The sequence below is a fragment of the Anaerotignum faecicola genome (genome assembly GCF_003865035.1).
Taxonomy (GTDB): domain Bacteria; phylum Bacillota; class Clostridia; order Lachnospirales; family Anaerotignaceae; genus Anaerotignum_A; species Anaerotignum_A faecicola.
Map to the genome: position 1 here is coordinate 57,672 of NZ_BHVZ01000004.1, position 57,671 is coordinate 115,342.

At 39.9% G+C, this 57,671-nt stretch carries 41 protein-coding genes and 2 pseudogenes (1 of these 43 only partly in view); 3 read left to right on the plus strand and 40 right to left on the minus strand.

Annotated features, from left to right (window positions below):
• The 18 genes and pseudogenes from EJE48_RS07725 to EJE48_RS07810 all read right to left on the minus strand — a co-directional run.
• A protein-coding gene (locus EJE48_RS07725; protein WP_118578649.1) for a YqaJ viral recombinase family nuclease crosses the window boundary here: on the minus strand, positions 1 to 249 show its beginning. 786 nt of this gene lie to the left of the window's left edge; only the first 249 of its 1,035 coding nucleotides appear in the window; its start codon is at positions 247 to 249; the stop codon falls past the left edge of the window.
• A gap of 13 nt (positions 250 to 262) precedes the next feature.
• Positions 263 to 1,408 (minus strand): transposase, encoded by a 1,146-nt coding sequence (locus tag EJE48_RS07730; RefSeq protein ID WP_124984466.1) that lies wholly within the window; start codon positions 1,406 to 1,408, stop codon positions 263 to 265.
• Between the two features lie 718 nt (positions 1,409 to 2,126).
• Positions 2,127 to 8,846, minus strand: a complete 6,720-nt coding sequence (locus tag EJE48_RS07735; protein WP_118578645.1) for a stalk domain-containing protein — start codon at positions 8,844 to 8,846, stop codon at positions 2,127 to 2,129.
• Positions 8,847 to 8,936: 90 nt separating this feature from the next.
• Complete coding sequence (locus tag EJE48_RS07740) at positions 8,937 to 9,089, minus strand: TetR/AcrR family transcriptional regulator (RefSeq protein WP_243107994.1); 153 nt, start codon at positions 9,087 to 9,089, stop codon at positions 8,937 to 8,939.
• 567 nt (positions 9,090 to 9,656) lie between these two features.
• On the minus strand, positions 9,657 to 11,009 hold the full coding sequence (locus tag EJE48_RS07745; protein WP_118578641.1) for an ATP-binding protein: 1,353 nt from the start codon (positions 11,007 to 11,009) through the stop codon (positions 9,657 to 9,659).
• A gap of 269 nt (positions 11,010 to 11,278) precedes the next feature.
• The gene (locus EJE48_RS07750; protein ID WP_118578639.1) at positions 11,279 to 11,791 is read right to left on the minus strand and encodes a hypothetical protein; all 513 of its coding nucleotides are present in this window, start codon (positions 11,789 to 11,791) and stop codon (positions 11,279 to 11,281) included.
• Positions 11,792 to 11,835: 44 nt separating this feature from the next.
• Positions 11,836 to 13,818, minus strand: a complete 1,983-nt coding sequence (locus EJE48_RS07755) for a PcfJ domain-containing protein (protein WP_124984467.1) — start codon at positions 13,816 to 13,818, stop codon at positions 11,836 to 11,838.
• Between the two features lie 17 nt (positions 13,819 to 13,835).
• Positions 13,836 to 14,606: a Cas9 inhibitor AcrIIA9 family protein gene (locus EJE48_RS07760; RefSeq protein WP_124984468.1), complete on the minus strand. Its 771-nt coding sequence runs from the start codon at positions 14,604 to 14,606 to the stop codon at positions 13,836 to 13,838.
• 191 nt (positions 14,607 to 14,797) lie between these two features.
• Positions 14,798 to 15,448: a hypothetical protein gene (locus tag EJE48_RS07765; RefSeq protein WP_118578633.1), complete on the minus strand. Its 651-nt coding sequence runs from the start codon at positions 15,446 to 15,448 to the stop codon at positions 14,798 to 14,800.
• Positions 15,449 to 15,455: 7 nt separating this feature from the next.
• Positions 15,456 to 17,516, minus strand: coding sequence for a cobaltochelatase CobT-related protein (locus EJE48_RS07770; protein WP_118578631.1), 2,061 nt, complete (start codon positions 17,514 to 17,516; stop codon positions 15,456 to 15,458).
• Between the two features lie 10 nt (positions 17,517 to 17,526).
• Positions 17,527 to 17,748 carry a helix-turn-helix domain-containing protein gene (locus EJE48_RS07775; RefSeq protein ID WP_016406522.1) on the minus strand — a complete coding sequence of 74 codons (222 nt, stop codon included), beginning with the start codon at positions 17,746 to 17,748 and terminating at the stop codon, positions 17,527 to 17,529.
• A gap of 12 nt (positions 17,749 to 17,760) precedes the next feature.
• Complete coding sequence (locus EJE48_RS07780; protein WP_118578629.1) at positions 17,761 to 19,545, minus strand: AAA family ATPase; 1,785 nt, start codon at positions 19,543 to 19,545, stop codon at positions 17,761 to 17,763.
• Positions 19,546 to 19,562: 17 nt separating this feature from the next.
• On the minus strand, positions 19,563 to 20,324 hold the full coding sequence (locus EJE48_RS07785; RefSeq protein ID WP_124984469.1) for a hypothetical protein: 762 nt from the start codon (positions 20,322 to 20,324) through the stop codon (positions 19,563 to 19,565).
• Between the two features lie 93 nt (positions 20,325 to 20,417).
• Positions 20,418 to 20,825, minus strand: a complete 408-nt coding sequence (locus EJE48_RS07790) for a single-stranded DNA-binding protein (protein ID WP_118578625.1) — start codon at positions 20,823 to 20,825, stop codon at positions 20,418 to 20,420.
• Positions 20,826 to 21,502: 677 nt separating this feature from the next.
• Complete coding sequence (istB, locus tag EJE48_RS07795) at positions 21,503 to 22,279, minus strand: IS21-like element helper ATPase IstB (RefSeq protein WP_124984470.1); 777 nt, start codon at positions 22,277 to 22,279, stop codon at positions 21,503 to 21,505.
• A pseudogene (gene istA / locus EJE48_RS07800) lies at positions 22,276 to 23,571 on the minus strand (IS21 family transposase); the annotation flags it as partial. The gene istB and the pseudogene istA, both read right to left, overlap by 4 nt.
• Positions 23,572 to 23,827: 256 nt before the next feature.
• Positions 23,828 to 29,701 (minus strand): stalk domain-containing protein, encoded by a 5,874-nt coding sequence (locus EJE48_RS07805; RefSeq protein WP_118578621.1) that lies wholly within the window; start codon positions 29,699 to 29,701, stop codon positions 23,828 to 23,830.
• 113 nt (positions 29,702 to 29,814) lie between these two features.
• Positions 29,815 to 30,189 carry a hypothetical protein gene (locus EJE48_RS07810; RefSeq protein ID WP_118578619.1) on the minus strand — a complete coding sequence of 125 codons (375 nt, stop codon included), beginning with the start codon at positions 30,187 to 30,189 and terminating at the stop codon, positions 29,815 to 29,817.
• A gap of 213 nt (positions 30,190 to 30,402) precedes the next feature.
• Here EJE48_RS07810 and EJE48_RS07815 point away from each other — a divergent pair, with 213 nt between their 5' ends.
• Positions 30,403 to 31,149 carry a LytR/AlgR family response regulator transcription factor gene (locus EJE48_RS07815; protein WP_243107996.1) on the plus strand — a complete coding sequence of 249 codons (747 nt, stop codon included), beginning with the start codon at positions 30,403 to 30,405 and terminating at the stop codon, positions 31,147 to 31,149.
• Complete coding sequence (locus tag EJE48_RS07820) at positions 31,136 to 32,449, plus strand: ATP-binding protein (protein ID WP_118578615.1); 1,314 nt, start codon at positions 31,136 to 31,138, stop codon at positions 32,447 to 32,449. The genes EJE48_RS07815 and EJE48_RS07820 overlap by 14 nt, the downstream gene beginning before the upstream one ends.
• A gap of 452 nt (positions 32,450 to 32,901) precedes the next feature.
• On the opposite strand, the gene EJE48_RS07825 is transcribed toward EJE48_RS07820, so the two are convergent.
• The 3 genes from EJE48_RS07825 to EJE48_RS07835 all read right to left on the minus strand — a co-directional run bounded on the left by EJE48_RS07825 (position 32,902) and on the right by EJE48_RS07835 (position 35,865).
• Positions 32,902 to 34,101, minus strand: a complete 1,200-nt coding sequence (locus EJE48_RS07825) for an ATP-binding protein (RefSeq protein WP_118578613.1) — start codon at positions 34,099 to 34,101, stop codon at positions 32,902 to 32,904.
• An 86-nt stretch (positions 34,102 to 34,187) separates the two neighbouring features.
• Entirely contained in the window at positions 34,188 to 34,802 is a 615-nt protein-coding gene (locus EJE48_RS07830) for a recombinase family protein (RefSeq protein WP_118578611.1), read from the minus strand.
• A gap of 244 nt (positions 34,803 to 35,046) precedes the next feature.
• Positions 35,047 to 35,865, minus strand: a complete 819-nt coding sequence (locus tag EJE48_RS07835) for a hypothetical protein (protein WP_124984471.1) — start codon at positions 35,863 to 35,865, stop codon at positions 35,047 to 35,049.
• Positions 35,866 to 36,406: 541 nt separating this feature from the next.
• On the opposite strand from EJE48_RS07835, the gene EJE48_RS07840 reads away from it, so the two are divergent.
• Positions 36,407 to 36,832, plus strand: coding sequence for a hypothetical protein (locus EJE48_RS07840; RefSeq protein ID WP_124984472.1), 426 nt, complete (start codon positions 36,407 to 36,409; stop codon positions 36,830 to 36,832).
• Here EJE48_RS07840 and EJE48_RS07845 read toward each other — a convergent pair.
• The 19 genes and pseudogenes from EJE48_RS07845 to EJE48_RS07935 all read right to left on the minus strand — a co-directional run bounded on the left by EJE48_RS07845 (position 36,748) and on the right by EJE48_RS07935 (position 57,470).
• Positions 36,748 to 37,281, minus strand: a complete 534-nt coding sequence (locus EJE48_RS07845; RefSeq protein WP_124984473.1) for a hypothetical protein — start codon at positions 37,279 to 37,281, stop codon at positions 36,748 to 36,750. The genes EJE48_RS07840 and EJE48_RS07845 overlap by 85 nt on opposite strands.
• A 233-nt stretch (positions 37,282 to 37,514) precedes the next feature.
• Positions 37,515 to 38,903 (minus strand): M56 family metallopeptidase, encoded by a 1,389-nt coding sequence (locus tag EJE48_RS07850; protein ID WP_118578605.1) that lies wholly within the window; start codon positions 38,901 to 38,903, stop codon positions 37,515 to 37,517.
• Entirely contained in the window at positions 38,887 to 39,267 is a 381-nt protein-coding gene (locus EJE48_RS07855; RefSeq protein ID WP_118578603.1) for a BlaI/MecI/CopY family transcriptional regulator, read from the minus strand. Before EJE48_RS07855 ends, EJE48_RS07850 begins: the two co-directional genes overlap by 17 nt.
• Before the next feature lie 193 nt (positions 39,268 to 39,460).
• Positions 39,461 to 40,138: a hypothetical protein gene (locus EJE48_RS07860; RefSeq protein ID WP_118578601.1), complete on the minus strand. Its 678-nt coding sequence runs from the start codon at positions 40,136 to 40,138 to the stop codon at positions 39,461 to 39,463.
• Between the two features lie 29 nt (positions 40,139 to 40,167).
• Positions 40,168 to 40,728, minus strand: coding sequence for a sigma-70 family RNA polymerase sigma factor (locus EJE48_RS07865; RefSeq protein WP_118578599.1), 561 nt, complete (start codon positions 40,726 to 40,728; stop codon positions 40,168 to 40,170).
• A gap of 154 nt (positions 40,729 to 40,882) precedes the next feature.
• Positions 40,883 to 41,698, minus strand: a complete 816-nt coding sequence (locus EJE48_RS07870; RefSeq protein ID WP_118578597.1) for a hypothetical protein — start codon at positions 41,696 to 41,698, stop codon at positions 40,883 to 40,885.
• A 393-nt stretch (positions 41,699 to 42,091) separates the two neighbouring features.
• Entirely contained in the window at positions 42,092 to 43,330 is a 1,239-nt protein-coding gene (locus tag EJE48_RS07875; RefSeq protein WP_147365455.1) for a tetratricopeptide repeat protein, read from the minus strand.
• Positions 43,311 to 43,583 carry a DUF1413 domain-containing protein gene (locus tag EJE48_RS07880; RefSeq protein WP_118578593.1) on the minus strand — a complete coding sequence of 91 codons (273 nt, stop codon included), beginning with the start codon at positions 43,581 to 43,583 and terminating at the stop codon, positions 43,311 to 43,313. Before EJE48_RS07880 ends, EJE48_RS07875 begins: the two co-directional genes overlap by 20 nt.
• Positions 43,584 to 43,591: 8 nt before the next feature.
• Complete coding sequence (locus tag EJE48_RS07885) at positions 43,592 to 44,260, minus strand: hypothetical protein (RefSeq protein ID WP_118578591.1); 669 nt, start codon at positions 44,258 to 44,260, stop codon at positions 43,592 to 43,594.
• 2 nt (positions 44,261 to 44,262) lie between these two features.
• Positions 44,263 to 45,435 carry an SPFH domain-containing protein gene (locus EJE48_RS07890; RefSeq protein ID WP_118578589.1) on the minus strand — a complete coding sequence of 391 codons (1,173 nt, stop codon included), beginning with the start codon at positions 45,433 to 45,435 and terminating at the stop codon, positions 44,263 to 44,265.
• Positions 45,436 to 45,616: 181 nt separating this feature from the next.
• A pseudogene (locus EJE48_RS07895) lies at positions 45,617 to 45,994 on the minus strand (recombinase family protein); the annotation flags it as partial.
• A gap of 432 nt (positions 45,995 to 46,426) precedes the next feature.
• Positions 46,427 to 47,758 (minus strand): Sapep family Mn(2+)-dependent dipeptidase, encoded by a 1,332-nt coding sequence (locus EJE48_RS07900; protein ID WP_160117336.1) that lies wholly within the window; start codon positions 47,756 to 47,758, stop codon positions 46,427 to 46,429.
• Positions 47,759 to 47,812: 54 nt separating this feature from the next.
• Complete coding sequence (locus EJE48_RS07905; protein WP_160117337.1) at positions 47,813 to 49,081, minus strand: purine-cytosine permease family protein; 1,269 nt, start codon at positions 49,079 to 49,081, stop codon at positions 47,813 to 47,815.
• A gap of 57 nt (positions 49,082 to 49,138) precedes the next feature.
• Positions 49,139 to 50,269 carry a DUF917 domain-containing protein gene (locus tag EJE48_RS07910; RefSeq protein ID WP_118578581.1) on the minus strand — a complete coding sequence of 377 codons (1,131 nt, stop codon included), beginning with the start codon at positions 50,267 to 50,269 and terminating at the stop codon, positions 49,139 to 49,141.
• Positions 50,270 to 50,408: 139 nt separating this feature from the next.
• Positions 50,409 to 51,953 (minus strand): PucR family transcriptional regulator, encoded by a 1,545-nt coding sequence (locus EJE48_RS07915; protein WP_118578579.1) that lies wholly within the window; start codon positions 51,951 to 51,953, stop codon positions 50,409 to 50,411.
• Between the two features lie 1,005 nt (positions 51,954 to 52,958).
• Positions 52,959 to 54,371: an Eco57I restriction-modification methylase domain-containing protein gene (locus EJE48_RS07920; protein WP_118578575.1), complete on the minus strand. Its 1,413-nt coding sequence runs from the start codon at positions 54,369 to 54,371 to the stop codon at positions 52,959 to 52,961.
• Positions 54,361 to 55,035 carry an MAE_28990/MAE_18760 family HEPN-like nuclease gene (locus tag EJE48_RS07925; RefSeq protein ID WP_118578573.1) on the minus strand — a complete coding sequence of 225 codons (675 nt, stop codon included), beginning with the start codon at positions 55,033 to 55,035 and terminating at the stop codon, positions 54,361 to 54,363. The genes EJE48_RS07920 and EJE48_RS07925 overlap by 11 nt, the downstream gene beginning before the upstream one ends.
• Positions 55,025 to 56,146, minus strand: coding sequence for a GmrSD restriction endonuclease domain-containing protein (locus EJE48_RS07930; RefSeq protein ID WP_118578571.1), 1,122 nt, complete (start codon positions 56,144 to 56,146; stop codon positions 55,025 to 55,027). The genes EJE48_RS07925 and EJE48_RS07930 overlap by 11 nt, the downstream gene beginning before the upstream one ends.
• Before the next feature lie 466 nt (positions 56,147 to 56,612).
• A complete protein-coding gene (locus EJE48_RS07935; RefSeq protein ID WP_118578569.1) occupies positions 56,613 to 57,470 on the minus strand; it encodes a KilA-N domain-containing protein in 858 nt (285 codons plus the stop codon).
• Positions 57,471 to 57,671 lie beyond the last annotated feature (201 nt).

Genomic DNA, 57,671 nt, shown 5'->3' on the forward strand with positions numbered 1-57,671 from the left:
AGCAGCTACTAAATCCTCCAGTCGTTTACCGACCTCCATAGCTACCCATCCGGACGTATTATTATCCTCTGGTTCTCTGCCAAGTTTCTCAAAGTATACATCTCTCGCTGTTTTATACGGCGAAAGACCGATAACGGCAGCTGCATCACTGCCGCCGATTCCATTTCTGCGGTATTGCAGCCATGTTTCTTCCTGCATATCTTCTGTACTGACAAGCACATCTGCTGTATAATTCAAATTTAATCCCATGAATTTTCCCCCTTTACCAATGATACTCTCCTGCAATGTCGTAGTCCTTCCAGCGCAGATGAACGGCTCTTGCGATATTCTCCTCCATCTGTACGATTTTGGAGCCGTCAATGCCTTCACACTGCATCAGATAAATAACCTCTGCAATCTGTAAATATACCTCATATACGCTGCATGGTGCATTTCCGTTCTGAATCCGAAAATCCTCCGAAACTTCCATTGCATACCTTTTCGGTACGCCAACACGTTTCATTACACCGAGCATCGCATTGATTGGATACAGCACATATACATCCATTAAGGACTGCATATTACCCAAAGCCTTGCTATACTGTGCATAAAGTAGATTCAGCTGCTCATCGAATTTTGCAAGGTCAGCCTTATTTTTATGCTGCAATTTCAAAGCACTGCCTAAAGGAATATTTCTCGCTTCAGAGCCGAAAAAAATCATAGGGTACAAATTTGCGCCACTCTGCCCGGTATCGGATGTTGTCAGCCGAAGCCCCAACTGAATCTCCTGATTGGGTAAGCCGTGTTTCTGTAAGCTTTCACGATACTCCTGCAACAAGCTATCCTGATTCTCCAAAGACCATACGGCTGTAGCGATAGAATGGTCATAGGATGCCCCTGCAAAGGTATATCCCGAGAAATTATCCTGTAAATATTCTACCGTTCTGCGGAACAGCTCCGGTGTCTCCAAGACAGCATAATCCGAAGCGTCTCCACCATGAACAGCGGAAATTTTATCCTCACAGAAACGCAGGAGTGCATCTCCACCGGCTACACCCATGCAATAATTCAGAATCTGTGCCAGCTCCGCTTTCTGCACCTTATTCAATGCATTGCCGGATATTCTGGCACGCTCCAGAATTGTCTTAATCGCACAGCTGCGAACCGGGTACAAGTCCTCCTTGACCTTCAGAATCAACCGCGTATGCTCCAGTGTATCCTCAAATACATTTGCCTTGCCTGTTTCTCTCAGTTTTTCCTCAAGCATAGCAGAAATCTGATGTCCCTCTTCGATAGGATAAAATCTGATTTCATTGCTTTTCACCTTTCCCCATTCGGAATTTTCTTCTCGCCGTTCAAGGAATGCAAGAAAATCCTCCTCCTGCCAGAAGCCTTTCCTGAATTCATCCGCAAATACTCTTTCTTCCATTTCTTTTTCCACCTTTCTGTAACATAATATTTTTTCTACTATCAAAGGCATCTGCCTTTTGACCCAAATAAAAAAGGAAGGCATCTTAAACTGTTCACGCTTAAAATCCCTCCTGATTAAAAAACTGTAAAATAAAAAAAGCGCTATTACCTTATGCCGTATAGACATAAAATAATAACGCTCATCATCCTTAAACAACATCTCTCAGCGAATGCCTCGATACCTAACAATGCTTGTACCTTTAGAGTATCATAGAGGATTTGCTGTGTCAATGTTCCTGATTGCAATATTATATTATTTTACAGAAAGGTTTCCTGAATTGCTACAATTCTTTGAAAGCATATATTCCTTTCCCGCTCTTGCAGATGGCAAAATGCCCATAGGAATTTCACCTGCCCCCGTTTGACGGCCTGCTCCCATTGCCTGCGGCGGTTATAATCACACTCGGACTGTGGCTGAACAGAAGTTTCTCTCCAATGTTGTCTGCAAGATTTTATATTCAATTTTTAAAGGTTAGGTATTTTCTCGTACTGTAGATATACCAAAAGGGGAAACGAAAATAATTTTAGAATAGAAATTTTTCTTGCTCTTTATTATATATCACATTTATATTTATTAGCAGTGCAAAATAATCACATATCATGACTATATTGGATGAAAAAAGGCGCTCACCATTTCCGATGAACGCCTAATCTTACTTACCAGTTATCTTTTTAATTTACTTTTCGATTTTTGTAACCGTTACCATTTTGCTTACTGCATCCCAAGTCGTTGTTGCACCAAGCTCATCTGCTACGAAACGAACAGGCATATAGGTACGATCATTGAGGATAACGGGAGCGACACCGTATTTTTCAAGTACTTTGCCGATTGTCATCTTAATTTCCTTGCCATCAATAGTCAGTACGACCTCTTTTTCCTTTTCATTCCAAGCAACCTTACCACCCAGAGATTCTGTTACGAATCTGATCGGAACCAAGGTTCTGTCGTTCATGATAACAGGTGCAACGTCCTTTTCGTAAGCCTTGCCGTTTACGAACATTGTCTTGCTGCCAATCTGCATTACTACGACTGTCTTTGTTTCCTCTGCGGGCTGGTCGGGTTTGGATGCGTTCTGCTTAAATGCAGCCTTTACTTCCACCTTAGATGCCGGCATCGTAAAGGTGTATTTGCCATCGCCCTTATCGATCAGCTTGATTTCCTTGCCGTCTTTGTCGGTTGCTTTGATTATGCCAAGTGCATAGCCATCGTTTGCCTTCGTTGTAATAGTTACAACACTGCCCTTCGCCGCGCTTGTCTTATCAAGCGTAACTTTGCCATTGTCTGCGGAAGAAACGGTTACAGCATATTTTGTTGCGCTGCTGCCACCGCCGCCGGAAGAACCGGAGTTAATTTTCGTCCAGTTTACAGTTATGGTTACGCTGTGGTCAGGCATAGTAAAGCTAATGCCTCTGTCGTTGATTTCTTCATTTTTTGCAGTCCAAGTTAAGTCGCTTTCACTTATTCCCACAAGTGTAAGGTCTTTTAATGTATATCCACTTCTCTTACCAATCTGGAGAGCTACTCTCTCATCTTTGGCATAATCAGCCTTATACGTTGTTCCCGGAGTAATTATCATTGTATCTCCATAAAGGCCGTATGCTGTAACAGTATACTTTTCACCGGAAATAACATCTTCATAAGTTGCTGTTGCCGCAACCGCTTCGGCAGGCATTTTAAATTTTGCTGTTACGCTTGTTTTGCTTGTGCCCTCAACAAATTCTACACTGTCAAGACCGATCCATTCCTTAAACTGCTTGCCTGTTTCTGCTGCATTTGCCTCGATCATTACAATCTCATCTTTTTCAAATTCGCCGCTGCCTGTGCCGCCGTTTACCGTTAAAGTATATTTCGTACCGGGCGTATTTGCCTTTTCATATTTGAAATATTCATACGTTGCATCAAAGGAAGCAACCTCCGAAGCTGTTTGTGGGTCCTCACCGCCCGTAAATTTCGGTGTTTTATATTTTGAGAAATCCGGAGTATTTGTTGAATCTATTGTGCCTGTTGGGCTATACAACTCGCCTGTGCCATCGGAAATTTCAACACTTCCTGCCGAAATAGCATTTGTTGTTATGGAAGATGCAAGAAGATATCCACCCTCCTGAATAACGTTATCTACGGAAATGGCCTGTTTTTTAGCGGCAATCTGCACACTTCCACCCTTTTGGATGTATTTATATTTTGTACCATGTCCATCACAGAAGATTCCGTATCCACAGGATCCCGCTAAAAGCTGTGCATCGCCCAAAATCTCAATTTTTTCGGATGGAAAAACAGCAATGTTTTCCACCTGATTGCCTAAAGTCTCGTTAATTATTGTTCTAATTTGAACATAAGCATTGTCCTTGAGGGTGATATTTGAGCCGCCGATGCTGATGATTTCATTAACAGTACCCGTGTCCTGATCTATTGAAATCAAAATTTTCGCATTTTCCTCAATTGTCAAATCTCCGTAAGCTCCCAAGCCGCACACAAATTTAACGGTTGTGATGTAGGGAACAGAAATGATGCCGTTTCCTTTAATCGTTACATTATGTTCAGAGTAAAGACCATAACAATTATCTAATTCACCTGCAGATACATTGGAAGGAAGCATTTTGCTTGTACCCTCCAGTTCAACCGTTAAATCCTCCAATCCGCTGTATATCATAAAGCCGGAAGAATCTGTTTGGCCACTTCCCGTGGCAATGTCTTTCTTGTAGTATGTTGTAATTTCCGCATTGTCAAGGGTTAGTGTTTTTGTGCTTTCATTAAACGAAATTTTTCCGTTGCCCAAGACATCACTTGCATTTTCACTTGTAACCTGAATTCCGCCAACCCAAAGATCGTATTTTTCAGGTTCAACCGTTGTTTTTTCAATTTTGTAATATTTATGAGCCTCAAGCTCTGTCTTATTTGTCGGCGCTTTAATAGCTGCTGCATTTTCTGCACTGTCGCCCGCTTTAACTGTTACGCCTTCAAAAGCTATTGTGGCAAGGCTGTCTTTATTTGCCTTAATTGCAGGATTGCCCGAAAATTCCGCACTGCCGCCGCTAAAGGATATTTTATCCCCCAAAAGGAATAATGCATACCAATAATTGGTTTCTGCCGTCATTTTACCGTCTTTAAAATCGAAGTTCTTCGCATAAATGCAGTAGCTGCCGGTTGATAAAAGCTTAACCTCGCCACCATCTTGAACATAGTCAAAGCCACCCTTGGTTGATGTTTGATAGAAACAATACAAATCAGAAACAATGTCAACCTTTGCATTTTCTGTTACCTTAAAGTCTCCCGCAGCGCAGATACCTATAGTGCCGCCTCCCGACATTTTAAGGTTAATGTTAGCATCGCCACCAATTGTTAAGCCGCCTTCGGCAAAAATTCCTTCATGGGTGCCTGCTGTTGCCTGGTGGTCTGTTTTAATTGTCACCTTGTCACCAATAGTTAAGAGCCCTTTGGAACCAATTCCATAGGCAAAAGTCCATTCCGGAGCAATGTTAAGGTTAAGGGTTCCTTCGCCCACAAATGTGAGGGTTCCCTCGGAATATATTCCGTTATACCCAGAATAACCCAGTGAGCCGTCAAACGGTGCACCAACCGTATTTTCACCCTCAAGTTTAATATTAAGCCCTGAAAGCTTGCTGTAAACAGAAGCCCATACGCCCATGTTGGCTTTTTCTGTAATGTTTACTCCGCTAAGGGTCAATGTATTTGTTTTGGCATCAAACTTAACTTTCCCATCATTCACAGTACCTGCTAAAACATTTGCTGCATTTTTGTTTGTAACCTGTGTTTCACCAATCCAAAGGTTATATTTTTCTTCAGGCTCATAATTTTCAGAATATATTTTCAGATATTTATATATTTTATATCCGTCTGCTGTGTTAGGAAGCGAAGTAATTTCTGATGCGATATCTTTGCTTTCCCCCGCAAGTATTTTCATATCGGTATATTTTGAAGTATCAGGTAAAATGCCTCCCAAATAAACCGCCTGCAAACCTCCTGTAGCCTCAATTATTCCGTTAGAAATTTCAAATTTTTTGGAGGAAGATGCAACAGAAAGTCCCACTTCTTCGCCATCAGCTATTAAACTGCCTCCTGTGAATTCCATGCCTTCCACAGCAAGACCTGCATATTCGGATGTAATCCTCACTGTGCCGCCGTTTTGAGTATAAGGCTTGCTGTCCGACTCAATGCCGACATATGACGAATATACCTGAACTTCTGCGCTGTCTTTAATTTCAAAACCATTAGCCATGGCTCCTATGAAGTATGTACTTTCTTTATAACTGTCTTCGATCGTGCTGGTTGTTATATTAAGCTCTGCACTTTCCTGAACAACGCATTTTCCGTAAGATATAACACCATAAACAAATCCTACTTTATCGCCGGGGTTGCCACTCATTGTGTTCACATTAACAGTTGTGTTTTTGCCGAATGTAAGGTTGCCTTCGGCAAAAATTCCCATGTTCATGCCGCTGCCCTTAGCAAAATTTGCTTTCGGAACATCCACATGTATTGTTCCGCCTCCTGTGAAGGTGATATTGCCTGTGCTTGCAATTGCAATGGCATAGTCGCATGTAAGAGCCGTAGTCGGGCTTGCCATAGCAAGAATGTTTTCATTCTCAAGATTAATTATAAGGTTTGGCATATCTGCATAAATACCAACATATTCCGCTTTCCCATCCACTGTTCTAAGCGCACCGACCAAGTCAAAAAAGCCTGCGTTGCTAAGTGTGAGGGTATTTGTTGTTGGGTCAAATTTTGCAGAGGTCGGGTTGTCGGTTAAAATGTCCTCTTTATTTGCTTCCGTTACCTGAATTTCGCCCAACCAAAGGTTATATTCCGATGGTGCTGTTTTTGCGTTTACTGCAAAATATGGATATGCTTTAAATTCTGCTGCGCTTGTTGGAGCCTCAATAGGCTGTGCAGCTTCACTGGAGGAGCCGCCTTTAACCTCCACGTCGCTAAAGGTGATTGCTTTAGATTCATAAACTGCAACGCCGGTTTTTGCCAAAAATTCTGCATTTCCGCCTGTAAACGAAGTAACGGAATCCTTTCCGTTCACACACAGGGCTTTATCATTTGAAACTACGTTAAGCGTTCCGCCGCTAAAGTCGAAGTTTGTAACCTCAATACCAACATCAGCCCTCTTAACGTTCACTTTTCCGCCTTTTTGAATGTAATTAAGCCTGCTTGATCCGCCCAGACTTACAAAAATCCCCCAGGAATTGTTCATCTCTGTGGAAAGGGTAATTTCGGTGTTTTCCAAAACCTCAAATTCCCCCAAAGCGTTAATTGCTTTAATTACGGTTGAAGCATTTGCTGCACGGGTTAATGTAATATCCAGCTTTGAGTTGCCCAAAGCTTTAATTCCGCCTTCTGCATTAATTCCATAAGCCGCAGTCCCTGAAACAACGTTTTTCATTTTAATTGAAACATCTTCCTCAATAGTTAAAAGCCCTACCGAGTCAATTCCATAGATATAGTTCCAGTCGGAGGCAAAGGCAATATCAAGGCTGCCTGTTCCGCAAATGGTTAAGTTTCCTGAGGAATATATTCCTCTATAGCTTGTGGTAGTTTCATCTTTTGGTGAATCAATTGTGTTATTACCTTCAACCTTAATAACAAGGTTTTCAAGGTTGCTGAATATTGATGCACCGAATCTATTGACGTGTTTTCCTGTGATGTTTGCGTTCTTAAGGGTTAAAGTGCTTGATTCAAAATCAAAAGAAACTGTACCGTCTTTTAAAACATCATCTGCGTTTGTGCTTGTAACCTGCACTCCAGAAATCCAAAGGTCATACTCTTGGGCGGGCGCAGCTGTTTTTTCAATTTTATAATATTTATGTGTACCGATTTCTTCTGCTGTGGCAGGAACTTGGGAAAGCTTTTCGGCAACTCCCGCACTTTCTCCTGCCGAAATGGCATAATTTTTAAAGCCTGAAAAATCAAACTTTGCATTGCCGGAATCTATGGCTTTTTCTTTGCCAAAAAGCTCTGCCGTGCCGCCTGTAAATTTAAGAGTATCTGCTGTGTGCAGGGCAGTTTTTTCTGATGTTACGTTAAGGCTTCCGCCGCCGAATTCAAAGTTATCCATATAGATGCCTTCTTCAGCCGCATTAACAGTCACTCTGCCTCCTGTCTGCTTAAACCCTGAACCGCTTGCTACAGAATGTGAAATGCCCTTTTTGTTTGACTTTATATCAAGTACGGCATCTTCCGAAACCTTTAAAACATTGGCTTCAATTGCCGAAACATAGTCATGTCTATTGTTTATATCCACCGTAGTTTCCGAGTTGCCTTTAAATTCAATTGTTTCGGGAGAATACAAACCTATATATTTATTTTCCGTATCATCAGTAGTGTCTTGAATCGTAATTTTCACATCATCAGAAACAGTAATGCCCTCTGTGGCATAAATTCCCTGGGCCTCCTCCTCACGATATTTTCCAAGGTTTATGGTAAGGTTCGAGTCCCCCTCGATATTAATTGCTCCTTCATTATAAATACCGCAATAGTTGTTGGAGTACGTGCTTTCATAGGTACCAATAATGCTTGATTTTCCCGTAGCTTTAATGTTAAGTTCATCAAGCTTTCCGTAAATCGGATAATGCTTGCCGCCTTTACTATAGGCAAGTCCTTCGTCTATATTTGCTCCGTCAAGGGTAAGGGTGTTTGTTGCCGCATCAAAGGAAATCTTGCCGTTGTTAACTGTATCTGTGGATAAAACATTTCCTGCATTTGCGCTGGTAACCTGTGTGTTTCCCACCCAAAGCTTATATTTTGTTTCTCCGCCTTTCGGCTTCCAAAGGGCAATGTTGTCGATAAAAGCCACAACACCTTCCGCCGGATTATTTTCAAAGTAAAACTCAAGCTTAACAGTATATCCTGCGGCCTGCCAAAAGTCAAATATTTTATTCTGAATTTTCTCTGTGCTTGGTTCAACTCTCCAATGCACACCGGAAAAACCGCCCGACAGCCCTACCGGCGTAATTTCGGCAGCAAGTTTTCTGCCTGGGTTTTTGCCGTCCAGCGTCCAATAGTCAAAGGTAAGCTTATACTCCTTACCGATTGAAAGGTCAAAATTATCGCTTGTTTTAATTGTTACTTTAGCATCTTTTCCGTTTAAAAAAAGAGAATTTTTGCTGCCTTCGGGTGCAAGCACGTTCTCGCCAGTTTCAACAACATAGGCCCCTTGGCCGGACCACTCTTCAGGCATATCGGTGCTTGCCATAAAGCCCAATTCCTCGTTCTCTTTAAAACTCTCCGAATCATAAGATTCAAAATCCTCGCTCCAAACAAGCTCGTAGCCGTCATATGGCGGCTCAAAATCGGTCGCCGCAAAGGCACTTGCCGGAACAAGAGAAAAAACCATAACCATGCTTAAAACGAAGCTTAAAAGTTTTTCCCTCATAATATCCCTCCTTTTATAATGTTAAAATACAATAAAATATATTGTTGGGGCCCCTCCAAAAGAAGAATCAAGAAGATAATTTTCAAAAAATTATTGCTCCGCCGAAAGAACTTCAAAGCCTGCCACCCTTGCAATCTCTCCGATCGTGGTTTTAGTATAGCCTTTTTCCAGAAACAGAGCCACCGCTGCACGCAGTACCTTCTGCTGTGTTAAAAGACCTACTGATTGTTTTCCTCTCGGCAAATTAGCACACTCCTTCATATGTAAAGTATACTTGTGATTACACTCCCGTAATATTATGTAATTATCATAACATACGACTTACCATTCTGCAATCAAAACTTTTATAAAACTGTCTTTGCAGCAGCGGCATTAAAAAATAAGTATAAAAAAAGGCAATGCCTTAGGTGCCTCCAAATAAAAAAACATATTATAACTGAAATAGCGGCAAAACTGCGGATACAAGGAAAAATTCCGAAGGCACCCTTTAACTTAGATTGTCTGGGAACTCTGACGGCGTAGCCGCACTTTGCAATATTTCAGTGGTTAGGTTTCTTATACCTTGCCATAATAAAAGGTCCTACTAATGATATTTATCGTATCATAGAAGAACCTTTAAACACTATTTTACAGAAAAACCCTCACATGCCCTTTTTATAGCAATGCAGTCGTCAAACCACTGCTATTTTATAACAAGGAGGTTTTTATATACTAAAGTTTTATCTTCCCCCAGTAAAACTGGGGGTTTATTTCCACGCATAAATGCACCAAGAAAAAGCAGCAAAATATAAAATTGTGCCGCCAAGATCATTAAAGCAACGGTGTCATATACAAAGGAAGGAACACAATTCCATTTTCCTCTTTTAGATCCCCTGTATGCAGAACGTATGGGGTATTTGTTTGTTGATCAAATTTTCTAATAAATTTTTTTAGGGATGTGATTGTGTAGTTTTTGGAAGATTTCACTTCAATGGGAGAAATATTATGGCGATTGCTTGTTTTGCTTTTTGCAATCAAAAAATCAATCTCCATTCTTTCTTCTTTATCTTCCCTGCAGGAACAGGAGTAAAAATATAATTTGTGACCACTTGCAACAAGCATTTGGGCAACAATGTTCTCCACGATCATCCCTTTATTTACTTCCAGTTTATCAAAGAGCAATTTTTTATAAAGCTCCTCACTTACAATCCCATTTTCATCAAATGCATGACTAATCAGCAACCCTGTATCTGCCATATAGCATTTTAAGGTCATGCGATCCATATTAAGTTTCAATCCAATGCTCGGAGCTGTAGAATTGTAACAGATATTTACGATCATTGCATCCTCAAGCCAAAACAACGCATCCTCATAGTCCCGCAGGCGCGCCTCTTTACTGATAGATGATAACTTAAACTTCTTTTCATGCTTTTGCAGTTGTGACGGTATTTCATCAAAAATACTCGCTACCTTAATTTCATAACCACTTGCGTGTTTCATAATATCTGCTCTATATAAGGTAAGTATGTCTCTTTTGATTTTATCTACTTTATCAAAATCCTTAGATAAAACATACTCCTGAACTGCCTGCGGCATCCCCCCGACAATTAAATACTGCCGGAAGTAATCCATAGCCTTACGGTGCATGCTCTGACCCATTGGCTTATTCTCTGTAAAGCACTTTTTAATAATCCCCATAAGGGTATCATTTCCCAATGCTAAGAGAAACTCCTCAAAATCCATCGGGTACATTCTGATGTGGCGTTCTTCAGATGGAATCAGAATATCCTGCACATTCTTTTTAATAGACATGAGTGAACCTGTTTCAATATAATCATACCGCCCATCTGCCACAAGATATTTAATCGCAGCTCTCGCTCTTGGATACATCTGCACCTCATCAAAAATGATTAGCGATTCATGCGGATATAGCTTTACATTATAATAAACCGATAAATACATAAATAGCGAATCCAAATCATTCAGATAATTATTAAATAAGTCTTTCACTTCATCATTTACCCTATTGAAATCAATCATAAGGTAGGTTTTATATTCAGTCTTGGCAAATTCCTCAACAATATAGCTTTTTCCAACACGCCTTGCTCCATCAATCAGTAATGCTGTTTTTCCTGCTCCGTCCTTCTTCCATTCCAGGAGCACATCATATATTTTTCTCTTCATTTAAAAGCTCCTTTCAATTATACAATAAAACTACGCCTTTATTTTATCACGAAATCCAAAATTTTAACACCATAATTATACACTTTTTCAAAGTTTTTATATCCGTAGTTTTACACGTTTTCGAGAAATTTAATTAGTATGCTAGCTAAAAAATGAAGGTTAAAACACGGGAATCCTTTTGGCATAATAAAGCACCCCACTTGTTTATCGTACTATCTAACAAATGGGGTGTTATTCAAGGTCTCTTTTAGTAGATATATTTTTTCTTTCTAAGCACAGATACCTTTCTTATTTTTCTCTACAGGTACTATCATTTCTCTGGCAAGTATCATCCACTGCACGATATGAAACAAATCTGCCTGAAATTCTGCTGTAAAGCGTGCATCTTCCTTCCACGCAAAAGCGTTTTCATCCATCCGTTTTATGGCATTTTCTGCCGCCTGATATATTTCTATAGACCTAGTATCCTCTCTTGAAAGCATAATACGCCGACTGATATATTCCTTCTGCCTATGCTCATTTACAATAACCTCACCAAGAAATAGCTGTTGTAGAATCAGCATGATAACCTCCTTTATCCGTTTTTCAGTATCTTCCTGCAAAAGATACTTGGGCAGATTCTGCATCAGTTCCATCACAAGATAAAGTGCTACATATCTGCACTCTATTTCCCGAAAGGCTTGGTAGTGTCTGGAGCCCTCATCAATATGCAGAGAAACAGCCTTTTTATAACGTGCCTCATAATGCTCATACCATTCTTTCAGTTCCTTTTGGTAGTCCACGTGATCCACCTCGCTTTATCCCATTTATTGTGTTTTCACTTCCTTTATGCTGCATTTTTCTCTCTGATTTTCTTCAAAACCCTGCTTTCGTATCGTTTCACAAACTCCTGCACCTCGCTCGTCATAACATGATTGCTGTATCCCCTGCACTGAATGATTTCATTCTTCTGCAGCTCCATCGTATAGAACGGTTTGTCCGGCGATTGCAAATCCCGCACAAAGAGGATAATGCTCGTTCCGTCTGCCACACGGGAGGTATAGGTTGCAACACAGTGATGGAGGGTATGTCCTTCTTCTTTGATTTCCAGTAAATCCTTTGGCACAACAACGGCGAACCGATTATCTTTCCAGGCATAGAGATTCCGATATTTTTTCAGTAATCGCTTTGCTCGGCGTTCTTCCTGCTGTATTTTCTTTCTCCGCTCCTGCTCCCGTCTATTCAGTACATCCTGATATGCTAATTTATGAGCGACAATTAAATCTTTCGGGAACAGGACAAAGCTATTTTTCAGATCATATCCAAGTTCCCGGCAAAAACAGATATAGTCCTTCCAGATACCCATAATTGTTAAAAGGTCATACTGTCGGTCTATAAAACCATTACAGTACCGTTCTGCCTTATGCAGTGACGTATACTGTAAAAGCGCGAAGATAACATCCATGTTCTTTCTGTATGTATCGTAGAACCGCTTAAACTCGCCGGCACTCAGGTTCACCCCCTGCTTACATAATTTGTTATATATATCCAACTGATAGAAGGACATATCGCAGGCTTGAATAAAGCGAAAATTCTGTTTGGAAACCCCAAGCATTTCGTGAAGGGACTTCTTATTCCTCTGCACACGATATGCATAATTGGAATAGCTTGTAAGCTCGTAGGTCATTGCATAAAGCCCCGCTTTCACGAAGTATTCGATTTCAGGCATACTCTGATACCGCTTCAGATAGCCATAAGGATTCACTGCGGCCCCGTCCCAACGGGAGGCAAATTCCTTTAATGCACAATATTGATACCGCGTATTCTTCAGAACAGCATGCAGATTCTTTGTATAGACCGCTACGTCCAAGAAACTATATTTCATCCAATCCTGACACCATCTGATTTTTCCGGTCTGTTTAAACTGCCGATATTCATAGCCAAGAACCAAGCTATCTTCATAAAACTCTCGCATCAGCTCCTTCGTGCTGATTTTAGGATTACGGTAATCACCATAATACGATTTGGAAACAGAAAAATACCGTACCAGAAACCCTTTCGGTGTTTTCTGGAAATAAGCAACCTGCCCATGGTCAAAAATATGTTTTGCTTTTCCCTCTGCAAGAAATATAACCTTTACGCCACATTTCGGGCAGTGTCCTTTTGCACGATGCCGTACTTTATGCACCTTTACCTCCTGATGGCAATGCGTGCAATAGCCGTCCATATATTTTTTTCTGCTGTAGCGATAATAGATATATCTGCTGTGCGCCATCGCAACCTCATCAATCCAATCATCGAAGTCCTTGGGCAAGGGCTTTATTTCTTGCATTTTCCGGTCTATGCGTTTCTCAATTATTGCATGCTTCTTTTGAAGCCGCTGCTCCAGAATCATGTTCTGCGCCTGCCTGATTTTTGCATACCCACTTCGCTTTATCCTTTCATCCTCCGTATAGGAAAGGTATGTATTCACCACTCGTTCCGAAGCGGTATCACAAAGAACAGGTTCTTCCTTGCTATAGTAATCATACGCAAGCAGAGAGTCTAATCTGCCCGTGCGCCATTTCACAGTACCTTCTTCATAGTACTGTGAGATATAATCCGTTTTTGTCAGGAAGGTTCTGATTCTCGGTTCTTTTATCCCAAGAACAAGATCCTTTCTGCTATATAACTGCAATACCAGAATTCGTTTATGATTTATCATCCTTACCGCTGCTTTGATATAGTACGATGCTTTTTCATGCCGTCTTGCCTGACTGATGGTAGCCTCTGTCGCCAACTGTACCGGTATCTTCCGAAGCAACACTTTCTTTAAGCTGTTCTTTCCCATCTTAAAAAACACCTCCTTTACATCTGTAGGCAAAGCTGATTCTGTATTTCAGGATTCTCCGTCTGGGGCGATTCTTCCTTTATAACCGTTTTTTCTTTTTCCTTGGCATTTTTCTTCTTCCGCTCTTTCTCCAGTTTTTTAAGTTTTTCTTCCCGTTCTTTCCGTTTTCTTGCTACTTCCTCCTGCCGCTTCTTTTCTTCCTCAGCTTTTTCCGCCGCCAATCGTTCAAAAGTAGCTTCGTCCGTCATATAATAGGTCTCTGCGTAAGCATAAACCTCATTATCATCCAACCATCCATTCTGGCTGTTTAATGCTTTCTTCACCTCACTTGTTACATACGCAAAGCACTTGGCAAGTGTTTTCTGCTCATCATTGACCAATGCGGCGAATGTAGCATCATTCTGACATTTATTTTTCAAATATCTGACAATGGGAAATACCGGCAAAAGATTACTCTTTGCAGTTTCCAACTCAGCCTCCAGTTTAACCGCTGCTTCTTCACTCTGATTCTCCTGCTGTTTAAAGGGGATAATGTTTCCGTTATCCTTTTCATTCTCCCTTGGTACAGATTCTTCCGGTACGGAATCACCCTTTTCATCCTGTTCTACAGGAATTTCTTCTTTTATGGGCAATACTGTTTTTTCTGTCATTCTGCCCGCAACAGTTTCTTTTTGGGGAACAGGATTTTGTTCATTCTGTTCTTCTGCTGTTACAGGGTTCTTTTTCTTCGGTTTAAAAACACTAAAGTCTGCTACCTTTGTTTGATTCATACTTTTGAAAATATCCATTTCAATTCCTCCTAAAAATAAAAAAGCAGGAACAATTTAAAACATATCTGTTTTAAATCATTCCTGTTCTTGTAATCCGTTCTATTATCTTATTTTATCCTTGTCCCTGTAATACACATTGGGATTATAATCGGAAATCTCTTCTATAAATAATATAGCCTAAAAATGATTTTCTTCAACCACAGAAAAAATCATTTTTCAGCTGTTTCCTGTGCATCTGCAATCGCCTGTTTTCCCGACATAATAATATGCGGTGCAATTGTCTGTTCCCATGCTGCAATATATCTGCTGACACGGAAGAAAAGCTTAAAGAAATCCATATCATTGATATTGATAAAAACCTTTCCCTCCTCTTTATAAGAATCTCCCTTGATATAAAAACCGCCTTTCTCTGTTTTTACCTTCATACCGGTGCCATTTCCGATTTCTACATACCATGGATATGTTCTTTTCTTCCCATCTTTCCCTGTTTCCGCGCGGATGACACGCAGCTTCGTTACTCTTGCTCTGCCATCCTTATCCGGCGTGCCAAAAATCTTTTCCTGCTTCAACTCAAAGTTTGATACCTTATTTTGCAGCTGTGTCAGAATATATTCTGCTTCATCCGGTGAAATATTCGCCATCACACGGATCGTCTGCTTTCCGGTACCCTTGCTGTAATCCTGCAGAACAATACCGATGCACGAGGTCTGCTTTACGCCCTCTTCATCCTTATCTCCGAAGGAATGGATATGTGCATAGAAATCTGTCGGTGCAGGTTTCAGCTTATCAATGAATTCAATCAGCTTTTTATCTGTTTTGTATACTGTAATCTGTCTTGAAATATAGTTCTGTTCGCTCATGCTCATTTCATCCTTTCAGTTCTTTTTCTATCTTTTTCACTAATAAAAAAGGCAGCTTTGTTAAGTCAGAAATCTCCAGAAAAGCATCTCCGTAAATCCGTTCAATGTTTTCCTTATCATCCCCGATTGCAGCTGCAACAAACAATATTCCCTTATTCGTATATTCCTTCTTAATCCCTCTTAAATCTGCTTCTGCCGCCGAACCCAGATAGCCGCCTGTACCGGCCGGCTGTCCGTCTGATACCAGCAGCAACAGCTTCTTTTCCTCGGGTTGTTTTAATAAACGCTCCGCAACATACCGCAGGGCTGCACCATCCCGATTCCCGTATCTGGCTGACAGATCCATTAACCGATACCGATCCATTTTATCCATGGAATCAAAATCCGTATAGGCATATATCTGAACATTGCTATCGTCCGTATGCCCCATAATCAGAATCGGTACATCCATTGCCTTGCAGAAATCATAAATAATGATACCTGCCGCTCTGGCATAGGTCACTCTGTCCTGATCCGCCATAGAACCGCTTTCATCCATCAGCACTGCAACTGCCAGAGATTTCTTTTCACTCGGCAGACGATTTCTAGAGAAAAACCTGCCTTCTCTATCCATAAGCAGTCTTGGTTCTATACGTCTGCCCATCAGAAGAGCGGATTCTTTCCCTGTAAAGGACATATCCTTAAATACCCTTTGCAGGCGTTTCTGTATCTGCTTGGAAATCGCAAGCAATGGCGGTGCTACACTCTGATACTGCTGTATATAGCTTTCCTCTATCTCCTGCATACGGTTAATGATAATTTTTATACCGCTGTGTGCATTTCCCAATCGAATATGCTCTGCCTCCTGCTGCATTTCCTCTGTCAATGCCAATGACAGTTCTTCCTGTACCTTTTCCTTCGCAACAGCAGTTAAAATACGGCTGATGTCATCTCCGGCAGTGGAATACCCTGCTCCATGATAGGACAGATTCTGCTCTACACCACCTTCTTCTCCTTCGTCAAAATCATCTGTTTTCATCCAGGGGATTCTTCCGGATTCCTGCTCTGTTGCCTTCCGCAGTTTTTCTTCTATCTCCGTTCTCCCGCCTATGTATTTCTGTGTATCAACCGAACTGCCTGCCGCAATCGGTGTGCCGTTTAAACTCGGCACTTCTGCCATTTGCGGAATCTGTTTGTTTAATTTCTGCAATATTTCAGATGTGTTTTCTTTCTCCTCCGCTTTTTCCGCAATTTCCTTGATATACGCCCAAACCATAAGCAGTATTCGATTGACTGCGTAGCATCTGCGTTTCATATCCTCGTCGTATATCGCATCATCCACCAGCGGTAGCACATCATAAAAAAGGTCTAACAGTTCTCCCGTATACCCATCGCGGTTATTGATGTCACCACTGCGGCAATACTGATTCAGAAGATTACAAAACACAGAAAACCGATAGCAGCCATTTGTTAACTGCTCTGTAACAGATGGCATCATTTCCGTAAAACGGATATTATTAAGGTGGATACCCGTAGCAAACCGCCCTGTATATCGGTCGCAGATTCTCGCCTCTATATAAGCATCCTCAAGGATATTTAAGAGAAGCTTTGCTGCCTTTAGAATTGCCTGTTTCTGCGCTTCTGTGCCTGCCTTAAAATAATCCGTTACTTCTGTAAAGCTTTCCTGTTCCTCTTCCGATAACTCCATCTGTGGATATAGCCTGCCATAGGATAATTCTGAAAAGTACGTTTCCGAAATTCTAAAATTTGTAAAGAGCATATGTCCGACTTCATGCCCGACCAACCCCAGAATACTCTCCGCCTTCAGCTTTCTGTAAGGCATACTCTGAGAAATATAGTTTCCTGTGTTAATCAGAATATTACGGTTATTGGTACAGGCAATCATCGCATTCTCAGACGTATCGTATATCGTTTCCACGCGCAGCCTTCTCTTATAACGTTTTGTTACTGCCTCTGCAATATCTGTCAGATACGCCGCAAAGGCTGCGGAACTGAACAATTCCTCATCCGTAATTTTAGATACTTCTGCATTGATTTTTCGCCGCATTTCCTTATGTGATGTTCGCATTCCTCTTTTTTCACTCCTTCCCTAACTCCTTAGACAACAATACGCCGACCGATACCCCATAAAAAACAGCCACCTGATGTAAAAACCAAAGAGGTGGAATCAACTCACCTCTTTCATATCTTGCATAGGTGCTTTTACTGACATGAAGCTTTTTTGCAATCTCTCTTTGGGAATAAACCGGGTCTCTGCTTGCACGCAGGTATCTCAAATTCTCTGCAATATTCTCGTACACAGCCGCATCCCCCTATACATTTAATACAGGCTCGATGCAGGTACTCATAATTTCTGCTCTGTTCTCCGCATCTGCAGATACAGAGGGTAAAATCGTATACCTCGCTGCTTCCATAAGATCGCCGCAGATCATATAGCTTTGCACCCAGCTGATCAGTTCTCTTACACCGCAACAGCCATCATCAATCATATTCATCCTACATTTCTGCTGTATGCTCGCTACAATCTCTGCCATAAGTTTAAGCCTGCTTTTTTCCTTGTAGCCTGTAATACCGGAAACACGTTTTACCAGGGTATCTACATCGGGTTCCTCCATATCCATGATTAAATCCATTCTGGATAAAATAGACTGGTTTAAGGAACGACAGCCTTCATAGCCGATATTCGTTGTAACAACCACAATCGTATCCGGGTGACGCTCGATTCTTTCACCTGTCGGCAATGTAACAGCACCACAGGTATCTAAAAGAGAGTTCAGACCAACGAGTACACCGGGATTTGAAATCACAGTCGGCTCCTGCAGCTCCAGAACATACCCCTTACGCATTGCCTGCACTAATGGAGATTCCACATAGGAAAACTGCTGTTTTGTGGTATCACCGAATTTCCTTGCATCCTCTGCAATCACCTCAAGCAGCTTATCATATACCTCATCCTCTGTAATAGTTTCGTTATATTCACCCGTCAGTTTAAAATACGCCGTTGCCGCATCCATGCGGATGTCTTCAAAGGTCGGGTATTCCACCATAGTGTTCTGTTTCTGCGATACGGGCATCATCTGCCCCATAATATCGAAGATTTCCGTATTAGCAGAGCAGGTCAGATGCAAATAAGGCAATCCTAAGCCTGCTGCAATCGCTTTTGCTCCTTCTGTTTTGCCTGTTCCGGCATTGCCACGCAGGAGAAAATTCCGCATCGGACGACTGCTGCGTGTGGTCTGCTGTGCATGTTTACAGATGCTTACAACCTCATCCGGTACAACATACCAATCCGGAAGAGTCGGCACACATTGCTGTTCTTTTTCCGTTAATTCACGTTCTTCTAATACATATTTCCCGATAAAGTCCTCATGTGTAATCGACATTCTCCTTTTCTTCCCTACGTTTTGGCTTACAGTAAATACCTTGAACTTTCCGAATAATACAGTATCCGGGTTATATGCCCCACGATTCAGGTTAATCGCTGTAAAATTCGGAATATTCCCCGTTGTCGGTGTGACTACATGAATACCTGCACCGCCTAATGTATCTGCTTTTTTCACCCTGCGGTACAGGTTATCACAAAGAATATAGGCGTGCTCTGCAGCAACAGTCAAATCGGGGAATCCCATTCGTTTCTGTTCCAGAAGCATGTTATAATGCCACATGAACTCCTCATCTTCAAGTGCAATATCGAGTAATGCAAAGAATAATGCTGTTCCGCTTTGTTCGTTTTCCTTCAGGACATACGGTTTTGGCGGCTGGGTAAGGTCATCATAACGCCCTGCAATAAATTTCCCTGTTTTGCGGTTAAATACTACTGTATGCAGTTCGCCTGTCTTACTCGGATACTCCACCGTATATAGCAGATCTCCCTGTGTTCCGACTGCTCCGGCATTTTCATCCTCCGGGGTAATGTGCAGCTCCATCCGCTGTAAAATTGCAGATAAGGTTGCCGCATGAAGGGACGCTGTACGGGTACTCTCCATATTATACGTCGATAAATGCATATTGCTTTTCACATTCACAGATACATCATCAAAGGGTGCCGGAAGTTTCCGATTCCACGTCCATGATGCAAAAATCTTATTTGCTGCCATAAAATATATTCCTCCCTTTACCATGCAAAGGTCAGCTGTCTGCCCGACACCTTTACCTGTACATCTTCATCCATCATCAGTTCTCTGAGCCTTGCCCAACTCTCTTTTGGCGGAATTTCATGGAAATGATCCTTCCGCACATTTCTGCCATTCTCCTTTACGGTTACATCTCCATTTTCATTGATAGACAGCTTAGAGTACCCTCTGCTGTTCATATTGGTGATAAGCTCTGTTAAAAGCTGCTGTCCTTTCTGTGTAAACCATTGTTCTATATCCTGCTTCTTATTCTCCATAAGATTTTTTGTCCCTTGGATACTTTCAAAATTTACAAGGGAAAACAGGTTCATATGAATTTCTCCCATTTCGCTCAGCGCAATACTGATATGGCAATATTCACCTGCTTGCTGAACCGGGATATAAGCCGCCTTTTTTCTCTCCGCAATACACATAATTTCCTTTTCTCCCAGTGCAACAGTTGCCTCCGGGAATTTCACCCGTAGCTTCTCCTGCACGCGCAGCTGCAGCTGTTGTGCAAAGAGATTTTTATAATCCGGTTCAAGGTCTACAATCTGCATTGTTCTCTCCCTTTCCCGTTCCGTTCTTCTTGTCTGCTTTTCTTTCCAAAGCTCCCAAAGGAAAACCATACAAATGCCGATTATCAGCAGCCATGCATGCGCCCGAAACCGTTCCGGTACAAAAACAGCGCATCCAATGCCTATCGCTGCCAATGTACCTGCCATTGACAGAACTGTTTCCCTTGTTTTTCCATTCTTTCGCATTTTTTTCATCCTTTCCTTGTCTGCAATAAAAAAAGAGGGATAAATCTATGTCTCTCACACTGGATTCATCCCTCTTTTATACGCTTCCGCATCTTATAACGGAAGATCCTCATCATCTGTGCAGTAATGCTCCTGATACGTTGCCTTTGGTTGAGATTTCTTTTCCTCAGCTTTATCCTCATTATTTTTGCTGCCGCTTACAAACTCCCAATCCTGCAAAATCACCTTGTTTACCGTCCCTTTACTGCCATCCTTCCGCTCAAATGTAACAACATCAAAATCACCGGAAATCAAAAGCTGACTCCCTTTCTTGACCTTTGCTGCTATAAGCCGTTCAGCAATCGCACGAAAGGCCCATACCTGTAAATATACTGTGTGCCTGCTTGTGCCGTAGCCCTTTGTTACTGCAAGATCAAAGGAAAGATACGTTGCGCCATTGGCACTCTCCTTCCCCTCAATATCCGCTGTAACACCGCCTACCGTTGTCATGTGAATCATCATACCGCATACTCCTTTCCGCCCGGTTCGGGCATTAAAAAAATAAATTTGAATAAAACAAAAAAGCGTCTTTGCTTCACGCCATTTAGACGTAAAAACAAAAACGCTTTTTTATCCTTAAACAACATACCAAAATCAATGCTTGGTAAAAATCAATCTTATGGACTAAGAGTAGCATAATTCCATTAGATTGTCAATTCAACCTTTTTGTACAAAGGAATGCAGCTCCAAGACAATTTGCCCCGGAGCTGCCGGATGAAAAATCTTTTTTGAAAAAGCAACCTTGAAAATATTATTTTCAAAGTCTAAAGGAAACTGCCACAAAAAATTGTGCTTAGCAGCCAGAAAAAATTTCCTATATGAACGCTAAGAATGTTTTTTTATTACTCCAACTTTTTTACAAATTCTTTAAAAAATCTGCTAAATTATCAGCATTGACTATGAACTTATAGGACCTTTTTAGAATATTTCTGTAGCTTGCATGATCTACTTGACCATTGAAACCGATAAGTATACAGAATCTTAACTCGCAATTGCTACATACATTTTTTGAACTTATACTTATTCCATAACTTGTTCTTCCTCTATTTATGAATATTACGGTGCGGCAAAGCCGCCAGTCCGGTGTGGCGAGAGCCACCTGTCCGGACTAACGGAGCCACCCCATTTTGTTTATTAAGTTACTTTGCCATTGCTGGATCCAGTCCATATACTTCTCTCATAGAGAGGTCTTTAGATGGGTCAACACTTTCAATATCGATTTTATAGGAATCATACGATATACGATCCATGATGGCATCGGCAAGAGTACTTTCACCATCACAGATTTGCTGGTACCATTCACTTTCACGGAACTGAGAACAAAAGATCGTTGAAGATTTTTTTCGTCTTTTATGTATCAGTTCAAAAAGATTTCTGGCTTCAGCTTCTGTCAGTTTAAGAAGCAGCCACTCATCAATAATCAGTACTATTGGCTTGGTGTATTTCTTCAGGACAGTCGAGAAAGTTCCGTTGTCCCTGGCAGCCTGTAAGTCCAATAATAGATCAGGAAGTCGTACATACCGTACTGAGTAATAGTGCTTGCATGCTTCCATGCCAAAGGCACAGGCCATATAAGTTTTACCATTTCCAGTTGCTCCAGTAATAAAGATGTTCCGGTATTCTGTAATGTATTCACAGGTTACCAGACGGTTGATCAGTGCTTTGTTCAGCTTTCGTCCAGAATGGTAATCAATCGCTGCGATGCTGGCATCTGGCTGTTCAAACTCAGCCTGGCGGATCAGCCTTTTCAGACGATTGTTTTTGCGGTTGCTGTATTCGACATCAACAAGCATGCCGAACCGATCTTCGAATGGAACTTCCTTCATTGCAGGATCATCCATCTGGATGCGGAATGCATCTGCCATAGCAGTCAGACGCATTTCAATAAGTTTATCGATTGTACTTTGATTTGTCATGATTGTTTGCCTCCATAGTATCTGGCTCCTCTGGTTATGCCGTGTGGTTTTACTACTTGAGATGATTCTGGTTCAGTACTAGGTACATCCTTCGCTGCAGCCAACAGATTTTTGATACTTTTATAGCTGGGTTTACCGGAATAAGAAAGTGCCTTAGCACAGATCTGCTCCAACCTTTCTGGTGAATATTTTTCTGCCAGTTTCAATAATCCCGTGCAGCTTCTGTAGGATTGCTGTTCAATCCTGCCGGAGGTAAGTATTGCATCGACAACCTTACTTGTGTTAATTCCAATCGAATCAGCCCACTTACGGAACCGGTCACCGTTCCATTCCAGATATTTCTGGTGTTCCTGCGGCATATGTTCTGTCACAGTAGAATACTGACCACTTCTTCCATAGAGTCTTCTGTGAAAGGCAATACGATTGTGATTATAAAATATTTCAACCGTTGTATCTGTTATATGCACATCAACCTTATTTTTGATATACTGATAAGGCACGGAGTAGAACATTCTGTCTACTGCGATGTGATAGTTAAACTGGATGGTGGCTTGTTTCCACTCAGCCAGTTCAAAAGGTGTAGCAGGCAACGGAGCCAGTAATGGCATTTCTTCCCCAAGAAATAAACTAAGTCTGCTACATTCTTTTTTCTGGAATTTACGGGCATTGTAGGCATCCAGTTTTTCACGGATAGATGAATTCAGTTCTGCAAGAGAGAAAAACTGCTCATTGCGAAGAGCTGCTGTTATCCATGTGGATATCTTTCCTACTGATCCCTTTACATTCGGTTTATCCTTTGGTTTCCGGACTCTTTCCGGAAGGATGGCAAGATTGTAATGTTCTGCCATCTCACGATAAGTTGTGTTTAAGGCAGTGTTGTACCAGTCACTCTTTTTATGATTCACTGCAGTTGTACAGTTATCAGAAACGAGCATAGGTGTGACACCTCCAAAGAAATCAAACATCTGGACATGAGTTTTGATCCAGTTGTCGGTTTTCTCATTCATATATGCTTTTACAAAAGCATACTGACTGTAAGTTAATACACCTACAAATATCCATGCATCTGTGATTTCTCCGGTGTCCGGATCAATGATGTGGGCAGGATCACCGGCCCAGTCAACTTCAATCTGTTCACCTGGTTTTCTGGGGATATGCATGGTAGCCCTGCGTTTTTCTTCATCCTTCTGGATGTAGTAGCAGAACTGAGAATACATCAGAGGCTCTTCGCTGCTCATGCGGCACTCCTCGCAGTATTCTACCCAGAGAAGCTTTTTGTTTACGCCGTTCCGATTCCATTTTCCTGGTGCCAATTCCACATAGAAAAGTTGTGAAATCATCAATCTCAGCATATAAAAAATAGACTTTAACCTAAGTTTGAGATAAAGGCTCCAAATCATCCATTTTTAAGCTGCCGAAAAGGCTTAAGGGCTTGCCCTCTGCAATACACAGATAGCAAGCCCTTTTCGCCCCTAAAACAATTTACATTAAATATATTTTTCTCACTTTTTGGAATACTTCATTTTGCTTTCTTTTTCCCAAGCATAGTTATCTTGCAATCGCAACTGTCTTTGTGGAAGGAACCCAAATCACGTTTGCGCCCAATTCCTCGGAAATATAGCGAATGGGAACCATCGTGCGTCCGTTGCTGATGATGGGTGCTGCGCCAAAGCCTTCCAATTCCTGATTGATTCTCATGGTCAAAACCTTGCCGTCAATCACGATGGTAACTGTCTTTGTATCCTGCGCCCAGCTTACATTTGCACCGAATGCCTCTGCAATAAATCTCAGCGGAACCATCGTTCTGTTCTGCGAAATCAAGGGTGCCGCATCCAAAATCTTGTTTTCATTATTCAGCACAACACCATTATTGCCAATCTGCATGCTAATTGTTGTTAGGCTCTCCTTTTCCACAACGAAATAGCTGCCTTCCTCTACCACATAACCAACAACCGCATTCGCCTTTGCATCATAGCTGCCGCCAACAATTTCCAGCTTGCCTGTTTCGGCGTTCAATCTTGCCAAGGTCAGTTGATTTACATTCTTCACATCCTTGGTATCCGCAGGAATTTTCAAAACCGCAGGTTCTGTGAAATCCTTACCGGAAACACTCGTTCCCTCTGTTACCAGCGTTACCTTATCATCCGACTTCGCTGCATTTGCCGCCGCCGTATTTGCTTCTGCTGTGGTTTCTGCTATTTTTACGGTATCATTCTTGCCATCCACGGTAGGAGATACAGCAGGCTTTTCTGCGGGTTTTTCTGTGGGTTTTTCCGCAGGCTTACTGCCGCCACCGCCGCCACCGCCACCGGAATGTCGATTGGAAACGGTCAGTGTTCCATTGGCATAAATAATATCATAATTATCATTTGACAGCGTACCGGTAATGTTGATTGTGGTTTTGCCGACTTTGCTCATATCCGGTGTCTGCGCATAGGTCAATGTTACAGTGCCGTTCAGGGTATCTGTACCGACCAAACCCTCTATCTTGTAATCCTTACCTGCTTCCGGATTGCTCAGAGCCGGCACATCGCTGCCGATGTAGGCGCTCTTGTCCAGTGCCGTAACGGTAACCGCTTTTTTCGCCACCTTCACTGTAAGGTTTTTCTGTACTGTGTTGTAGTTGCCGCTGTTGTCCTCGGTGTAAGTAGCCGCAAAGGTTTTCTTTCCCACGTTGCCAACAGAGCTGTCGGGAGTATCCCAAGCCCATCCCTTCGGCAGAGGTACATCCTTCAGTGTGCTGCCATAAACAGCGTTCAATTCGGTCGGTATAGTCGGGTTAGGCGTTGCCTTGCCGATAGTAAAGGTTCCGCTTGCTGTGCCGATATAGTCGCCTTTGCCGGTGACGGTCACTGTGGCCTGTCCGGCATTCGTATTATCACTGGCAGAAATTGTGTACCGGTCCTTAGGAATCGTTTTACCGTCTACCTGAACTGTTACCGCATCAGCGGCCGGAATTTGAGCCTGACCGGTATATGTATAGCTGCCGGATACCGTCACTTGGGCATCGGTCAAGCTTTTTGCATTAACGGTTAGGGAAACATCCTGCTCCGTTGCGGAAATCGTTTCATAGTTCTTTTCCGTATCTTCACTGGGAGTAAACACCACTTTATACGAGGAAGTTCCCACTGCGGGAGTCGTATCCTTTACATCATCCGACCAAGCGAATGTACCGTATTGGGTACTGCCTCCGCTCAAGCGGCTGTCCGACACCTTTTCCCCGCAGGTAATTGCGCTTGCCGTTGGCCAACTGATTTCAGGGGCCGCTGCCTTGCTGATGGCAAAGGTTTTTTTTGCTGTACCGATATAGTTGCCTATGCCGGTAACGGTCACGGTTGCTGTGCCCGCATTGGTGTGATCCGTATAGGCAAGCGTATAATCGCGGCCCTCAACAAGCTGTGTGTTCTTTAATGTTACGCTTACAGCAGGGGTAATCGGAGAGCCTGTATAGATAAACGATTCGCCCGCTACCGCAACATCTGCATTTGCAATCCCGGCCTGCCGAATATATACTTGCTTCGTTTCTGCCTGCGCTGCCATATTTTGCGATCCTACAAATTTTGCGGTGAGCGTGTGCCGTCCCTTTCCGAGATTCGCTTTTGCGGTGTCAATGGTAAAGGTTAGCTTGTTGCCGGAGGTTACATCTTTCGCCTCAGTAAGCTGTCTGTCTCCTTCGTAAATTGCCATCTGACCTGCCTGAGGCGTGTTAAGTGTTCGCGCCTTTTTAACAGGAGCCTTGCCGGTTGCCTTAGGTGTCACAGTGACGTAGATAGGATCGCCGTAGACATAGGCACTCACTTTCACTCCGCCGCTAAACTCAGTCCCGGACTGCGCAATGGTGTACTGCACTTTTGCCGTCTTTCCCTCCACGGTAACAGCGGCGGTATAGGTGCCCGCATCGGTGGGCGTTCCGGTAATAGCAGTGCTACCCTTGGTATAGGTAATGTCCGATACAGACACATCGGAGATAAGGGTGTTTTCCAGAACTGCGGCCTTTCCTTGTCCGTCATAAATCAAATTGTCCGCAGGAGCCTTGATAATCACACTGCCACCGTTGCCTTTGGGCAGTCCGCAGTTTTCTGCCGTACAATGTTCCGTAATAGTTGTACCGTCCTGACTGACGTTGTACTCCCAGCTATGCCGGTGTGTCTGAAGCTGCACGGTTTTGCCGTCATCTGATAGGGCGATACCATAGTCGGAAATGTCAGAGGTGAAGTTTCCTTCCTTGATCCAGTCTTTATTTTCCGTCTTAGCGATAGGAATCGACTCTCCATCGGTAGGGCCATGAAAGGATGTCACACCGATGCGGGTTTCTTCATGCAGTTTCTCCATTACCTGAATGGTTTTCCCATCAAACAAAACCACATTTTTTCCGCCATTTCCAGTGTTGTCGGTAATTGTTACCTTGCCTTTGCCGGTGACCTGAAAGGCTTTGTCCTTGAAGTACACGCCGCCGCCATAAGTAGCGGTGTTGCCGGTAATTTTGCCGCCGTGCAGGATCATCTCTGCGGTGTTGGGGGCGACGATTGCACCGCAGTACACACCACCGCCATAAGTAGCGGTGTTGCCGGTAATCTCGCCGCCGTACATTTCAAATTTACTGTACTCTCTCAGAAATACGCCTCCGCCTGACGGTTTTACGTTGATATCTGAACCTGAATAGGTTGCATGGTTATTTGTGATTTTTCCGCCGTACATGATGAATGTTGAGGGATTGCTACTACTGCCCCAGCAAAACACGCCGGCACCGTGGACAGTCTCATTTCCGGTAATCGTCCCTCCGTACAGATGGATTGTTCCACCCACTTGGTCGGTGGATACACCGTTCTGAAAACCGGTAATCGTGCCGCCGTACATGTCAAAGGTGCTTCCTGTTGAGAGGGAAATGCCACCTTTCTTGTATACTTCATTGCCCTCTCGGCAAAGCTTGCCGGTTGTCCCGCAGTCTGTCAGCGTCAACTTTCCGTTTCCAGAAATCTTCACGGCACCATAGCCGGAGAAGGTCATCTTATGTCCGTTCAAACAAAGCACCACATCCGACGGTTCCCAAATGCTATTCAGCTTGACATCCTGTGTCAGGTAGTAGCCGTCCACACCTTCGGGCATAGAGGTCGGCATCTGAGGCTTTGCAGGATTTTCCGCATAGGGATTCCACGGCTGAAAATTCAACTCCTTTTCCTCCGCATGATCGCCAATAGCTGTGTGTGTACCACCACAGACACAGTGCGCTGTATGCCCCTGTGTGCGAAGCCACACCACATTCTCCTCCCGATACAGCTCGTTTGCGAGCGCATCATCCGGGAAGAGGTTATTGAAATATTCTCCGCCGGTTGTGTCAGTAACGGGGATGGGTGCCTCAGGGGAATCCGAATTTTCTACAGAAATGCCAAAGCGTGCATCGGCATTCAGCTTCCCGAAGGAGAGCGTTTTCCTTGTGTGAAGCAGAATATTTTTCGTCTTGTTCTCAATTACCTTTGCACCGCCGCTGAGGGTAAGCGTGCCATCCAGATAATCCACACCTGTGGTGTTTTTGGTAATGGAACCGCCTTTCAGCGTACATTTCCCGCTATCAAGCAGTACGCCGGTGGTATTGCCGCTGATTACGCCGCTGTGCAGGTTGAACGTGCCGCCTGTCACCGCAACGCCGGAGGAACCACCGCTGACTTTGCCATTCTTGCAGTCCATCAGAGTGAAGGTGCTGCCGTCATCTACGGTAATTGCAGAAGCACCGTTAGGGGCTGTGATGCTCTTTCCGTTCAGACAAAGCATAATATCCCGATTCGGAGCTTCCCATGCTGTGCTTAGGGTAACATCTTCGCTCAGGCAGTAGTATTTTGTGTCTGATTTGTCTCCTGTGATTTCATCCAAAGAGTTAACCTCCTTGAATTCTGTCTGCGTGCCGTTATCCAGTCTGTGTATATGAGGGGTTACAATGGAATACGTCCCATCATTATTTTTCTTGACCCTGCCGTAGCTTTTATCCAGAGAAGGAAACGTAGATTGCCGCCAGATGTCATTCTGCCCATCTTCATTTAACAGCCAGGTCACTTCGCCGGTGCCCATCACCTTCTGCGTCTTGGATATTACTGTGAATTTGTCTCCATCCTTGTATAGTTCACCGTTGTATGTTACACCGCCGAATCTTGGTTCGGAGTGGTAATAGTAACAGTTTGTGATTTTACCACCGGAGCTATTTTGTGCAATGGCATAGTCTTTCGGCACATAGGAAGTGCCTATGAACCCATCCGTTCGGAGTTCACCATCAAACAGGCAGTTTTTGATTGTGCCTGAATTCTCATAGGCAATGCCTGCAGCAGAGGCTTCATCCGGAATACGACCCTGAAATTTTGGATTTCCCGTTCCCGTCCCCACCGCACTCAGGCAGTTTTCGATTATGCCACTATTTTGGTAGGCGATGACACCGATCTCCCCCGCAACATAGAGCGTATAATTGACCATAACACTGCAGCGCCGGATAGTGCCTTCGTTATACGCCGCAATCAGTCCACATTTGGTAACATTGAAATTGTTGGGGTACGCCGCAGAGCCGATGCATTCAACCTTCACAACCAGATCCTGTATTGTACCGTCTGATCCAATCCGGCCGAAAAGGCCCTTTTCAGAAATTCCTTCTTGCTTAGCGTGGTTCCCCAGCCAAAAATTCCTTATGGTATAGGCGTTTCCGTCAAAGGTGCCGTTGTAGAGCTTTTCCTTGGTTCCAATGGGCTCCCAGATGACGTTATTCAGGTCAATGTCATGCAGCAGTTTGGCGTGAATATTAGCTTTTCCGCTATTCACCGTATCCCGAAACCATGCCAACTCCTCTGCGTTGGTAATTTGGTAGGGGGATTCTTCTGTGCCTTTTCCTGCCGGCATTTTGTTTGTTGTTTCTGCCGCAACAGCCAGCAGAGCTTCAATTTCTTCGGCATTTTCTTTGTGGCTATCCTCTATGTTCGGCAGTGCATTGATTTGCTCCTGTCCTGAGCAGGCCTCACATTCATAGGTGCAGGGCGTTCCCTCGGTAGCAGGGGAATAGCCGCAGTCCGCATTATGCTCATGTCGGCAGTCTAATTTTTCTGTGATACAGCCGCTTTCCTCACTGCATTCATGGGTACAGATATGCGGCTCTCTTTCCGCCGTATTCTCTGATGCACTGTCCTCCGCAACAGGATAACAGCTCTCCCCATGCTCATGCACACACTGCTTCATCGGTGCATAGCAATCCTCTGTATGCACATGCCCGCAGGGTGTTCCCTTCTCTCCTTCCGTATACCCACAATCCTCTGTATGCTTCGTGTGGTGTATACATAAGCCTGCACCAGCAGGGGACTCAACCTCTGCCGCCGCTATCTGCATTTGCGGCATGGTCAAAATCATTACCGCTGTCAATAAAAATGCGGTCAATCTCTTTCGATTTCCCATTTATACTCTCTCCCTTCTTTTTCCTCATTTTCTGTCGGAACTACTCAATACCTCCTCTTTTTTTCCTGTATTTGATTCTGCGCCCTGTTCGGTGCATTTTTTCAATAACACTGTCATAAGCATTCTCTCCGATACAAAATCTGTCCAAAGGCTTTCCGCAGGCTATGAATATCCACAGGCTTTTTCCCAAACCAGTCCGCATTGTACCGATAGGCACGCAAGGCAAAATCCAAATCCGAAAACCAAAAAATATGCGCATGCGGTCTTTTCTCCCACAGCAGCTCCATAATCTCCAGACTAAAGGTGCCATCCTGCGCCACCACAAATAAATCAACCTCAGGCCCATCCCGCACCAAGCTGCAAAAATCCTCCTGTCTCACATAGGGGGTAATCTCCACAAAACGCAGATATTCTCTGGCACATTGGTCAAGCTGTCCTAACAAAATTTCCAGTTCTCTAAGGTTTTCATTGTAAAGTGCAATCTTCAACACGCCGCCTCCCTTCCACAGCAGATTAAAAAGGCATAAAAAAAATCGATTCTTTTACAGAACCGACTAAATTTAGGATACCATTTTTCACCACTCTGTCAATAGGTCTTGCATGAGATGTCAAAAATCTGCACGAAATGTAGGTCAAACCGAAAAAAAATATGATACAATAGTTCGTGAAAAGCAAAATTCTTAAGTTAGGAGGCGAAAATTATGCGGATTGCCATTGTAGATGACCTTTCCACCGATTCCGAAGCTTTGCGGAAGTTCCTCTGCCGCTGGGCATCGGAACAGGGGATTCCTCTGGTTCCTTCCCCTGTTATATTGGAAAGCGGCGAGGCTCTGCTTGCCCATTTCGCTCCGAATGCCTTTGATATAATCTTTCTGGATATTTATATGGCCGGCATAACCGGTATGGAGGTTGCCCGAAAAATTCGGGAGCAGGATACGCATTGTCAGCTAATCTTTACAACCACCACCGGAGAGTTCGCTGTGGACAGCTATGAAGTTGGGGCGGCATATTATCTGGTAAAGCCCTTTTCCTATGAAAATCTAACACAGGCACTTTCACGCTGCAGTGCGGAGCTTTTGGAGCAAAGCCAGTGCGTAATCATTCCGGGTGCTGCAGAACAGCCACCACTTCTGCTCCATCAAATTACCTATACCGAATACCAAAGTCGCAATGTAGAGGTTCATCTGCTTGGCGGAAAAACACGCCTCATCTCCATGCGGCAGGCTGATTTTGCGGCTCTGCTGTTGGCATATCCTTATTTCTGCGACTGTATGCGTGGCGTTCTGGTCAATCTGGAGCAGGTGGAAAGCTTAACGGCAAGTCATTTTCTTCTGTCAGATGGGACATCTGTTCCTGTCAGCCGATTAAAATATAAGGAGGTACGGGAAAAATATCTTTCCTTTGCCTATGCCCGCATGAGAGGAGGCTTCACAAATGGAACTCTATGATATGCTCCACCCGATGCTGGAGCTTTCCATCTCTATCCCCGCTATCATTCTGTGCTTTCTACCGATGAAAAACCATCTGAACGGCAAGGGAAGGCTCCTCTTGCTGTGGGGCATTCCCACTTTGATTTTGTGGTGTGTAGGGGCGGGCTGGCTCTGCTGGCGGCTTCGTTATAGCACAAAGCTCTGTATGCTTTTGACGCAGGCATTGCTTCTGCTGTTCTATTGCAAAGCAGTTCCGCTATCTCGGTGGAAAACCGTCAACGTATTTCTGGCAGTTTGCGGTGTATTTTCCAGCATGTATAATCTGGCAATTCTGATAGATGCCACTCTGTTTCGGCGGAGTGGTGCAGTTGCGCTTTCCCTAAACAGTACCATTCTTTATGTCCTGCTGTGCTGGCTGTTGCTGGGGGTTTTATGCTACCCTGCCACACACGCCGCCCGTTGGCTGTTGGATGAGGTGGAAACGCCGGAAACCTGGTATATATTCTGGATATTGCCGTTGGTGTTCTGGTGTCTGAATACCACCCTTCGCCCCAGGAAATATTCCACGCTTTATACCAACCGTGTGATGCACTTCTATCCGATTTTAATTCTTGCACTTCTGGGGCTGATGCTGCTTTATTATGCCCTGTTTTACTGGATGGCAAGAGGGATTGCCAAAAATATCCGTCTGTCACAGGAAAACAAACTGCTGCAAATGCAAACTGCCCAGTATCGCACTCTGCAAAAGAGTATTGCCGACACCCGCCGTGCCAGACATGATTTGCATCAGCATTTCAAGGCATTGCAGGGCTGTGTGGAAAGCGGCGATATCTCCAAAGTGGCGGCCTATGTGAAAGCATACGGAGAAAGTCTGCCACCCGATACAATTCATCCATTTTGCAAAAATTATGCTGTGGATGCCATTCTGCACCACTATGCAGAGCAGGCCCTTCTCCAAAAAACCGATTTGGAGGCTGTGGTTCAAATGGAGGAGCAGACGATTATTCCGGAGCCGGAGTTCTGTTCGCTTTTGGGAAACCTTCTGGAAAATGCCCTTGATGCCTGCGCCGCCTCCAAAACACCACGCTTCATCCGTCTGCACATTCGCCAGCAGGGAAGCCTTTATCTGACGATGGATAACACCAGCGACCAACCGCCGCTCTCCGATGAAAAACGGCTCATTTCCTCCAAGCACGATGGCTTTGGGATTGGGACGGAATCTGTACGAATGACCGCGGAACGCTATAATGGGGATGCTCGTTTTGAATGGAGGGAAGGAGTATTCTATGCCTCGGTTATGCTTTCCTCTGCTGACTGACAGAATCCCCCTTCTGTGCATCAAACGGTTTTTTTCGGAAAATTTTATAAAAAATCGGAATTTCCTATAAAGGCACAAGAAAACGGTTAATTTATAATCAACCGTTTTCTTACTAAGCTATAATTTTTCTTTTATATCTGTCACAAAACCATTTCTATATTCACTCCAAATCTCTCTCACCCTCTAAAAGCTCCTTGGTCTTTCCGACTAGATATAATGGAATATTGGTAATATTACCGTCCTTTCTATATCCTATTTTTGAAAATTTGACTGCATATTGAGGGTGATTGTCTACAACACATTCATCCAATTACCTTCTTTCAAAATTAAAATTGACTTTCATGCCCTCAATTACAATGTTCCAGAGCATAAAAGTCAATTACACTTATTTCAATATTTTCCTCATCACGTTATCCGTATTCTTCTTTTTTGACTCCTTATACCCTACCGTTTTACCACTGTGATGAAAGAAGAAAATCTGACAAATGGACAATTTTAATACCATTTTCAATTCCCACATCCAAATCATTTAAAGTAACAACATACTTAGGATAGTGGTCTTTAATTTCCATTAGATTTCCCACTTCACGATCAGACTTTTCCGGAAGCTGCACACACACCTGCACATATATCTTCTCATCTCGTCGGATTGCCACAAAATCTATTTCCTTGGTATCGTTCTTTCCGATAAAAACATCATATCCTCGCCGTTTTAATTCAAGAAAAACTATATTTTCTATTACTCCGTCCAGCATTTTGCGATTATACCCCATGAGAGCATATTTAAGAGAAAAGTCAGCCAGATAATACTTCTCCTGTGTTTTCAAAATACTTTTTCCTTGTAAATCGTATCTTGCACAAGGATAAATGATGAATGCCTGTTCCAGCCATCTTAAATAATTATAAATACTCTCTACAGATATTTTTCTATGCTCATTTTTAAGAAAATTAGAAATAGAATTCGCAGAAAATGTTTTCCCTATATTTTCTATGACATACTTCACCACACGATCAAACAAATCCTGTTTATTGATGCGGTGTCGCTTCACTATATCACGAGAAACAACCGTATGATAAATGCCATTGACAATTTGATATGCCGGCTGCGTTTCATAATCTCCGATTGCAATTATCGGAAATCCACCAGAACAAATATACTCTTCAAGTAGCTCTCGTCTGGACAATGTACTGTTCGCTTTGAAATCTAAATACTCCTGAAAAGATAATGTAAATACAGGAATCAAAACATACCGCCCTGTTAGATAAGTAGAAATCTCACTGGACATAAGTTTGGAGTTGGAGCCGGTTACATAAACATCCGCATTTGTACCTTCAAGCAAGCTATTAACTGCTTTCTCCCAACCTTTAATCTCTTGAATCTCATCCAGAAGTATATAACATTTCTCTTTTCCTGCAATTTCTGCAATAAGTTCATCATACATCTGCTTCGCTGTAATATTCTCAGGAATATCCATTTCTGTATATCTCTTCATTATAATACATGATTCCGGTACATTCCGGCTAAGTAATTCTTCTTTTAGCATTTCAAAAATAGTAGATTTTCCACAGCGTCGGATACCTGCAAGAATTTTTACCAGAGGTTGATTTATAAATGGTTTTATTGCTTCGATATAATCCGGTCTAAAAATCATGTTATCATCACCTTTCTTATTTATTATAACAAAAAACTATATAATTTAAAACATTTTTTCTGTTTACACCTTAAAAATTATAAGAATTATGATAGTTTTATTGGTTCTTTCCCCACACACTTTCTCCACCCTATTTCTTCTTTTATCTCTCTCTTATATTTGTAATAGGAATTTCTACTAATTCCAAACAGTTTTATAACCTCCTTATCCTTCAGCATACCGTTAAAGGACGAGGAATACTTATATATTTCCCGTTTTTTCTGCTTTGTACTTTCGTATTCAATTTTTGTGCCGGCAGCTCGTCCTATCTGCTTACCATTCAAACGAGCCGTTTCGATTCCCTCAATGGTTCTTCTCCGCAAATCCTTAACTTCCTTCTCTGCCTGCTCAAAACATATTTTTATCTGCTCCTTCGCAAGAGCCAGCATATACTTGTTTACACCTTCCAGAATATAATCTACAGTAGTACCTGTCATTTCAATGCCGGACTCCATTGCCTTCTTGTAGACACTGGTATTGATATGCGGCTCTTTGAGAAATACCAAATCAATTCCCCTATGATATAATTCTTCATAGGCTGTGAATCCTTCTTCCGCATCCCTCGACATACGGCTGACAGAATCAAAAACGATTCTGTCCCCTTGTCGGACGTTCTTAATCAGCTTCAGCCACTTTTCCCTTCCTTCCATCTTCGTTCCCATATTAATGCAACACTTGTATAGCAAAAAATTCTAAAAATCGAATGGGTGAGCATAGGCCCTCCCATTTTTTTATACAAAGGAATACAGCCCCAGAGCACTTTGCCCCGGAGCTGCTGGATGAAAAATTTTATGAAAAGTAACTTTGAAAATATTATTTTCAAAGTCTAAAGGAAACTGTCACAAAAAATTGTGCTTAGCACCCCTTAAGCTGTTGCTCCTTAAAAGCTACTACGAGGAATACCTCTCATGTGTCATAACTATCTTGGTGGTATGTATCTCCGGCATTTTCAAATAACTTATCTACAATTTTCAAAAAAACATCTAATTCTGTCTTTGATACAGCTATATCGTTTCCTTCAGTATCAGACATATGTTGATATACTCTGTCATCTTTATAAATAGCAAAATCCTTGATTTCTTCGTTTGTAACCCAAACTATTCGATACATAAAATTTGCTGTTGGTCTTAATACATTCTTTCCTGGGGATTCAACAATCTCCCCTTGGTTTAATAAATCAGACAATTCATCGAGCACCAAATTGATATCAGCTTCATTCGTTATATATATATAATCCGATCCTTGCTGAATACAGATGAAATCCGCATCAAAATTATAACTCTCACCTTCATAACCATCTCTCTCGGTTGTTTTTTTCAAAAAATTACTACCGATCTTTTGAATATCTTCTTGAATTATATTGACATTAATAATTTTTTCAGAATCATTCCATGTTATATCGATCCTTGGGAATTTTTCAAATACATAACCATTATTTATTGCCATTCCAACAACCTGATGGCTTACAATAATAGAACCCCATGCTTTATTTGTTGCTTTTTCTATATCAGCTAGCTTAAAATAATATCTTCCGTTCAAAAGAAAATACTCGGCTTCACTGCTAGAATCATCATAAATGAGTCTGCCTTTTTCCACTTTGACTTTAGCGGTCTGTTGGGTTAATTCTTTCAGCGGCTCGTTGGACGTGGGTATATCATAAGGATCTACCACCACACCTTTATTATCATTCTGGATTGCATATACTGCCATATCTAAATGGTTCATAATGTCTCTTATCCTAACAAAGTTGTATCCATTAATGTTATAGCACTGGATTGTCTGTATCTCGCCATTATTAAAACGCACCTGAGCATTATTCAATGTTGCATTGCTTGTATCCGATGCAGCATATACCGTTGTAGAAAATAATACTATACATAAGAAATATAAGATTTTTTTCACTTCTCAACGTCGCTCCTTCACTATAAAATAAAAATAAGGAAATTGTCAGAAAAAATTTCTACATTTTTATTTCTTTATAATTTAAAACTTAACAGTTACTAACGTAAGCATCTTATCTTTGTCATACAGAATATATCTCACGCCAGAATTCCATCCATCTGCAATCATAAAATAAACATTTGTTTTATTTGTATGAACGTATTCTTCATACCCAAATGTGTATACATAATGTGCACCATACAAGCTGCCTTTATCCAACTGAATAATTTGGCAAATCTGATTTTTTACATTACTAGACACTTCTGATTATTCTGATATGTGGAAGGCAATATATAAAGCCTATGAAAAGAAGGCAGTAGTGCCCGTGTTTATTAAAGATCCTTCTCCAATGGAAGATGGCTATAAGTCTTTAAATATTAGAAATATTGTTGATTCTACGTTTGCACCATATAAAACAATGAATGATTTCGTTGGAAACATTGGGGATTGTGGACCGGTTGCAGCAACCAATCTTATGATCATGGCAAAGCATTCTTTCGGTGAGGATGTTTTATTAGATGGAACAATCAAGAATGTATACGATGAATTATTTAAAACAACGGGATGTGATCCCAAGAATGGAACATACCCTAATTTTCTGTCTTCTGGTATTAATCAGTATCTTACAAGTATTAATAAAAAATATACAGGTGCAACAAGAGAATTTCAGTTTGTGAGTGATGTAGGAGTAAATGGTATGTCTGTACTATTGTTATACGTATCGATACTTACGCTTTGTACTTCTTCTTGAGTATTTAAATTTTTTACTGTACCAGTACCTTCATTAACCGCAAAATAATCATACCCGCCGACATAGTAAATTTCTTCATTTGCTTCAGCAGAATCTAAAAAACCTTTTTCATCAGAAAAGCTGTATTCAATGACAGGTGCATATTCTTCTTGCGCACCAATAACAATATATCCATGATAAGTATCCTTCTCATCTTCAATATCAAATTTGTATGCAGAAGGAACACCTTCGGTCTCATATATTGTCTTACTTAAAATCAAATTATAGTCATTTGGCAATTTTTCAATTATATCTTCATTTTCTTCTCTTGAAAGCAGAAAATCATATGCAATTGCCATTGCCAAATCTTCGCTTACTACTTTATCATTAGACCCACTTGCAAACGCAGTTGATGTTCCACCCAACAACATTACCATAGATAATGCTATAGCCATAATTTTTTCTTTCATATATTTTCCTCCCTCGTATAGAATAAATTTATAGAAAACAATAGGAATTTATTGTATACTATATCTATCAATCCTGATTGAAACAGATTTTGTGTTAGCCGCACGATTCTGCCTTTTCATTCAGGATTTTTTTATCACCTCCATTACCGATTTTTTCTTACCATTCATAGCACCGCCTCCTCTCATTTATGTAATTTATAAAAAGCACTCATATTTAATAAATGCTATTTACCTTAATGTGTACATTTTGCCATAGTAACAGTATTGATTACATCACCTTTCCAAACAGTTCCACAAGTGCTGCATTTCTGCCCTTCATAGTATGTTGTAACACAAGAACCATTACTTTTTTTCTTATGTTCCTTTAAAGTAATGTCCACAAGTTTATGGGCATGTCTGGGTTCAACCTGCGCCTGCACCTGTTCCGGCACATCAGCCACTTCCCCCTGATAAATAATTTCGTATGTAATATCATCTGTATTGCACAGTTCAAATTCCACCAGACTGTCTTTATTTATATGTGTGTGACTTTCAAATTCTCCTTCCATCTGAATATCATCAGCAGCTACTTCTTCCAATTCGCCCGCTTTTACAAATTCAACATTCTTAGAAAACAGCATATTTACAGGAACATCCAATTCCTTCGCCGATGCATTGCCACAAAACATTGCCACCATCGCAATCGTTGCGACTGTCACCTTTCCCAATCTGCTGTTCATACTGCACTTTTTCATAATCTTTATCATCCTCCACTTATAATTCTTTATCTCCAATCCTACAAAGCCAATGCTGAAAAATGTTCCTTTGCTTCTAGCCTGTTCCAGCTCCAGCACCTTTATAATCAGCTCGCAATATTTTCGTTTTTGCCCCTTTGTATATTTTTTTGTTACATCTTCATCACAGGCAGCTTCTGTCCATTCTGAAAGATTTTTCATTAAAAGGTAATACAACGGGTTGAACCAATTCAGGCAATTTAAGAACAACACCAATAACTTCCGCAATAAATCCCGATGCTTCACATGATAAAACTCATGCTCTAAGATAAAACCAATTTCTTCTTCATCAAAGAAAGCTATCATATAAGCAGGAATCACAATGTATCTTTTCCTTATACCGATTGTACATGGTGTAGATATATTGCAGCACCCAATCAGGCTTATGTTTGATACCTGATTACTGTCTTTAATCTTACAGAATGTTTTATGCCATAAATCATCCTGTACATAGAACATAGACTTTTTTACGGCATACAACAGGCTGGCATATTTCCATACATAATAAACGAAAAAGCCAATAACTCCGATCAACCAAATGGTTCCAAGGTATTCCATGTGTATTTGCTCTCGCACATTATATATAAAGCCATCATATCTGCTTATATCTTGATGTATCAATAGATCTGACTGAATAAAAGCCTTTTCACTGCCATCCCTTAGCGATACAACAAAATACAGCGGTGTTACAAATGAGAATAGAGCTATTGTATTTACATAGACCATTGTCCTTGCCGAAGTCCACTTATATGCAATCTTTTCAAATGGTAAAAAAATCGCACAGAATACAAATCCGCTGATAGATAACAATAATGCAACAATAAACGCTCGCTCAATTATCAAATTCATCTAACCACGCCTTCAAATCATTCATATCCTTCTTACTGATTTTGTCACTACCTCGGAAAGCAACCAGAAAATTTTTTAAGGAGCCGCCGAATTTGCTTTCTACAAAACCTTCTGCTTCCTTTGTTTCATATTGTTCTTTGCTTACCAGCGGAAAATAACAAAGCTTGTTCCCCTTTTTGGTTACTCCCAAGATACCCTTCGCTTCCAAACGTCTCAGGAATGTTGCTACGGTAGGGTATGTCCATTCTTCGCCTTCTTCGTTTAAAATTGCCAGCATTTCCGGCACTGTAATCATTGCTCCTGTTTTCCAGATATGATTCATTACCTTCATCTCTGCATTAGAAATACTCATATTTTCATCCATCTCATATCACCTCCTTCTGTTACGTCTTGTAATTTCATTCTATTACATCGTGTAATATTTTGTCAACTACTTATTTTCTTTATAGACAATTTTTTCATATTTGGACAAAACACATAATTATATAAAAAACGGCTGATTTATAATCAACCGTTTCCTAATTTCTTCATTGTTTTCTCCTCTCTTTCAAACCGTTTTATTTTCGTTTATCAAATATTATATCCTTATTCAAATATAATGTAGAAATCGCCTCCAAAGCCTTTCTATGTCCGTCGCAAAACCACAAAAAGAAACCAAGATTATCGCGTGCCTTCTCCTTCTGAAACTCCGACTGGTTTCCAATAGAAGTATCAATTTCATCATTTGCGATACATGCAAGAATCTCTGCACAGGATAACCTTGCCTTTCTTGCCAGATGTAGCACACGTCGCTCCATTTCTGTGTAATTCTCTCTTTGAAAAACATTCTTCGCCACTGTCAACGGCAGCTTTTCAAAAAATATAAAACGAAAAAATGCCTGCACCTTAACCATAAAGCTGCTTTCAAGAGGTATGACATAGAGCTTCGCCAACAGACGATATAATGCAATATCTCCTTTTTCCGCCTGCGCGCTTACTACTAACTGTCTGACTTCCAGTCTTTGCAAAACTGCATCAAAGCGTTCCTGAGAAACGTCCATCCTCACAGCCTTCTTCAAAAAATAAGTTTTTGCTTCTTCTTTCGTCAGAATCTCCCACATCAGGCAGGACCAGAGCAGCAGTTCCTCTCTGCTTAATGCCATTTCCTTTTGATCTACTGTTACAATCGGCTGCTTTTCGCCGTTTTCATTCTTTCTTAATTCATATCTCCCAACCGCTGTATATAATGTAATCACCTGTAAGTTCCCCCTTTTGTTCTTCTCCTTTATGCGACCTTACGAACAAATACCACATCTTGCCGCAAATGCTTCTGCGCTCTGGAGATACAAGCAGTAATATAATTGGGCTTCACATGATACCGTTCTGCAATATCTCTGCCGCTGTATCCCTGCATTTTCAGTTCTATAGCTTCAATGCCCTTTCGTACACTACCACTACAGTTCTCCTTGGACTGCTGTAACGCTCGTAAAAGTTCCCTTTCGTATAAAGTTCCTGCAAGGTCTGTCATATACTGCTGTTTTATATATCGCTCTGATTCCTCTAAAAAGCAGCTCTGTACTCGCAACCTTGTATTTAGCCCTCGCAGGTAATCAATGATTGTATTTTTTATCACATGAAAAGCGTATGTAGAAAAGGCAGCTTGCTTGCACTGTTTATATCGGCTTGCCGCTTTGCAAAGACCAATCGCCCCAATCTGATAAAGATCGTCATACTCCATACCGCAGATATTGTTATTCACATGAACACAACTTTTGATTACAGAATCAATCACTGTCAGATTTTCCTCAACCAATCCTCTTTGTTCCTGTGTTAATCTCTCGTCCATCTGATAGCCCTCCTTTCGGAAAATTTTATATCTATAAATGCCTTCCGTCGTAAAAATCCTCACTTTACTGAATACATTCCTATCTCTATTGTAAAAAACCAAATTTATAAAATCTACAAATTATAAAAATCCGTGGGCTAAATTCTGGGACAACTTATGTCAACAACGAAATAAGCAATAAAATCTGGCAAAAGAAAAAGACTCCCGGAAGGAATCTAAGCCATTTGCAGAGTTGCTGTAATCTCTTTTCTCTTTTCTGTGAAAGGGCGCTACATAGGTCTCTGCAGAAATCCTTGTGATACTCCGCTTTCTTCTCCGATACCATTCCCTCTATAAATCTCAGCAACCATATATCTGTCCATCCCCTGCTCTGATACTGCACTTCTTCTGAAAGCTGTTTTTCCTGACACAGCATACCAGACCAGATTTCATACCATGCATCTCCCGAAATCCTGCGGCTTAATTCTATAAAATGACTCATATCCTCTTGTCTTTCAAAATATTTTTCAGCAAGTAATCCAAACACGGGCAAGTCTTGCTTTAATTCATCGATATACTGCCAATATTGTAATAGCATGAAACCGTTGTCTGCTGCTGTAAACAGGATTATCCCTACACACATCGCAAGCATCCAACGTACACTTATAAAAACCAACGGCAAGGATAATATAATGCCGCACGCTGCTATAAGCAGTCTGCTGAAAAGATAAATTGCCGCAGAATAATTCACACCGTTATAACTCAAAACAGCACTTATCATACTCGGTTCTTTCTGTTCTAAATCAAGTTTTCTTACAAGTTTTTCCGCCAACTGAACCATAAAAATATTATCGCAGAGGCGTACTCTCTTCCGATACAGCTTTAACAGATGCCTTCCTGCTTTTGCCGTCGGGAACATACTAAAGTAGCAAAACAGGTTATAAATGCCATAGCAAAAGAATAATACTCCCATATAAATCAATAAAATCATGTTATCCCTCCATAGAAAAAGAGTGCCGATAAAATCGACACCCATTCGTTTTTAGCTACTTTTATTGTTTTACTTATAAAAAATATATCAGTCAAGTTCCCCCTTAGTTACTGACTTGTTGTATTTGGAATTGTGTACAATTCAACCCTTTCCTTCTCCTTACTATCAAGTGCGTTAAAGAGTTGTTTCAAATCATGTCCTCAACTAAACTCTTGAGTAGGGGATTGCTTGATCATGATTGCCTTGATAAACAACTCACAGGAAAAGTTTGCATTAACTACAAATGGATACAATTTTCCGTACAGAAATTCACTGGTATCATCAAAGCATGCTTTTGCCACATTCAAAATACTTCCGCTTCATCAATGCACATTCGATAATCTCCAACCATATTCACCACTCCTTATCCTCATATGGTGTATTCTCAACACCCACAGAGTTCAAATTAGCAACCATACAGTCGAGCTTGTCCTTCCACATTTTTTTAAACCACTCGGTATGTCCGAACCACTTAACAAGGGTTGGGCTAATTGCATAATATGTTTTAATGAACAATCTGCCATGCCATGTTTTAGCCAGAGTATAATCACGGAAACGGCGTAGCGTCCAAACCTGTGGACAATCGTAAGAACCATAAACGGCGGTTGCCACATAACAGCCACTATTCGTCTGTTGATTACCAGTCTGTTGATTACTGGTTTGCTGAGAGTCTTCAAAATCTTCCGTATAAGACGGATCTATTTCCCTAAGCTTTTTTTGGTACTCCACAATATCCTTAATGACATACGCATACGATTGGGAGGTAGGGATATGACGCAGCCGGAGCTTATCATTACGCAAAAGTGAAATTATTTCTCTGTAACCATCTTTCTTATCTAGCCCTATATCAATGGCTCTACATAGCAAACTGACACCACCAGTGCTAAAAGAATCGGTTCTCCACCGTGCACACCTAGTGGCAGAGAAAATTTCACTTGCCATATCGGACATAATATCACCTATCTCTATATCTCTTTCTTCATCTTCGCCCAATTCCATGAATGGCAAATCACACTCTAAGTAACTACACTCTGTGTAACTGTCCGGCCTACTGTACATTACAAACGGCATTACAATATCCAGGATTTTATATTCAATGTCGGAAGATCCGTTTTCAGAATAAGCGTCACAGCAAAGCTCAATCAGGGCAAAAGCCACTCTGGAAAACTCGTTGCGCGCTAATTTTCTAACCTCCTTGACCTGATCTTCGGGTGCATTATCAACTGCCTTACAAAAATAACTGATAGATTCCTCCAGACGAATATTGTCAAGAGTAGACTGCAAGCCTGCAGCACGACCTTTCAACAACCACGCTTTATAATTATTCGGTTCAATCTCAATAACTTTATTACAATAATTCTCCGCTTCTTTCTGATTGCCCGCGTCACAAGCACTCTCTGCTATAGTATAATAGTTTGCAATTTTCGCCGAATCATCAATTTTAACGGTACCAGCTACCTCAACGGTTCCTTCTACCATCATTTTCTTTGCTTCCTCAACAGAATACTTTGTTCCACAAGTCTCACAAACAAATACACCGTCTTGCTTTATCAAGTCTGTGCTTCCGCACATTTCACAAGTTAACTGTTTCATCATTGTTCCTCTCTTTTCTTTTTGTCTTTTTATATTGTGCAGAGTTATTTGGTGCCTTTCCGATATATACAACATCAGGGAATTTTCCATCAATAACAGCGTTTTTAAATCGCTTTCCGAAGCTCAGCTTCTCTCCCTTTTGAAGCTGATTCCACTCTGCTCCAGTAAACAGATCTTTTGCCAGAAAAATTTGTTCATCAGGGATGATAGATATTTGTTTTCTTGCCCCTTCAAATAATTCAGAATAGTCCATTTGTTCCCTCACTTTAAAAATTTACATTTTCGGTTCCGTTCATCTAAAAGCAAAGTAATTTCTGCTATGACCTCCTTCTTATTTGCTGCTGTTTTCAGTTCCAAAACTTTAGCGGATATTTTATTTTCTAAATCCGCCAACTGTTCATTGCTCATAGGATCGGAAAAACGGATTTTTTCAGCAAGCTGCGCAAGTGCTGTTTTTATATCAACATCTGTTTCAGCCGCAGCCAGCAATTCAACCTCCGTTTGCAGTTCCCGAATATAGAAAACCTTTTTCTGCACTTTTACTTCCACTCGTTTGATTTCATCGCGTCCCACATCAGCAGTAATCATACATATCGCAGAAACACCGGCAATAACAGGACACACCACGATTGCGCTCCATGCCGGAAATGCCGGTACAAACAGGAATACTGCAAATGCAGCCATCTGAATGATTGCATATACAATGGCAATGTATAAAACCGGAAAACCAAGAAATTTGCTTTTTAAGGTTTCTTCCTTTCCAAGGGCAGTTTTCCAAATAAAAATCTGTGCAACAAATGCTACAGCGGTAAATACATAAGCAATCCAGAATGTTGCTGTTTTTATTGTTGGAACAGCAAAAGCGAAAATGCTTACCAGCGCAAATAGAATCCCAAGAATTATATATCCTTTTGTGCTATTCTTTTTCATCATCAGTTCTCCCTTTTCGTTCCACATTTCGGACAGAATTTGCCAGGCTTAATGAATTTGAAACCACACTTTGCACAAGTGTCTGGTGCTGCCTGCGGTGCACCACACTCATCGCAGAATGCTGCACCCGGTGTCAACTCAACTCCACATTGTTCACAGAAATGGTTTGCTGCCGACTGTGGCTGTGTTGTTATTCCCGCAAATGCGTCAGATACGGCTCCGCCTACCATTCCGCCGACTGTACCACCAACACCAGCCATCATTCCTAAACCGATACCCATGTTAGAAAATTGTCCTGCTCCTTCATTTTGGGCAGCATCCTGTGCCACATCGAAACCACGCTCCTGTTGGTAGGTATATCCTTCCTGCATACGCTTGGTTGCCTGCGCCTGAGAATCAATAACAACTTTCTGTGCTTCGGTCTGTGCTTGGATCATATCGATCTGCTGTTTCAGCTTTGCCTCTGCTATATCGGCATACTGACGGAAATGCAATTCCTTGAACTTTTCATACTGCGGATCACCATCCGGCTTAACCACTGTAGTAACATAGAAGCGTTTGAGTTGCACGCCGTAATCAAGAAAATCAGGAATCAGCCGCTTCTGAATGTCTGCAGAAAATGTTTCAAGGCTTTCGTCAATTTCAAAGATGTTGATGGCGTTAGCACGCATCGCCTGCGCAATATAAGTTTTTACCTTGGTCATGAGGATACTGCGAAAGCAGGTTGTTAACTGTTGACGATCCAGAACTCGCTCTGTGCCGACTAATTTCACCAGAAGCTTACGCGAATCATCCACGCAAAGGGACATTTCACCGTTTGCACCAATAGAAATCGGAAACTTATATGTAGGCTCTACATACTGAACTTTGCTGTCCGTTCCCCAGCGAATTGCCATTTGTTCGGTTTTGTTAATGAAATAGACCTCACAATGAAATGCACTCACGCCGCCAGTCGGAATATTGATTAAATGACGCAGGAGTGGGATATTCCCTGTTTCCAACGTGTGCCGTCCCGGTCCAAACAAATCAAGTGCCTGTCCATTCAGGAAAAAAATTGCTTCCTGTGATTCGTGGACAATCAACTGAGACGATGTATTGAAGTCCTCACAGGGGTGTTTCCAGATGAAGGTGCTGTTATCGCCTTCGTACTTGATTACCGAAGCGATTGCTGCCATAGTTTATCCTCCTTTATCTTGTTCAAAATGTGTACTTTTTTGCAGATGAATTCTGACTCTTTAAGCTGTGCTAATTATGTGGAATTTTGTTGTAAAAAACAAATGTGTATGTTAATATTGAAGTGTGAAGAAATCTACTGAAGATTTGCAAAAAAGTACACTTTATTGCAGAAATCCCCTTTCACAAAAAATTAGTTTTTTCGTAAATATCTGCTTTATATCGAAATGTTGTAATAGGCATATTGCATTCTTCTGCCGCTTTTGTACCTGTAATTTTCCCATTTTTCCATCTTTGATAAACTGTATGAAAATTTTCCGGAAGTGGTTTAGGAGGTCGCCCGAATTTTACGCCTCTGGCTTTTGCTGCTGCTATTCCTTCTGCCTGCCTTTGGCGAATATTTGACCTTTCATTTTCCGCTACAAAGGAAAGCACCTGCAATACAATATCGCTTAGAAATGTTCCCATTAAGTCCTTTCCTCGTCGGGTATCCAATAACGGCATATCTAAAACAATAATATCTATCCTTTTTTCTTTTGTAAGATATCTCCATTGCTTTATTTACTACACAACTGTAAATTTTTCTACCCTACACTTAATGAAGCAATCCTAGCTCTCAAGCCAATCAAAATTCCCGTCATCGTTTAATAGGATTCATCTATTCCCACGATTTCAGTATATCCTCCCACCGCTTTCTGCATTGCTTCCAATGTATTTTTCTTCAGGATGTTTATGCGGCTTTACTTTTAGCACTTTAATGACATTTTCCTTCAATATTTTTACCCCCTTCCAAAATTTGTCAAAAAAAATTTTTCAAAAAATGGTTGTTTTTTGAAAACCACTTTTTGTCGATTTTTAGAAATAAAAAAAGGCAGTGGAATTTACGTATCTCACTGCCCAAAAAGCGTTTTTTGAATCCAAAAACGCCATATCATCTATTTTGATCACTAGTCCTAGTATGCAATTTATTTTGCATATACAATAGCTCATTATTTACTGTGCCAAGACTACCATTGCATACATAATTAATGTAATCGCTCGGTAAAGATCTTTTAAATCTACTGACTCGTTTGGTTGATGGATCTTATTTTCTTGAAATGGAAAAATGGGGCCAAAAGCTACCATATTAGGAAAAGATTTTGCATAGGTACTGCCACCAATAGCAATCGGTGCAATTTCTTCCCCCATCTCACTACAATATAAATTCATGAGTTTTCTCACAATCTCAGTATCTTTTGAAATGTAAAGTGGAGGATTATTTTTTTTATCTGCTATTGTCATTTCATATTTACCTGAAAGTTGACCCATTTGATCTATCACATCTGCTGCATTAATTCCATATGGATATCTGATATCAAATTCGTAAAAAACCGATTCTTTCTTTTTGTACATCTTTCCCAGATTAATCGTTATTTTACCCAAATCTTCTTCAAAGGATTGAACACCCTTCTCTAATTCTCGCGGAAACATCATCAGACTTTCCTGTATAAAACAACTCATTCTCTTAATAGCTTCAGGAACATCGTCAAGAGTCAACAATTCCTTCGATGCTTTTAGAGCAGCATTGATTCCTTTCCATGGCTCACTGGCATGAGCATTTTTCCCTTCAAAGTTTTTTTGATACCTTGTTTTCGTTTGCTCATCAAAAAAAGCTATTGAAAAGTTTGACATTACCGCATTTATAGCTTTGCCCCCATTACATTCCTCAAATAACATATCCTCTTTTGCTGTAAGTTTCTGTTCAATAACAATTTGGATGGCTCCTTTTTCCGAATAAATAACTGGAAACTGTGCATCTGGTGTAAATCCGCAAGACGGCATTTCCTCTTTACTCGTTATATAATGCTTTACACACGAAGACCCGCTTTCTTCATCTGTGCCTAAAATGACACGAATCCTTTTATTTAGCTGTATACCACTATCTTGAATTGCTTTTAATGCGTATAATGCCCCTATTATAGGGCCTTTATCATCTAAGGCACCTCGTCCCCATAAAATCCCTTCTGAAATGACTGCTTCATAGGGAGGATGTTTCCATTCACCCTCTGCCGGAACTACATCTAAATGTCCCAATACTGCAATCATTTGATCTCCTTTTCCAATCTCAGCATAGCCTATTTTATGATCAATATTTTTCACACGAAGTCCCAGTTCTTTTGCCTGCAACAAAGCATCCTCTAAAGCCATATTCACAAATTTCCCATAAGGTGCCCCTGCTTCTGGCTTACCTTTCACACTTGGAATACGCATATTATTTTGAATTCCTTCTATCATTCTGTCATAATACCGTTCCAAACATAAATCTAAAATTTCCTTTTGTACCATTACAAAGCCTCCTTTAAATAAAACGCCATGCTGAACATACAGCATGGCGTTTTCTCACACATTTTTCTTTTCCATCAATTTACTTAAGCCATAATACAGAACAACCGTGAGAATAATCGCAGTGATTGTTGTAGAACCAAACTTGGAAATATATGCGATTCCTCCACCTAAAACAACTGATACAAAGGCAAGTGGTTTATAAGAGGTCGTCTGATCCATATTTTCGAAATCATATTGATGTTTTTTCTTTAGTAAGTAATAATCTACTGCCAAAACAGCACCTATTGGAGGTAAAAATGTTCCTAACGCAGACAAGAACCCTACAAAATGGTTTTGGATGCCAGTAACAGCCAAAGCAGTAAAAATGACACCGCATACGGCTGAAACGATATGCTTGTTAATCCCTGGCTTAATATTGATAATTGCCAAAGCTGCGGAATACAAATTATTATCATTACTTGTCCACTGACCTAATACAACAATCAGTAAGCCCAAAACACCCATGCCTAAAATACTGAGGCCTTCCATGATATTAGTGCTATTTGTCGCTTTTGCCACAACAAAACCACCCCAGTTTGCTGCAGCAAAAACAACCATTGCTACAATAACACCCACGGAATTATCCATTTTGCTTCTCGCATATCTGGAAATATCCGGCTGTAAAACTGCCCCAGTAATCCAACCACCTACTACAATTGTAATACCAGTTCCGATGGTAGCAGGATTATCTGGCATATGTGCAATGATAGGACTCAGACCCGTTGTGCTGATTGCCATAATGGCACAGTAAAGACAAAGTCCCAAAAGTAACGGTGCTGCTACCATACTTAAATAAGTCATCCCTTTATAGCCAACAATGGCAGTTGACATCATGAGCAATCCACCCCAAATTGTAGCAACAACTGGGGATGTCAAAAAATGCCCTGGCAGCATCAGCGCGATAGTTTCACCAAAATACCCACATTGGTATGAAAACCACCCCAACATTGATATTCCCAAAACCAGACCAACAATATTGGAACCTTTTCTACCGAAAGGAACTCTAGATAACATTGATGTAGAAATGCCTTGATTTGCTCCGATTCCCCCAGTTAGCGAAGCAAGTATGGCCAAAATCACACTGCCTACAACAATTGCAATCGTGCCTTCTTTAAAATTCATAACTTCCGCCAGTGCTGATCCTGTATATAAAGTTGACATAGCAACTGCCATCCCAGTTGTAACTACAGCAATATTGATTGGACTTTTCCGTTTGTCATGTGGTACAGGTCTATCAGGATAATCATAATATTTATCCTCTGGCGTATAAACATTTTGATCCATAACAATTCTCCTTTCAGACTCCTTATAAGGTTTATACGTCAACATATACAATCTTATTTATTTCATACGTTCTTCTACTGGAACATAGGAAATATCTTCGAAACCAAAATATTGAGGGTCTAATACCTTTTTGATTTTGTCTTGTCTCAATCTCTCATCACAAGGCAAAACAATGATTGCCACTTCCTGCGCCTGACGCATCTTCGGATTTGGAATTGGTTCACCTGTATGACGATCAACAACACAAATCAAATCCGGACTGGAAACAAATGGTTCTCCATTTTTCCAGCATACATGGTTTTCATTTTTAAACCAGATTTTGTATTCATCTCCAGCATCGCTCTGAATGGTTGTCGTTCCCCAGTAGTATCCGATTCGATCTTCATCTTCAAAGTCTGTTCTTTTTCCTTCTGCCAACACCCAACCGCCAACTTTTTCTGCAATTTTCTGAGGAATATGATCCAGATGCGCTTCCTGAGCTTCACGAATAAACTTACCAAGTTCATAAGATTTGGAGAGAGTTCCAGCAATTACGGTTTCTTTCAGTTCTTTCCCACTCATAATAAAACCTGCCTGACCGGCCAAACCATATGCACCAGCGCTAATAAGCTTACCAATTCTTTCAACTACACGAAGATTGGTTGCCTTTTTGATAATACAAACATTATCCCATTCATCAACAGAAGCGACAGGAAGCCATTTTCTGTCATACAAATATGGTGTAATCTGCAAAATTTCCGGAATAGCACGTCCACAATAATCTCCATCAACTGCCATCATACCCAAAGAACTGCCTGCAGAAATGGGGCCAGAAGTATTCGCACCTGCCAGTTCAATAGGAACAACTACTGTTGTTTTTACCCCTGTATATGCTTCCAGTTCCTGAATTGCTTTTGCCAGTCTGGCTTTTTCTTTATTTACGCCATCAATAAAACCAAAACCTGCCATTTCCTTAAGAGTTGCTTCATCATGCGGTGCAATAGAACCCATCAAAAACGGGCATACAGCAACAGCATCATCGGGAATCTCTGAAATATCTGTTATTTGTACAAAGCCTTTTTCATTAATTTCGCTCATCAAAGACTCAATCCCATTTTCAGGAAGTCCGCCCCCGCCAGTTGCATAAAATGTACAACCTCTTACAAAATCTGTTGCTTCCTGAATGTTTGTCAATTTTTTTGTTGCCATAATTACCACTCTCCTGTTTTGTATTTTTCTTTAATTATACAAATCCATAATTCTAAAACAATTGTCAAAAAAACAAAAATGCAAACCAAATTTTATAAAAAAAACAAACCAAGTTATGGTTTGTTTTTTTACACTTTATTCACTTTTCTTTCATCTTCATAAACAAAGCCAATGTATATAATGTATCCATATCTGATGGCCTTTTTAAGTTGATCTGCAGGAGTTCCTCAATTTTCTTCGTTCGATATTGCACTGTGTTATAGTGGATAAATTCTGCCTTTGCCATCTCTTTCAAATTCATTTTATATTCTAAACAACAGTCAACAATCATTTTTTTCAAATTGCTTTTATTCTTCTTATCGTATATATCCAGCCTATTTTGCATGCTTTGATACAGTATCCGCATTGGTGAATGGAGAAGAAACTGCATTTGAAGAATTGATTGAATTTCACTTCGATCATATATTCTACTGTTTTTTATTTCTTTTAGACCAGCAAAAACCTCAATTACTTTAGGCAGAAATAAGAATAAATCTTCCTTTCCATATACTGTTGCTACAATTGTATGATACGGGAAATTAGATATATTCTCAATGGAATTCTTCACATCCAAAAATTTATTTTCTTCATGCCCAAATAATAGATAAACAGATTTTTGTTGAACTTCTGTGTGTACAACTCTAAATCCTTCTTGCTTTATAATAGAATCCATGAGTATCTTTATATTTCTATTTTTCTCAAAATCTCCTTGCTTCGCAATACAAATAACACCTACAGCTTTTTCCAGATCAATTTTCTGCTTTTCTGCAACAGCAAATGCCTGCGACCTATTATCACTCAAAATTGACAAAATCAATTCATGCTGACTCTTGTGAAGAATATCTTTTTCCCATATATCTATAATCATCTCAAAACTTTGCATAATAAAACTTACATTATGCAATTGCTGTGTTCTTGAAAACATGCCCAACCATAAATGCGTATTATTATGCCATATCTTTTTCCAAACACACCGATTTCCATCATCAATGAAAAAAAAGACATTATCCTTTCTATCATCAAACAAATCCTGTTTTTTCAACAGCTCCTTCATCTGCAAGATATCTAAACCGCAGGAACAAATCTCTTCCATACTATTTTCCAATAGCATCAGTGTAATATCATATGAATCACTTAAAAATTTTAATCCTTCTGAAAAAGATCTTTGTTTCTGATTTAGTTCCATTATCCCCTTTAGAATAGTTCTCTCTTTCTTTGATTCATGTTCACTTTTCCTCATTAAAAGACCCATTATATCATTCATCACAGAAGCATAAGATATTTGGGGATCATTAGGTGGGCAAATTAATGGAAGATCCAGCTTATCACATAACGCAATCACACTATAATCCAAACTTTTTATAACATAGCCTATATAAAATAAAACAATACCTGCTATTTTTCTTTGTTTTAACGCATAAATTAACTGAAGCTGCTTTTCAACATTTTCTTTGATATCATTACAAGACGTAATTACAATTTCTCCTTGCTTCAGATTTAATAAAGAACTCCCCTCTTCATTTAGATCAGACATTTCTAAGACAGTAACACCAGATATCTTATTATTCAAACCTCTGCTTCCCGCTAAAATAGTTGCATTTCTTAATGAATTTGTATTATGTAATAAAGCATTGATGGTATCCATAACACACCTCTTTCCTTTGCTATATAGGGTTGTAATAATTGTTCGTTTCACAACTGCATGATGTTCTTTTTTTCAAAACACATATATAAATCAATCCCACATAGTTAATCCACAATCATTCTAGTTCCTTTTTATATTTAAAACCCCTAATAGACAAAGATCCACATTTATAAAAAAGTATATCACAAAGATTCTAGTACAACAACCTCTGTTAATTTACCAATATTGGCAAATATAGGTTTAAAATTCTTTCATGTTCTTCCATAAACATTCCATCCTTGTAGGTAGCACTTTATGTAAAACTTAAGATTTATAAAAATAAATCATTTCCTCTGTATTCAATTTTTTAAAGACTTCAGAATGTTCATACAACTTTACTTTTGGCACTTTAATGACATTTTCCTTCAAAATTTGTCGAAAAAATTTTTTCAAAAAATGGTTATATTTTTGGAAACCACTTTTTTGTAGATTTTCAGAGACGAAAAAAGGCAGCGAGATTTTTTTCACCTCACTGCCCGAAAATCGGTTTTTAACTCCAAAAACGCTATGTCATCTATAAAATTCGAATTTTTGGGGCTTTGAAAACCGCCCTCAAAAACCGCTGGAAGCCTTGATTTTACTGACTTTGCGGCTATGTCATCTATTTTGATCACTCATCCCATTTTGATTTAACTAAAAGTATGCCTGATGAAGCTGGTTGCCCCTTACATAGGGTTATTTTTCAAAAAAGTGTTGCTCCTTATTTCTCTAAAAAATAGTGGAAACAAAAAAATCTAGAATGGTGATTTATTTTACATTCCAGATTTTTTTCTTTTCATTATGTATTGATATTAACCTTTTAATATTGTATCTTTCTCCATTTAACAATAAACTATATAAAATAGATTTATGCTAAAGAAATGATACTTGGTTTATACAAGCTATATATTATTTTTTAGATTAATTTTTTATTGCCTACCCCCACTATAAAATCACTTTATAGCAACATCATTTTATTTTGTAGCATTAAAAATAGTAATTTTCTATATCAGTAACAGATATTCGGTATGAAGACGTTGTCGTTGGTGTTCCGCATTTTTTAATATATTCATAAAATGATTTGCTTTGAAGTATTTCTTTGGCCTCATTTAAACCACTTTTATACTCATCTAAAGTTCGAATAAATACTCCAGCATACGGAATAGTATCAATTCCAGCATTATAAACATTTACATTATTTGTAATAACCACTGACATAATAAGTTTTTCTACAAAAATACTATTAATTGCTTGAACTCGACCATATTCAAACCATTGTACGCCTTCGCTAGATTTGCGCTTTAGAAGTTTATCCTTGTTTTTTAGCAGATAAGCATAGCATTCGGGAAATGTTTGTCTAAATTCTTTTTCAGAATAAGAAAAAATTTTTTTACCTATTATTTTATAAGGGAAAATTATTTTATCACGCTTCTCACTTTTTTGATATTTTTTCTCACTTTTAACACTAACCGCATCAAAAACTAAATCTTTCTCGATTTTTCCGTCTTGAAGATAAAAAAATAAATCATCCTCTTCTTTAGCTTCAAACACAAAAGCATCATTATACAACGTTGCAACACTATTTGAAACTTTAAAATAATCACCAAAGCGTCGCAAACTTTCTTCTTGTTCTTTATCAAAAATCCATTTACCAATTAATGATTCTTTTGATAAGTTTTTTTGTACTCCATCTTTCTTACTCCAATAATATATATTATCATTATTTTCTTTATTACACATAATAATAATAGAAGAAGTAAGTATTTTAGGAAAAAGTTGTATTCCTTTATAATCAATAATTCCTTTAAGGTATTCTTTAATCAACATCCTTACTTTTTCAGCATGTTTATTTCGTATCACACTATATGGAATTAGATAAGCTAGCTTTCCATCATCAGCAAGATCCCTTAAACCTGCTTCTATGAATGCATAGCAATAGTCAAAACGACCTTCTTTGCACGTTTCAAAATTCTCTTTTAAAAAAATTCTATGTTCTGTAGACAAATCATGGTATGTAATATAAGGTGGATTTCCAATAATAAAATGAAAACTATTTTTCTTACACTTTAAATAATCTTGCTTACATATATTCCATCGAATACCGGTTAATCCATATTCCTTCGCAACTGCATTTAACGTATCAATGCATTTAGTTATACACTTATGATCAATGTCATATCCTGTAATATGATTTTCTAACCCTACGATTATCTGCTCGTTACTATATCCATCTTCTAGTGAACTTGTTATATATCTTCTGACTATTTCTTTCAATATATTGCCTTCTCCACAAGAATTTTCCAATACTGACTTATCATACAAACCATGAGTATATCCAATACAATCCAAAAGTTCATTAGCATATTTTTGTGGAGTAGGCACTTGACAATTATTCCCCATGAACTCCACCTCTCATATATATTTTATTATCAGCAGCATTGACTAATAAAGTTTTATACTCCTCAACTAAATCAATGATAATTTTAAAAGTTGTTAAAAAATCTTCTTTATCCAAATCAGAACGTTCTCCATGAACAACTTTGTGACGTTTTTCTAGCAATGAACTATCTATATATGTAGCTTTTGTCTCAAATATGTCAGATTCAATACCAATCGTCTCTAAAATCTCTTCTAGTTCTGCAGAACTCGGATTTGAATGAGTAGAAATAAAAGGATTGTTTTCATCATATTTCTCTATAAATCTTTTTGTTAAAAGCTCCTTGTGCAAGATCAATAATTTTTTATGCACACTATGTTTATCCGATTTTGCACAAGACTTAAACTCTTTTTCCATCTTTAGTGCAGTAAAATTTTCTTTTAACTCACTATATAATTTTTTTTGTTGCGAAACATATCCTACATAACAGTTTGACGCTCGTTTTATAAATCCTTCAAAATGTGCACATAATAATGCAATTCCCGCTCTAAGCAAAATGGGTTCATTTACTTTATCTTTTTCAACTAAAATTTTCAATGAAATCATTTCTTTTTTCCTCCAAGCAAGATCTTGTACTAAAAGTTCTTCTAACTGTTCAACTGTTTTAATTTTAATATTACTCGCCACGTAAAAATATCTCCTTGCTAAATTCTGCTAGCCTTTTAATCCTTCCAACTGGTCTAACCCCTCTTTTGATCGCAGCTAAATACCCATCAGAACTATATACTTGTTTTATTACCTCACTAAGTTCCTCTGTATTTTCTTGATAATAATCAATATTAGCTGTCAATCCAGGAATTATCGCTTCATACGCTCCCACCAAAACAGGTCCATAACTCTTATTTTTTTCTTTGTCATATTTCTTAAAGGCATTTTCATCCATTACTTCGTATAATAAATCAAATGTCTTTTGAAATATGTCTTTTTCTTCTTCAAAATCGATATTATTTTTATTTATTAACTCCAAAATTTCATCAGTTAAAAAATTATTATAATTTTCAGAGTCACTTACATCAAACTTTGAATACCTAAGAATAAAAAATTTTACTACAAATTCTAAATAGCCCTGTTCTTCCGAGTCTTTTTCTGATATGGGAACTGAATTTATAAAATTAGTATATTTGCTCATATCACGCAACTTTTTATAAAATTCTTCATTTTTCATTACTATAATACAGTTACGAATTTCCTGAGGACTCAAATGACTTCCACCAGTATTCAAACGCTGGAACATCTCATACTGAGCAAACTCATCACTACTTTTATCAATAATTATAATAAGGATCTTTGATCTTTTTATATATCTACGTTGTGCATCAGTTAATGAAATATCTTCATCTTCATTATCCCAATATTTTCCTTCTAATGATGGTAAAAATTTTGTACAGGTCAAAGGTTCAACCTCAACCTCCTCTGTTGATCCATCCTCTGATTCGTTTTTTAAGATACCCATAAATTTGAAAATAGTTGACAATCTTTGCTGACCATCAATTAAATTCCATTTTCCCTTTTCATTTTGATATACATAGACAGGGGGAATCGGAATATTTAATAGAATTGATTCTATCAACGCAGACTGTTGTGTTATGTCCCATCGAAACATTCTTTGATAGATGGGATTTATTTGCAAGTCTCCATCTAGATAAAGATTTGCCAATTCCCCTATAGACATTGGATAGTTATCTGTTTTTATTGACTTAGCCATTAAATCAATCTCTTTCTGTAAGGAATTTTCCATTTATTTTATCCTCCCATAAGTAATCTTATTCATATATTTCTAATTTTAATGCAAACTGCATTTTTATATAGTCTTAAGTGTATATATAATATTGGGTTAAATTCTTATAAGTTCATCCTTAAAACATCTAATGATGAAATATTAACAGCTAAACAGATACAGAAACTACAAAGAGAAAATGCTCAGCATAAGGAAAAAACCTTAATCAAGAAAGTAATTGCCATCTTTATACTACACCCAAACAAAGATTAAGTTATATTTTATAATCTTTGATTTTTACATACTACCAAAATACTCTCCCCCATACTCAACATAAGCCGACGTATCATAATTTAGTAAAAAGTATTGCTATCTGTTTCTCTTAAAAACAGCAGAAACAAAAAAATCTAGAATAATTATTTTCTCTTGCTATTCCAGTCTTTTTTCGTTGTTTACCGTAAATGGGATTATCTCATCTAACTGAGGTTTATATTAATTTGTCATCACCTTGAATTTGAGGTAAATGCTGCACACTCAAAGATTCTATTGTTTCAAGCTGTTTTATCGCTAAATCATGCAAAAGAACCAATCTTTCTGATTGCGTCTTCCCCTGTTCGATTAAAATTGCATTATAGCTTTCCATATTCGCCAATACCAAAAGTTGCTGGATTGTTGCCTCATCCCTCATATTTCCCTTCTTCCCTGGATTAGCATCTCTCCACTGCCTCGCTGTCTGACCAAATAAAGCTACATTCAATAAATCTGCTTCATTCGCATATGTATAGACAATCTGTTCCTGTGTTAATTCAGGCGGAATTAAGTTTTGCTTGATCGCATCGGTATGAATGCGGTAATTCAACTTTGCCACCTCTCGATTCAAGTTCCAATTCAGAGATAAACGGCTGTTCTCATCCGATTTCAGGCGTTTGTAATCTTTGATAATATACAGTTTGAATTCAGCAGAAATCCATGAAGCAAACTCAAAAGCAATGTCAGAATGTGCAAATGTACCGCCCCATCGTCCTGACTTTGATACAATACCAATGGCATTTACTCTGGAAATCCATTTTGTAGGTGACATCGTAAAAGCATTCAGCCCTGCCTGATTTCTAAACCCATCGAATTCGACGGGTTTAAAATTTGGATTATGAAGACTTTCCCATAAACCAAGAAACTCTATGGTATCTCGATTTCTCATCCAATTCCTAATCACATCATTTGGTTCATCACTTTTATATCTGGCAATATCCGTCAAAGAAATAAATTCATTTTGAAAATCCGTAGTATAAATTCCAATCTCAACGCCCTTGGCATGGATCGTTTCTTTTATTGGTTTTTTGGGCATATGATACCTCATTTCTCTTTTTCATAATTACTTTCCACTTAAAATGGTTCCTTCTATATAAAATAAATAAAATGTCGAATGATATAAGTTGTATATAACATAAATACACTTTATCTTAATCTATATTTATTATTTTACCACACAGCCTGATACAAAATCAAAAAATTTAATGCATTTATTTGTTGATGGCTGTTTCCAACT

Bases quoted from the DNA above. Each gene is read 5' to 3' on its own strand.
- EJE48_RS07830 (WP_118578611.1), bottom strand. From the start codon at position 34,802: ATGGGAACGAAGATGGAAGGAAGGGAAAAGTGGCTGAAGCTGATTAAG.
- EJE48_RS07765 (WP_118578633.1), bottom strand. From the start codon at position 15,448: ATGAGCGAACAGAACTATATTTCAAGACAGATTACAGTATACAAAACA.
- EJE48_RS07915 (WP_118578579.1), bottom strand. From the start codon at position 51,953: ATGGATACCATCAATGCTTTATTACATAATACAAATTCATTAAGAAAT.
- EJE48_RS07885 (WP_118578591.1), bottom strand. From the start codon at position 44,260: ATGAAAAAGAATAGCACAAAAGGATATATAATTCTTGGGATTCTATTT.
- EJE48_RS07880 (WP_118578593.1), bottom strand. From the start codon at position 43,583: ATGGACTATTCTGAATTATTTGAAGGGGCAAGAAAACAAATATCTATC.
- EJE48_RS07825 (WP_118578613.1), bottom strand. From the start codon at position 34,101: ATGATTTTTAGACCGGATTATATCGAAGCAATAAAACCATTTATAAAT.
- EJE48_RS07845 (WP_124984473.1), bottom strand. From the start codon at position 37,281: ATGAAAGAAAAAATTATGGCTATAGCATTATCTATGGTAATGTTGTTG.
- EJE48_RS07930 (WP_118578571.1), bottom strand. From the start codon at position 56,146: ATGGAAAATTCCTTACAGAAAGAGATTGATTTAATGGCTAAGTCAATA.
- EJE48_RS07820 (WP_118578615.1), top strand. From the start codon at position 31,136: ATGGAACTCTATGATATGCTCCACCCGATGCTGGAGCTTTCCATCTCT.
- EJE48_RS07745 (WP_118578641.1), bottom strand. From the start codon at position 11,009: ATGAAGAGAAAAATATATGATGTGCTCCTGGAATGGAAGAAGGACGGA.
- EJE48_RS07905 (WP_160117337.1), bottom strand. From the start codon at position 49,081: ATGGATCAAAATGTTTATACGCCAGAGGATAAATATTATGATTATCCT.
- EJE48_RS07920 (WP_118578575.1), bottom strand. From the start codon at position 54,371: ATGGGGAATAATTGTCAAGTGCCTACTCCACAAAAATATGCTAATGAA.
- EJE48_RS07790 (WP_118578625.1), bottom strand. From the start codon at position 20,825: ATGATGATTCACATGACAACGGTAGGCGGTGTTACAGCGGATATTGAG.
- EJE48_RS07760 (WP_124984468.1), bottom strand. From the start codon at position 14,606: ATGGATATTTTCAAAAGTATGAATCAAACAAAGGTAGCAGACTTTAGT.
- EJE48_RS07815 (WP_243107996.1), top strand. From the start codon at position 30,403: ATGCGGATTGCCATTGTAGATGACCTTTCCACCGATTCCGAAGCTTTG.
- EJE48_RS07855 (WP_118578603.1), bottom strand. From the start codon at position 39,267: ATGGATGAAAATATGAGTATTTCTAATGCAGAGATGAAGGTAATGAAT.
- EJE48_RS07735 (WP_118578645.1), bottom strand. From the start codon at position 8,846: ATGAGGGAAAAACTTTTAAGCTTCGTTTTAAGCATGGTTATGGTTTTT.
- EJE48_RS07835 (WP_124984471.1), bottom strand. From the start codon at position 35,865: ATGAACCATTTAGATATGGCAGTATATGCAATCCAGAATGATAATAAA.
- EJE48_RS07780 (WP_118578629.1), bottom strand. From the start codon at position 19,545: ATGGCAGCAAATAAGATTTTTGCATCATGGACGTGGAATCGGAAACTT.
- EJE48_RS07785 (WP_124984469.1), bottom strand. From the start codon at position 20,324: ATGCGAAAGAATGGAAAAACAAGGGAAACAGTTCTGTCAATGGCAGGT.
- EJE48_RS07805 (WP_118578621.1), bottom strand. From the start codon at position 29,701: ATGGGAAATCGAAAGAGATTGACCGCATTTTTATTGACAGCGGTAATG.
- EJE48_RS07870 (WP_118578597.1), bottom strand. From the start codon at position 41,698: ATGATTTTATTGATTTATATGGGAGTATTATTCTTTTGCTATGGCATT.
- EJE48_RS07730 (WP_124984466.1), bottom strand. From the start codon at position 1,408: ATGGAAGAAAGAGTATTTGCGGATGAATTCAGGAAAGGCTTCTGGCAG.
- EJE48_RS07755 (WP_124984467.1), bottom strand. From the start codon at position 13,818: ATGGGAAAGAACAGCTTAAAGAAAGTGTTGCTTCGGAAGATACCGGTA.
- EJE48_RS07890 (WP_118578589.1), bottom strand. From the start codon at position 45,435: ATGGCAGCAATCGCTTCGGTAATCAAGTACGAAGGCGATAACAGCACC.
- istB (WP_124984470.1), bottom strand. From the start codon at position 22,279: ATGACAAATCAAAGTACAATCGATAAACTTATTGAAATGCGTCTGACT.
- EJE48_RS07875 (WP_147365455.1), bottom strand. From the start codon at position 43,330: ATGAAACAGTTAACTTGTGAAATGTGCGGAAGCACAGACTTGATAAAG.
- EJE48_RS07900 (WP_160117336.1), bottom strand. From the start codon at position 47,758: ATGGTACAAAAGGAAATTTTAGATTTATGTTTGGAACGGTATTATGAC.
- EJE48_RS07865 (WP_118578599.1), bottom strand. From the start codon at position 40,728: ATGGACGAGAGATTAACACAGGAACAAAGAGGATTGGTTGAGGAAAAT.
- EJE48_RS07770 (WP_118578631.1), bottom strand. From the start codon at position 17,516: ATGCGAACATCACATAAGGAAATGCGGCGAAAAATCAATGCAGAAGTA.
- EJE48_RS07935 (WP_118578569.1), bottom strand. From the start codon at position 57,470: ATGCCCAAAAAACCAATAAAAGAAACGATCCATGCCAAGGGCGTTGAG.
- EJE48_RS07850 (WP_118578605.1), bottom strand. From the start codon at position 38,903: ATGAATTTGATAATTGAGCGAGCGTTTATTGTTGCATTATTGTTATCT.
- EJE48_RS07910 (WP_118578581.1), bottom strand. From the start codon at position 50,269: ATGGCAACAAAAAAATTGACAAACATTCAGGAAGCAACAGATTTTGTA.